This window comes from Pantoea sp. SO10 (assembly GCF_005281435.1).
Taxonomy (GTDB): Bacteria; Pseudomonadota; Gammaproteobacteria; order Enterobacterales; family Enterobacteriaceae; genus Pantoea; species Pantoea leporis.
This window is the reverse complement of record NZ_CP040095.1, coordinates 2298944-2354869: the sequence shown is the minus strand read 5'-3', so window position 1 is coordinate 2354869 and position 55926 is coordinate 2298944. Positions and strand designations below refer to the sequence as shown.

Below are 55926 nucleotides of genomic sequence, written 5' to 3'. Positions count from 1 at the left end.
AGCGCCGATGCCGAAGCGCCGAAGCCGTATCAGGCGGGAACATGGGGACCGGTTGCCTCTGTCGCGATGATTACTCGCGATGGCCGTTCCTGGAACGAGTTCGAATAGAAACCTCATGTTGAGCCCGCCAAATGTGCGGGCTTTTTTACGTCCAGAATTCATTTTTCTGAAAAGTGAACCAGAGTTTCAAAAAATTCTGATATCCGATGGACGCCGCTCCAGACGATCTTGTATGGTAGAGCCCAATTATTGACAGCGTGGCTAAACGCCGGGCTGATGCAACTAAGGAAACGTGATGAAGAACTGGAAAACAAGTGCTGAACAGATCCTGAAAACTGGCCCGGTCGTGCCGGTCATTGTGGTGAACAAGCTGGAACACGCGGTGCCGATGGCGAAAGCGCTGGTGGCTGGCGGTGTGCGAGTGCTGGAAGTGACGCTGCGTACCCCGGTGGCGATGGACGCGCTGCGTGCAATGATTAAAGAAGTACCGGAAGCGATTGTCGGTGCGGGCACGGTGATCAACACCCAGCAACTGAAAGAAGTCACTGACGCCGGTGCGCAGTTTGTCATCAGCCCAGGATTGACGGAATCGCTGCTGAAAGCCGCGGTTGAAGGTCCGGTGCCATTGATTCCAGGTATCAGCACGGTTTCAGAACTGATGACCGGCATGGATTACGGCCTGCGTGAGTTCAAATTCTTCCCGGCGGAAGCCAATGGTGGCGTGAAAGCATTATCCGCGATTGGCGGTCCGTTCCCGCAGGTGCGTTTCTGTCCAACTGGCGGCATCTCGCCAGCCAACTATCGGGATTATCTGGCGCTGAAAAGCGTGCTGTGCATTGGCGGTTCGTGGCTGGTACCGAATGATGCGTTGGAAAGCGGTGACTGGGATCGTATTACGCGTCTGGCGCGTGAAGCGGTTGAAGGCGCTCGCGCATAAGTTCATGAATCGGTCGCCATTGATGGCGACCACTTAATCTTACTTAACCTTCGACTTGTACCGCGGCCGCACTCGCCACGGCGCGCGCGATAGCGTCATCGGTGTTTTCACCGGTTGCCAAAGCCACGCCTAAACGGCGCTGACCGGCGATTTCCGGCTTACCAAACAGGCGCAGCTGCAATCCGGCGCCCAGCGCGGCTTCGATATTCCCGAACACAACGTTCTGGCTGTTCAGCTTAGGTAAAATCACTGCCGACGCAGCGGGACCGTATTGACGAATGCCGCCAATCGGCAGGCCGAGGAAAGCGCGCACATGTAGGGCGAATTCGGACAGATCCTGCGAAATCAGCGTGACCATGCCGGTATCATGCGGACGCGGTGACACTTCGCTGAACACCACTTCATCACCGCACACGAACAGCTCCACGCCAAACAGGCCGTATCCGCCGAGTGCTTTCACCACGTTTGCGGCGATATCCTGCGCGCGTTGCAGCGCCAGTTCACTCATCTGCTGCGGCTGCCATGATTCACGATAATCGCCATCTTCCTGACGATGACCAATCGGCGCGCAGAAGTGAATGCCGTCTACTGCGCTGATGGTCAGCAGGGTGATTTCAAAATCAAACTTCACTACGCCTTCAACGATTACGCGGCCCGCACCGGCACGTCCGCCTTGCTGCGCATAATCCCAGGCTTTATCCAGCTGGCTGGCTTCGCGAATAAAGCTCTGGCCTTTACCGGATGAGCTCATCACCGGCTTAACGATGCACGGGAATCCAATCGCCTCAGCCGCAGCCACAAAATTCTCTTTGCTGTCAGCAAACTGGTAAGTCGAGGTCGGTAAGGACAACTCTTCCGCCGCCAGACGGCGAATGCCTTCGCGGTTCATGGTCAGACGTGCGGCGCGTGCGGTCGGCACCACTTTCTGACCTTGCGCTTCCAGCTCCAGCAGTTTTTCGGTGGCAATGGCTTCAATTTCTGGTACCACGAAGTGCGGCTTTTCCTCGGCAATCAGCGCGGCCAGCGCGTCGCCGTCCAGCATGTTGATCACATAGCTGCGATGCGCAACGTGCATCGCCGGAGCATCGGCGTAACGATCCACCGCGATCACTTCCACACCAAGACGCTGGCACTCAAGTGCCACTTCTTTGCCTAATTCGCCTGAACCTAACAGCATGACACGCGTAGCGGCAGGGCGCAGCGCGGTTCCGAGAGTCGTCATAATTTCACCTTAGCAGTCAAAATGCGCGCGCAGTATAAACGAAAACGTTTGCGTACTCACGCTTTCGCCGCGATCAGGTTTGCCATACTTTCCCGCTCTGACGTTAACTGACACAGCCTGCGGCAGCATGGAGAACGGAAAAGTAAACAGGAGTTAAACGATGAGCAATTGGCTGCAGCAAATTCAATCGGTGCTGGCGAAAAAGGGTGGAGACGGAAAATCGGGCGGTTTAAGTGACATGCTGGCCCCGGGCGCATTAGGCGGGCTGGCGGGATTGCTGGTCGGCAGCAAATCCACGCGTAAGCTGCTGACCAAATATGGCGGCAAAGCCTTGCTATTGGGCGGCGGCGCGGCGGCGGGCGCGCTGTTGTGGAACAAATACAAACAGCGCATACGTGAAACCCATCAGGACGATGCGGGCTTTGGCCAGCTGCAAACGCCGATGGATCAACGCGCAGAGCGTTTAGTCACGGCGCTGGTGTTCGCGGCGAAAAGTGATGGTCACATTGACGATCAAGAGCGTGCCGCCATTGAGCAAAATATCCAGCAGGCCGGCTACGGCGCACAAGCCGAAGCGCTGATTCAGCAGGCGATGAATCGCCCGCTCGATCCCAACTGGCTGGCCGCTGACGTTAAAAACGAAGAAGAGGCGCTGGAACTCTATTTCCTCAGCTGTGCAGCCATTGATGTCGACCACTTTATGGAGCGTAGCTATCTCTCCGCGCTCGGCGATGCGCTAAAAATCCCCCAGGATGTGCGCGACGGTATTCAGCGCGATATCGACGCGGAAAAAGCTGCTTAATTCCGTGCGAAGGTTGCATCCGCAGCCTTCGCTTTTCATCTTTTGCTTACCCTGCGTAAAGTGATGCTGCGTGTAGCTTGGCATCGTGCGTGATTAGTGCCACGCTTGCTGAATGTTGTCCTTCAGGGAGAAGAGCCTAATGAATCAGCCACACGCGAAAAAAATTCCCCATGTCATGAAGCTGCACGGTGAAACGCGCATCGATAATTATCACTGGTTACGTGATGACGACCGCGAGAATCCAGAGGTGCTGGCCCATCTGCACGCCGAAAATGATTACGGCCGTGCGATGATGGCGTCGCAGAATCCGCTGCAGGAACGGGTGCTGAAAGAGATCGTTGACCGCATTCCACCGCAGGATCACTCGGTGCCCTATGTGAAAAACGGTTATCGCTATCAAAGCCGCTATGAAGTGGGCAACGAGTATCCGGCTTATTTCCGGCAGCCCGTTGACGCGCCAGCTGATGAGCCCTGGCAGCTATTGCTGGATGGAAACCAGCGGGCTGCGCACAGTGATTTTTACACCATGGGCGCGCTGGCGATTACACCGGACAATCAGGTGATGGCCTTAGCGGAAGACTTCCTGTCGCGCCGCCAATACGGCATTCGCTTCCGTAATTTGCAGAGCGGTAGCTGGTATCCGGAAGTGCTGACCAACGCGTCATCCAGCGTTGCCTGGGCCAACGATTCCCGCACGCTCTATTACGTGCGTAAGCATCCGAAAACGCTGCTGGCGTATCAGGTGTGGCGCCATGAGCTGGGCCATCCGCAATCTGACGATCAGCTGGTGTATGAAGAGAAGGATGACTCTTTCCACCTCAGCGTGCATAAAACCACCTCCGAGCACTTCATTTTGATTGCGTTGTACAGCACCAACACCAGCGAGATTCTGCTGATCGACGCCGAATATCCGGATGCGCAGCCGCAAGCCTTTTGTCCACGTCGCCGCGACCACGAATACAGCATCGATCACTACAATCATCAGTTCTATATCCGCTCAAATCGCGATGGCAAAAATTTCGGGCTTTATCGCAGCGCGTGGCTGGCGGAAGCACGCTGGCAATCGCTGATCCCGGCGCGTGACAACGTGGTGCTGGAAGATTTCCAGCTGTTTCGTCATTGGCTGGTAGTCGAAGAGCGTCAGCACGGCGTAAACACCTTGCGGCAGATAAACTGGGAGAGCGGCGAAAGCTTTGGTATCGCCTTCGACGATCCCGCCTATGTCACCTGGCTTGCCTACAATCCTTCGCCGGAAAGCGACACCTTGCGCTACGGCTACTCTTCCATGACCACGCCGACCACCTTGTTTGAACTGAACATGGAAACCGGCGATCGTCGCGTGCTAAAGCGCACGCCGGTACCGGGCTTCAAATCTGAGGATTACAAAAGCGAGCATCTGTGGATCACGGTGCGCGATGGGACCGAAGTTCCGGTTTCGCTGGTCTATCACCGCAAGCATTTTCAGCGCGGCAGCAATCCGTTGCTGGTGTACGGTTACGGCGCTTACGGCAGTAGCATGGATGCCAGCTTTGGCACCAGCCGCATCAGCTTGCTGGAGCGCGGCTTCGTCTACGCCATCATTCACGTGCGCGGCGGCGGCGAGCTCGGCCAGCAATGGTATGACGGTGGCCGCCTGAAGAATAAAATCAACAGCTTCACGGATTTTATTGATGTCACCGAAGCGCTGGTGGCGAAGGGTTATGGTCATCGCCAGCAGCTCTACGCGATGGGCGGCAGCGCCGGCGGATTACTGATGGGCGGCGTGGTGAACATGGCGCCGGAGCTGTTCCACGGCGTGGTGGCGCAGGTGCCATTTGTCGATGTGGTGACGACGATGCTCGATCCGACGATTCCGCTGACCACCGGCGAATACGATGAGTGGGGCAATCCCGAACAGGCGGAGTTCTATCACACCATTCGCCAATACAGTCCGTATGACAACATCGAGGCCAAAGCCTATCCGCATTTGCTGGTTACCACCGGTTTGCACGATTCGCAGGTGCAGTATTGGGAACCGGCTAAGTGGGTGGCGAAACTGCGTGAGCTGAAAACCAACGATTCACTGCTGTTGCTCTGCACCGAGATGGATTCTGGCCACGGCGGCAAATCGGGCCGCTTCAAAGCGTATGAAGGGGTGGCGCAGGAGTTCACTTTCCTGATTGGCCTGGCGCAGGGCAGCTTGCCAGACCGCGTCGATTACTGATCGCTCTTCACATACTTGCGCAGCGCCTGCCGTAACGGTGGGCGCAAATCACGCACATTTTCCAGCACCCAACGCAGATAGCCGGGATCTTTACGCGCGATACTGCCAATACTCTGACCGCGATATTTGCCGAACGGGAACACATCGCCGCTCACGGGCGCGGGCTGGCACAAATTCGCCATCTGCTCGGCGTTCCAGCCGGAGGTTTCCATAATGCGGATCAGCAGCGCAGCGGTGACGTAGCAGTCATACAATGCGCGGTGCGCATGCAGTTCGGCCGGTGGCGTGACATCCAGCTTCAGGCTGTGGCGCAGCGCCTGATTGCCATATTTGATGCCTGGCCACAGCTGACGCGCCAGCGTCATGGTGCAAATCCATTCGCCCGGCATAGTGGGCAACATGCGGCGATCAAAACTGGCGTTGTGCGCCACGTAATGCGGACTGCCGTGATAGCGGCCAATCGCTTCTTCGATAGTGGGTTTTCCCATCACCATCGATTCCGTAATGCGATGTACCGCCATCGCCTGACGACTGATTGGGCGATCCGGGCAGATTAAGTCGCTCATCGGATTGACGATCTGACCATCAATGACATCCACCGACGCCACTTCCACCACGCCACCCTGCAGGCCGCAGGTTTCGGTATCAATTACACGTAACATAAATTACTTCTGCTTCGGTTCGTAGGGCAGGCGCGACAGGCTAAGCGAAGCCTGGCGATAGTTCATTAAGCGCTGACGAAACCAGTCACGCAGCGCTTCAGGCTGCTCGCGCTCCACCATTTCGGCAATCACCGGCATATTGTAGCGCTCTTTGAATGCAACGCCCGCGGCGGCCAGATCGACATTGACTTTGTCTTTCTCTTCCTGCGAGAGCAGGGCAAGGTTTTGGCTCATGCTTTTCTCCTGATAAACAGGGGCAAAAGTAATGGTTTCGGACCCTGGGATCAAGCGGATTGGATCGCACCGCAAGTCTCGACACCTGCGGATCGGCGGCGTATCCTGCTGCCACGTTTGCGGTGGTTTGCCGCATATAATAGGGAAGAAGTCATGAAGAAAACTGCGTTCAACGCTGTCGTCGCGCTACTTCTGGCGTCATCAACGCTGGCCTTCAGCCAGGTTGCTATGGCACACGCTCACCTGAAAACCCCGGTCCCAGCCGACAAAGCGGTGGTGGAAACTTCCCCGCAGAATTTAACGTTGACCTTTACCGAGGATGTTGAAGCGGCATTCAGTGGCGTGGATGTGCTCGATGCACAACATCAACCCATTACGGTCGGGAAAGCCAGACTCAACGATAAACAACACGATCACCTGATTGTACCGATCAGCCAGCCGCTGCCGTCGGGCAACTATCAGGTAAACTGGCATGTGCTGTCCGTTGACGGACATAAAACCAAAGGCAGCTACACCTTCAGCGTGAAGTGATTGATGAGTTTGAGCACGCTGTGGATTGGACTGCGAGCGCTGCATTTTATGTCGGTGCTGCTGCTCGCCGGTAGCGCCTTTTATACCGCGCTACTGGCGCCGCGCCGCTATCGTCCGCTGCTATCACAGCGTTTAGGTTTACTTCTCCGTACCAGCGCGCTGCTGAGTTTGTTTAGCGCCCTGTTGATGCTGGCAACGCAAACCGGCTTGATGAGCGGCGACTGGCGTAATGTCTGTGACAGCGCAATCTGGCAGGCGGTGCTCAGCACGCGCTTCGGCCGGGTTTGGCGTTGGGAAATCGCGTTCGCACTGCTGAGCACGTTAGCGCTACTGCTGCGTGGCACACTGCGGCAAAATCTGCTGCTGTGCAGCGGCCTGTTACAGTTGGTGGCGTTAGCCGGTGTTGGGCATGCCGCGATGCGTGATGGCTGGCCCGGATTGCTGCAACAAGGCAATCACGCGCTGCATTTGATTGCGGCTGCATTCTGGGCGGGCGGGTTAATGCCGCTGTTATTACTGATGCGTGAAGCGCGGCAGATCGCTTTTCGCACCGATGCGATTCGCTGCATGATGCGCTTCTCGCGTTACGGTCACCTGGCGGTGGCGCTCGCGCTGCTGACGGGCACCATTAATAGCGTGCTGATTGCCGGTTCGCCGTCGCATTGGCAAGCCACGCTGTGGAGCGAACTGCTGGTGGTGAAAGTGCTGCTGGTCATGCTGATGATCGCTATTGCGCTGACCAATCGCTATCTGCTGGTGCCGCGCTTTCGCCTGGCGGCCAGTAACGCAGCGCATCTGTTTATTCGCCTGACGCAGCTTGAGCTGCTGCTGGCCATTATTGTAATTGGGTTGGTAAGCGTGTTTGCCACGCTGTCACCGGCCTGAATGTAACATTCAAGAAGATGAAATGAGGTCGATATTTTGCTGAAGAAACTGATTCCAGCTTGCGTATTGATGGCGCTGTGCAGCCAGGCGATGGCGGCACAGATTATTACCGTCAGCCGTTTTGAGATTGGAAAAGACAAATGGCCCTTCACACGCGAAGAGGTGATGTTGACCTGCGAGAAAGACGGCGCGCTGTTCGCGATTAACCCGGGCACTTTGTTGCAGTATCCGCTCAACGATAAAGCCTTTGCGCGCAAAACGGCCGGGCAGGGCACGCTGCAATCGATCGACACCATTGTCGCCGTTGATAAAGCCCATCCAGGCCAGAAAATGAGTCTGCAACCGATCATCGACCGCGCGCAGCAACTGTGCGGTAAGTAATCCCTATATTCTCAGGCGTAGCGCACAATTCTGCCGCTACGCTTGCTTCCTCGTTCTGTCACCACGATCACAGAGTTGTCACCTTTCGCGACCAAACCGCATGATTGGCTGGAAAACCAGCAATCCTGGTCTACCTTTAAATGGCAAGGCGTCCTCGCCTGCAAAAATGCCAACTTTTAGCGCACGGCTCCCAAAGAGCCATTTCCCTGGACCGAATATAGGAATCGTATTCGGTCTTTTTTTGTCTCTTTTTTACCTTCCGAATTTAAAACCCTTTATTCCTCAATGCGAAAATAAAATTTCTTTTCGCTTGCTACTCCGCAAGATAAATGCGTTAATGCGTCGTCGGTCTGAATAGCAGACAGTTAGAAGGTTAGTTCCCATTTTATTTCTCATCCCGGTTAGTGCCGCTTCAAGCCCTTTCTCTTTGAGTCTTATCCTAAGTTCTGATTCGTATCTGCAACTCGGCCCTTACGCCAATAGGCTCATTTAAAAGGTAAAAATTATGTCTAATAAAATTCTTGGAACGGTAAAATGGTTCAACTCAGAAAAAGGCTTCGGCTTTATTTCTCCTGAAAATGGCAGCAAGGACGTTTTCGTCCACTTCTCAGCCATTCAGGGCACTGATTATCGCTCACTTGATGAAGGTCAGCGTGTTGAGTTTTCAGTTGAAGATGGTCCAAAAGGTCCGTCTGCAACAAATGTATTAGGTCTGTAATTATTCGCATTTATAATCGTTTAAGATGTCCGCATTGCCAGAGTTCACAATATCGTACCTCCGCGTTCGATATTACGAAAATGAACCCACATGGCGCTAAATGTATTTTCTGCAAATCATCAATGATTGTGTTGAAAACTGCTTGATAGCGGATGTTCTGCCCTGATAATTATCAGGGCTTATCAGGCAATTGCCTGATATCAGAATCATTAGCACTGCTCAGGCAGTGCTTTTTTATTTTAAATATTCCCGCATATCTTCACTTATTCCCACGTTGAAAATCTTACCCACATGCTACTTTTTCTCTTATTCCGAAATAAATTACCGTCATAGAGAGAATCTTGCGAGATGCACAAGCCCGTTATCCTGATCGCCTTGCTGCTGAGTGGTTGCGCACTGAAACAGTATCCGCAGTCCGCCAAAGTGAGCGATGCCGAAGCGCAAACCTATGACTGTGCAGCACTGAATCAGGAGATCGCTAAAAGCCAAAGCGTTCAGCAGCAGATTGATAAAACCGGCGAGTTTGATGCGCTAACGGTATTGGGATTCGTCGGGGATTTTGGTATCGGTAACGGCATTGCAAAGGCCAGCGCTAACAATAAAGCTGCGGCGCGTTTGCAACAGCTGGAAAATCTCAAAACAGTGCGTTGTGCGCATAACGCGACTTGATCGTTAACGGGTGGCAAATAACCTGCAAAAAAGATGCGGTCATATAGCAGCAGTCAGCCTGTGCGAAAAATGGTATAACGTTGGCGCATCTGATTAATGGCCGGATAAGGATCCTTCATGGCAAATACACAATATCTACTTTGGGTAATGATTGGCACACTCACGCTGCTTTGTATCTTTATTGGTGTGGTGGTTGGCCGCGCCAAAACGCCGCGCATTGGAACGCTGACATTCGCCGGTTTATTAGCCTTCTTCTTGATGGCGATCTTTTTAATCACACGCTAGTACGCAATGCGCGCTCAATGCCGTTAATAGCGCTGCAGAGATTTGTAAAAGGCTGCAGTGCGCAGCCTCAATTCAACGTCATAGCGGTTTACGCGCTGCCAGCAAGAACATCATCGGGCGATCGCGTTCTTCCGCCAGCGCGGGATTGAGTGCAACCATCTCTTCGCTCGGGCCCCATTCATCAAGATGCACGATCTCAAATCCTGCGCCAATTAACGCATTGATCCAGGTTGCCAGCTTGCGATGTTGCTTCTTCACGCCATCGGCAAACCAGTTGCTGATGCGTTCCCCTTCCTGCTGGTAATGATTAACTGGCCAACTGCGCTGCTGCTGTTCATCCACAATCCACTGCTGTTGAGTAGGTGCAGTGTAAATCGGATGCTCACAGGAAAACACCAGCGCGCCGCCCGGCGTTAGCGCCTCAAACACGGTTGCGAAGAGTGCGTCAATATTGCTGAGGTAGTGCAGCGCCAGCGAGCTGTAGGCGAGATCATAGGATTCGTTCAGTTGCAGCGATTCTAAATCGGCGCGCTGATAGTGAATCCCGGTTCCCTGCGTCATGGTCGCGGCTTGCGCTAACATCTTCTCGGAAACGTCCAGTCCCAGCACCTCGCGCGCGCCTTGCTGCTGCGCGTAGCGGCAAAACCAGCCGTAGCCGCAGCCGAGATCGAGAATACGTTTATCATGCAGGTCGGGTAGTAGCGCACGCAGTGCAGGCCATTCTGGCGCGCCGTCTAATCCCTTAACGGAACGTGGCAAGGTGGCGTAACCGGCAAAAAAAGTGGGGTTGTCGTAAATATTCTGGCTCATACAGGCTCCTTTATATGATGCGCAAAGGAGTTTAGGCGTTTAGCGCGGAATGTAAAGTCGCGTAATTATCCCACAAATAACAGATGTACCAGACGAGCGAGTGATTCCAGCAGCAGCAAGCTACCGATGAAAATAACGATTAATACACCAATGAATTGCTTCCGTCCGCTCATGCTGTTCCCTCCGCTGGCTAACCTTGCCGGACTATACTTTAAGCCGGGCTCACTAAACTTCCAGTCAACCGGGAAAGATTACATGCTTTACCAAAAGGTGAACGCGCAAATGTGGCGAAATATTTGGGTGGTTGGCGATCTTCACGGTTGCCGCGCCCAACTCGATGCGCAACTGCTCAAGCGGGATTTCGATAAGCAGCAGGATCTACTGCTGTCGGTGGGCGATTTAATCGATCGTGGCCCGGACAGCCCCGGCTGTTTAGCGCTGATGCAGGAGCCCTGGTTTCGCTGCGTGCGCGGCAATCATGAGCAGATGGCGCTCGCTGCGCTGGATGGGCGCGACCAAACCTTGTGGATGATGAACGGCGGCGAGTGGTTCTGGCAACTCAAAGGCGCAGCGTTGATTGCCGCGCGCCATGCGTTGAAGCGCTGTGCTGAGTTACCGTTGATCCTGCATCTGGATTTCGGCGATCGCGTGGTGGTGATTGCCCACGCCGATTATCCCGCCAGTCATTATGCGTTAGGGAAAGAGGTTGACTGGCAGCAAGTGGTGTGGAGTCGCGATCGACTGGGACGCCATCAACGCGGCAGTTCAGCCCGCATCGATGGCGCCAGTGATTTCTACTTCGGCCACACGCCGTTAGAACAACCGCTCAATGTGGCGAATCAGCATTATATCGATACCGGCGCGGTCTTCGGCAATCGCCTCACCCTGGTGCAGTTGCAGTAACGCTTAGCGGAACAGACGTCCGTCGCGCACCAGTTCACGCGGATAACTGTTTTTAATCCGATTACCCACTTTCTTCGCCAATCCCAGCGGCTGCTGCTGGTAAGTGACGATCACCTCATCCCGGCTGGGCAACGTGTCCGGATGAATATCCTGACCGCGATACCAGGTTTCCGCTTCTGCATCGGTGAGTTCGAAATCCAGCGCGCTGCCCGGCTGCGTCAACGCCACGACCGCTTCATGCTGCCAGCGATAGCCTTTCGGGAAGGTTTCGGCCAACTTGAGGCCGATGCGCGAGAAGCGCACTTTACCCAGCCAACCCTCCAGCGCCGCCGGGAACAGCCACAGCTCTTTATCGCGCTGCCACAGCGTGTGGTTGTTATCCCACTGCAAGCCGACTTTGGCCGCGGCCTGTTGCACTTCGGCGCTCAGCTTGCGGCTGGCCGGAGAGAAGGGCAGTTTGCCGACTTTGTAGGTTGGCGTTGGCAGCGCGGGAATGCTGGCGGTTTTACGCAGACGCGCAACGAAGAAACCTTCACTATCGAAAATCTGCGGGAATACGTGCAGGAAACCTTCGGCGGTTAACGCCTGATCGGCTCCGTCGAATAAACCGTTCAGCGGCACGATTTCAACCGCGTCGGGATAACGCTGCTGCAACCAATGAATCACCTGCTGATTCTCGATTTGATTCAGTGTGCAGGTAGAGTAAATCAGCGTGCCGCTTGGCTGTAAGGCATGGAAAGCGCTGTCGAGCAGATCGCGTTGGGTTTCCGCAATCGCTTCGGTGCTGGCCAGCGTCCAGTTACGCAACGCATCAGCATCTTTGCGCACCACGCCTTCGCCAGAGCAGGGCGCATCGAGCAGAATGGCATCGAAACGCTCCGGCAGCGCGGCGCCAAATACACGGCCATCAAAATGGGTCAGCGCAACATTGCTGACGCCACAGCGGCTGATGTTAGCGTGCAGCACTTTAACGCGGCTGGCCGAGTATTCGTTCGCCAGAATGGCGCCTTCATTGCGCATCAGCGCGGCCATCTGGGTGGTTTTAGAACCCGGCGCGGCAGCCACATCCATCACCTGACGCGCATCAGGTGCGGCGTCAAACAGCGCGGTAACCGGCAGCATCGAGCTGGCTTCCTGAATGTAGAACAGTCCGCTCAGATGCTCCGCCACGCTACCCAGCGGCAGCGATTCGTCGTCACGCTCGATCCAAAACCCTTCGGCGCACCACGGAATGGGCGATAAGCGCCAGCCATAGTCGGCGGTGCGGGCGAGGAAATCATCCACGCTAATTTTTAAGGTGTTGACGCGTAAGCTGCGACGCAGCGGTTGCTGGCTAATGGCGAGAAAGCGCTGCAGTTCGGCGTCGTCAGCAAGGCTGGCGCGCATCAGCGCGAGGAAATCTTCGGGAAAGCGATCGGACACGGGCATCTACCGGGAAACGAAATGAGCGCGAAGTGTAACACGCGAAAAAGAATCGGGCAGCCAGGCTGCCCGATTTGCTTAAGGTTAATGAGGGTCCGGAATCGCCGAGCCCCAGTCGCGCCACGCTTTCGGCGCTTCATCCTGTAGCAGGAAGTGTTTGTTGGCGCCGGCCTGCGGCGCTAATGGCACCGTCGGCGGCGTGGCAAACTGTACGCCGCCGCGAATGAACTGCTGGAAGGTGCCGGTTTTCAACACGCCGCCTATCAGACCGAAATCGAAGTTATAGCCGGAAGCCAGCCAGAACACCGAATTGTTGCGCACCAGATGCTGGTACTTTTTGCTGATACGCAGCGCGATCTGCACGCGATCCGCCATATTGCCCAGCGACGTTCCGGTGACGGTGCCCACTTCAACGCCCCGGAACAGCACTGGCGTGCCCACCGACAGCGATCCCGCGTCAGCGGCATCGACATATATCGTCAAGCCGTTCAGGTAGCGTGAATCGGTGATGGTGCTTTCCTGCAGTTCAAAGGTGCGCGCCGGCGAACCTTTGCCCGGATCGACGTTGAGATAAGGCTGCAGCAGCGTTTCGATATGGTTAACGCCCGCCGCAGAAATCTCCGGCGACACCACTGAGAAGCGGCTGCCGATGCGCGCAAAGTCCTGCACGTATTCCGGATAAAGCACCGCTTTGGCGACAACCTGATTGTTATCAGAACTCAGCGCCAGTGATTCAACCTGGCCAATATTGATGCCGAGATAGCGAATCGGCATGCCCGCCGCCAGTTTGCTGGCATCGAAGGTGTGCAGCGTAATCTGGCTGCCAACTGCACGCGCCGCGGTTTCTGACGAGTAGAGCACGCGTTTCACGCCTTTCGCCGCCTGCGCGCCGGTGAGATTATCGAAACTGATCGCGCCTTTGAGCGCGCGGTTGAGCGGGGACGCTTGCACGGTCAAACCGCTGCCGTTGAGTTGCACTTTGGCGCCGCCTTCGGCCCAGAACACACTCTCGCTGGTCAGCAACTTGCGATACTGCGGCCGGATATGAATCGAGATTTCAAACGCATCCGCGCGCGGCACTACATCCACCACTTCACCGACCTGGAATTTGCGGTACAGCAGTACTGAACCGGCCTGTACATCCGGCAAGCTTTTGGCGGTAAGTTTCAGCGTGGTTGGCGGCTGTTCACCCACGATGCCTTCTTCGGCACGTTCCGCATCCGCATATAAAGGATAACGACTGGAAGGATTGCCTTTCGCGCCAGGAATCAGGCGAATGCCGCCATCTACCCACTCGCGCGCGCTGGCGCCCAGCACTTTCATCCCGTCAAGTCCAAACTTCACATCGAGGCGGCTATTCACCACAAACTTGCTGTCAGCGTGTACCAGATTACGGTGCTCCGGGTTGATGGCCGCCACAAAGCTGATGCCATTTTCATCCAGCGTGCGTGAAATCACCTGACCGATTTTCATGCCATACAACATCACCGGCTGGCCGGCATCGATACCGTAGGTTTCCGGCGCGCTGAGTTTTACCGTCAGCACGTCAGGTTTCTGCAGCAATGTTTCGCTGGCTGGCAACACGGTAAAGTGATCCTGCGGTTCGCCTTCGCCTGGCACCAGTTCAAAAGTATTACCGGTTAACAGGCTGCTGAGATTGGTGTCGGTCAGGCTGATCTTCGGCGTGCGCATTTCAATGCGCGTCCCGCTGCGCATCAAACCGGTTACTGAAGGATCAACCGTCAGCTCGCCGGTGACTTTGCCGCCATCCAGCAGGTTGAGTTTGGTCAAGGTGCCGACTTCCAGTCCCTGATACATCAGCGGTGTGCTATCGGCTTTCAGGTTATCGCCGCTCGGCAGGTTCAGTTTCACTTGCACGCCGCGCTGACTGCGCGCCAAATCCGGATAGAGCTGGTAGTTGGCATCCACCTGAGCTTGCTCGCCGTCATTGGGTGAATCGAAGGCAATCGCGCCATTCACTAACGCGGCGAGGCTTTCCAGCTTCACTTTGGCACCGCTCAGGCTGACATCCGCATCAACGCCGGAAACATTCCAGAAGCGGCTCTGCTTTTTCACCAGATTGATAAAGCGGCGCTCAATCAGCACATCAATGGTAACGCCGTCGGTGCTGTTGTTGAGGCTGTAATCGTAAACGCGACCCACCGGAATTTTACGGTAATAAACCAGCGAACCGGTGTTGAGCGAGCCGAGGTCGGGCGCGCGCAGGTGGATAAGCAGTTCGCCGGTATTAACGCGATACTTAGGTTGGGTATCGAGTGCGGTGAAGTGATCGCTCTCTTTACCTTTACCCGGCATCATGCCGATGTAGTTACCGCCGACCAGCGCATCAAGCCCGGAGACGCCCGCCAATGAGGCTTTCGGCGTCACCAGCCAGAACTGAGTGTCTTCACGCAGTGCATCGCGCATGTCGCTTTTGATGCTGGCTTTAATCTGGATGCTGCGATAGTCATCACTCAGCACAATGCCTTGCACCGTACCCACTTCCACGCCCTGATAACGAATCGGCGTACGGCCTGGCACAATCCCGTCGGCAGTCTGGAAGTTAATGGTGATCGTCGTACCGCGTTCCTGATAGTTGGTCCATAGCAGCCAGCCAGCAATTAGCAGGGCGATGATGGGCAATAACCAGAATGGCGAAATCTTGCGCTTGTTGCGCAGATTGGCGCTAGTCGGTGTAGTCGGCGTTTCCTGTTGCATGTGCATCCCAGATCAGGCGGCTATCAAGCCACTCTACAGCCATAATGGTCAGGACAACGGCGGCACCAAAATAGAAGGCGGCCGGTCCCATGGTGAAAGCCAGCAGCTGATCACGATTGACCAGCGACATGGTTACAGCAATGACGAACAGATCCAGCATCGACCAGCGGCCCACCCAGGTGACGGCGCGCAGCAGGCGAATGCGGGTTTTCAAGCCCTGTTCGCATTTAAAGTGAATGCTGAGTAACAGAGTCAACATCACTAACACTTTGGTAAAGGGCACCAGAATGCTGGCGATAAACACCACCGCGGCCACCGGTATATTGCCCGATGCCAATCCCAGAATGCCGGAGAAGATGGTGTCTTCACGGCGTGCGCCATTAACATAGACCACCGAAATCGGCAGCAAATTGGCGGGGATCAGCAGCACAATCGAGGCGATGAGCGCCGCCCAGGATTTCTGCAAACTGTGGCGTCGGCGGTAGTCAAGCGGCGTGTGGCAACGCGTGCAGCGCCCACGCTCATCGGCTACACCGGTTTGATGGCAATTCAGGCACACTTGCCACTCTTCAGGCGGGGAGGTGGGCATCGCTTGCGGATAATAGTGTTCCCACAGTTGCTCGACGTTCAGGTGGATCAGCGTCAGCAGGCTCAGCACCGTCAGCGCAATATAGGCCACTAAACCGTAGCCCACTTCCAGTGAGGCGTAATCCTGCACTTTGATCGATGCCACCGCCACGCCGACCAGATAGATATCCAGCATCACCCACTCTTTGAGCTTGTCCATCATCAGCAGGACCGGGCGCAGGTTCATTCCGAGCGCGTTGCCCACCCACAAATAGAGAATGCCGATGACCAGCGTAACCGGCGCGCCAATGGTGCAAAACGCCACCATTGAAGCGGTGAGGATGTTGCCTTGCTGCGTCATTTGGATCACGCCCTCCAGCAGGCTGGCGTTAATGCGCATGCCCAGCAGGCGAATATCAACCAACGGCAAGCTAAAGGCGAACGGCATCAGCACGATCATGACCACCGCCATGGCGGTGAGTCGCGTCATCGACCAGTCACGACCGCTCTGAATTTGTGCATGGCAGCGCGGGCAATAGGCTGTCTGATGCGATTTCACATCCGGTAAGGAAAAAAGGGTATCGCATTGCGGACAACGCTGATAACGTGCGTGGGGCAACGTCTGGCTGATAGCGTGAATTTTCATAGGTGACGCAAGTGCCCATCGTTCGTTACGGTTACCGGCATGCTGAGTAGCGCAAAGTTGCCTGCAATATTCGGTGGTACCAGAATACGCTCATCCACCGACTGCTAAGGGTATAGTAACTAACAGAATGATTCACCTTCTGCGCCTGGATTATTAGTGCTTATTTTAACAACTGAGTGACAACAAGGTCACCCCAGTGACGAGTTATGGTTGAACAATGAACAAAAAAGCTTTTTACGAGGATTTGAATCGCGATGTCCGCGCCCTGTTGGCGGGTGAAACCTCGTTCCTGGCCGCGCTCGGCAATTGCAGTGCACTGCTTTTTGAACGCCTGGAAGGCGTGAACTGGGCTGGATTCTATTTACTGACAGAACCGAACACGCTGGTGCTGGGCCCGTTCCAGGGCAAAATCGCCTGCGTACGTATTCCGGTTGGCAAAGGCGTGTGTGGAACCGCGGTAGCCGAGGACAAAGTGCAATTGGTGGAAGACGTGCACGCGTTCCCTGGCCATATCGCGTGTGACGCCGCCAGTAATGCTGAAATCGTGATTCCTCTGAAAGTAAATGGCACCCTCGTGGGTGTTTTAGACATTGATAGTACGGTTTATTCTCGCTTCGATAGCGAGGACGAAGCGGGGCTGATGGCCCTTACCGACGGGCTTTGTGAAGTGCTGGCGGGCAGCGACATCGTAAAATTTATTCAGCTGACGCACAGCTAATCGACTGGATCACATAGCATTTGGCGATGTTGTCATTATAATGTCGCCTGTTCATGCCTGCTCTGGTCGGCAAATCCGTTGTAATCAGGAAATTTCATGGAAAATCAACCTAAGTTGAATAGCAGTAAAGAAGTCATCGCCTTTTTGGCGGAACGTTTTCCGCAATGCTTTAGCGCCGAAGGCGAGGCGCGTCCGCTCAAAATCGGCATTTTTCAAGATCTGGTCGAGCGTGTTCAAGGCGAACTGAGCCTGAGCAAGACGCAACTGCGTTCTGCCTTACGTCTTTATACCTCTAGCTGGCGTTATCTTTATGGCATCAAAGCGGGTGCCATTCGTGTCGATCTTGATGGCAACGCCTGTGGCGTGCTGGATGAGCAACACGTAGAACATGCGCGCAAGCAACTGGAAGAAGCGAAAGCCCGCGTTCAGGCGCAGCGCGATCAGCAGAAAGCGAAGAAGCGTGAAGCCGGTGAAGAGACCGCTGAACGTCGTCCGCGCAAGTCTGCTCCGCGTAAAGCTGCCGAAGGTGATGCCGCGCGTAAGCCACGTCCTCAGGCGCCGCGTGCGGCCGCGACTGAGCGTGCAGCCGCACCGCAGCCACCGCGGGCCAAACCTGTCACTGATACCTCAACGTTGCAGCCCGGCCAGAACATCAAAGTGACTGCAGGCAAAGGTGCAATGGACGCTACCATTCTTGAAATTACTAAAGATGGCGTTCGGGTTCAGCTCGCTTCCGGCATGGCTATGATTGTGCGCGCAGAACATTTGCAGTTCTGAAACGGAGGCTGACCCTGGCATGAACAACCTTTTAAAGATCGGTATGATCGCGGGCCTGCTTTTAGCAGGCCCCACCTTTGGTGCAGATAATATTACCCGCGCCGACCAGATTCCCCAGCTACACGAAGAGCCACAGCATCCCACCGTTAGCGAACGCGTTACCTCGCGTTTCACCCGCTCTCACTATCGTCAGTTCGATTTGAATCAGGACTTCTCCGCGAAAATTTTTGATCGCTACCTGAATCTGCTCGACTACAGCCATAACGTATTGCTGGCATCGGATATCGCGCAGTTCGCCGATAAGAAAACTACCGTGGGTGATGAGTTCCGCAGCGGTAAGCTGGATGTGTTTTACGATCTCTACAATCTGGCGCAGAAACGCCGCTTTGAGCGCTATCAATATGCGCTGAGCGTGCTGAATCGCCCAATGAATTTCACCGGCAATGACACCATTGACATTGACCGGGCAAAATCGCCATGGCCAAAGAGCGTCGATGAGCTCAACGCGCTGTGGGATGCCAAAGTTAAATATGACGAACTGAGCCTGAAACTGGCCGGTAAAGATGAGAAAGAGATTCGCGAAACGCTGACCAAGCGTTACAACTTTGCCATCCGTCGTCTGGCGCAAAGCAACAGTGAAGATGTGTTCCAGCTGGCGATGACCGCGTTCGCGCATGAAATCGACCCGCACACTAACTATCTTTCGCCGCGCAACACCGAGCAATTCAACACTGAAATGAGCCTGTCGCTAGAAGGTATCGGCGCAGTGCTGCAGATGGATGACGATTACACGGTGATCAACTCGATGGTCGCAGGCGGTCCGGCGGCGAAGAGTAAAGCGATCAGCGTGGGCGACCGCATTGTCGGTGTCGCTCAGCCGGGCAAACCGATGGAAGATGTGATTGGCTGGCGTCTGGATGATGTGGTTTCAAAAATCAAAGGACCGAAAGGCAGCAAAGTACGCCTGGAAATCCTGCCTGCTGGCAAGGGCACCAAAACCCGCACCGTGACGCTGACGCGTGAAAAAATCCGTCTGGAAGATCGCGCGGTAAAAGGCACCGTGCATAACGTCGGCAAACAGAAAGTTGGCGTGCTCGACATTCCTGGCTTCTACGTTGGCCTGACTGACGATGTGAAGGTGCAGCTGCAGAAACTGCAGAAGCAAAACGTCGACAGCGTGGTGATCGATCTGCGTACCAACGGCGGTGGCGCGTTGACCGAAGCCGTTTCACTTTCGGGCCTGTTTATTCCAAGCGGTCCGGTGGTGCAGGTGCGTGATAACAATGGCCGCGTGCGTGAAGACAGCGATAACGACGGCATCGTCTATTACAAAGGTCCGCTGGTGGTGCTGGTCGATCGCTTCAGTGCTTCGGCTTCTGAGATCTTCGCTGCGGCGATGCAGGATTACGGCCGTGCGCTGATTGTCGGTGAGCCGACCTTCGGTAAAGGCACCGTGCAACAGTATCGTTCGCTGAACCGTATCTACGATCAGATGCTGCGTCCGGAATGGCCGGCGCTGGGTTCTGTACAGTACACCATTCAGAAGTTCTACCGCATTAACGGTGGCAGCACGCAGCGTAAAGGCGTAACGCCAGATCTGCTGATGCCAACCGGCGTTGAAGCGGCAGAAACCGGCGAGAAGTTCGAGGACAACGCGCTGCCTTGGGACAGTGTGAATGCGGCAAGCTACACCAAAACCGGCGATATCGCGCCGCTGGTACCGCAGCTGACCAAAGAGCATGCCGATCGCATCGCTAAAGATCGCGAGTTCCAGTACATCATGAAAGATATTGCGCGTTTCGATGCGATGAAAGACAAGCGTAATATCGTGTCGCTCAATCTTGCCCAGCGTGAGAAAGAGAACCGCGAAGATGATGCACTGCGTCTGGAGCGCATTAACGCGCGCTATCAGGCGGAAGGCAAAGCGCCGCTGAAGAGCATCGAAGATCTGCCGAAAGACTATAAAGAGCCGGATCCGTATCTGGATGAAACGGTGAAAATCGCTAACGATATGGCGCAGCTGGAGAAATCTCAGCCTGCTGCCACAAGCGCGAAGTAAACGTCTGGTTTGTGAAATAGCACCGCTTCGGCGGTGCTTTTTTTTACGCTAAAATCGTTGTTAAGCCTTACTAACGCAGCGAACTTCGCACTTCACTGCCTAATGTAAAGTTATGTCTTTTTAGGCACTTAAAGATTAAGGTTGCTTGAAATGCGCGGCGATGACCATAGGATAGATATCCGCGCATATGCGCGTGCACAACTGAGGAAGATTAACGTTTATGATGCGTATTGCTCTTTTCCTGCTCACCAACCTGGCGGTGATGTTGGTATTCGGACTGATTTTGAGTCTGACAGGAATCCAGTCAAGCAGTGTTATGGGTCTGATGATTATGGCAGGTCTGTTTGGCTTCGGCGGTGCGTTTGTTTCACTGCTGATGTCTAAATGGATGGCGTTACGATCCGTTGGCGGTGAAGTCATTGAACAACCGCGTAATGAGACGGAACGCTGGCTGATGGATACCGTCGGCCGCCAGGCACAACAGGCTGGCATTGCGATGCCGCAGGTGGCGATTTATCACGCGCCCGACATTAACGCCTTTGCGACAGGCGCACGCCGTGACGCGTCGCTGGTCGCTGTTTCCACCGGCCTGTTGCAAAACATGAGCCGTGATGAAGCGGAAGCGGTGCTGGCGCACGAAATCGCCCATATCGCCAACGGTGACATGATCACCATGACGCTGATTCAGGGTGTGGTGAACACCTTTGTGATCTTCATCTCGCGCATTTTGGCGCAGATCGCTTCCGGCTTCCTGTCGGGTAACCGCGACGGTGAAGAGAGCAGCAACGGAAATCCGATGGTCTATTTCGCGGTCTCGATGGTGTTAGAACTGCTGTTCGGCTTCCTCGCCAGCATCATCACCATGTGGTTCTCACGTCACCGTGAATTCCACGCTGATGCGGGTTCTGCCAAACTGGTTGGCCGCGAGAAGATGATTGCCGCACTGCAGCGTCTGAAAACCAGCTACGAGCCGCAGGAGCCAAGCAGCATGATGGCGTTTTGCATCAATGGTAAAAATAAATCGTTGAGCGAGCTGTTCATGTCGCATCCGCCGCTCGATAAACGTATCGAAGCGCTGCGTAGCGGTGAATACCTGAAGTAATCGGTAATAGACAGAAAAAAGGGCGCCAGATGGCGCCCTTGCTGTTTCTAAGATTCGGCTGCCTGCCGCGACTGCGTCATGCGCGCCAGGCTCACCAAGGCAGCGACGCTGGCAAAGCTACCCGCTAACAGCAGTGAGGCGTGTGTTCCGCTGTCGTTGAACAGATTAAACATTAGCGCCACTAGCGCCGCGCCGCTGCTTTGTCCCACCAGACGCGCGGTACCCAGCATTCCGCTGGCACCACCGCTGCGGTTACGCGGTGCTGCGGTGATGATGGTGTGATTGTTAGGCGACTGGAACAGGCCGAAACCGGCACCGCACAGCATCATGCGCCAGATGATATCCACGTCAGTTGGCTGCGTCGGTAAAAGCGCCAGCAGGAATAGCCCGGCAGCGAACATCGCTAATCCCAATCCGCCTAATAATCCGGCATGGAACTTCTCGATCAGGCGACCTGCAATGGGTGCCATCACCATGGTTGCCAGCGGCCACGGCGTGAGCAGCAAGCCGGTTGCCACTTCATCCCGGCCCAGCACGTTTTGCAGGAAGAACGGCAACGCCACCATCGCCAGCATCTGCGCGCAGAACGAGCAAATTGAGGTGCCGATCGACAGCGAAAAGATCGGAATGCGCAGCAAATCCACCGGCAGCAATGGCACCGGCATCGCTAACTGGCGACGAACGAAAACAATGCCCACCAACACCAATGCCACCAATTCGGCCACAATCAGCCAGCCGTTTTGTCCCTGCGAGAAACCGCTCAGTGCCGATATGAGCAGGCCAAAGAACAGCGCATTCATCACCGCGCTTGGCACGTCGAATTTCTGTTGTTTGGCTTTCTGGGTGTTATCTGGCAGGAAACGCAACGCCAGCCACAGCGCAACGATGCCGAGTGGAATGTTGATCAGAAACAGCCATTTCCAGCTGGCAACAGACAGGATCGCCGCCGCTACGGTTGGACCGGCCGCGCTGGAGACCGCAACAATCAGCGAATTGATCGCCATACCGCGCCCGAGGAAGCGCTGCGGATAGATGATACGGATCAGCGCCGTGTTAACGCTCATCAATGCGGCACCACCAAGGCCTTGCAGCACACGCGCCACGGTCAGCGTATTCAACGATGAGGAGAGGGCGCAAAACAGTGAGGTAGCGATAAACAGCGCGAGTCCAACCTGATAGACGCGGCGGTAGCCGAGCATATCGCCGAGAAACGACAGCGACAGCAGCGAAATAACGATGGCGATTTGGTAGGCGTTAACAATCCAGATCGATTCGGCTGGGCTGGCATTCAATTCACGCGCAATGGTTGGCAAGGCCACGTTGGCGATAGCTCCATCCAGCACCGCCATCATAATACCGAGTGCAATGGTGATGATCGCGCCATAGCGCTGTGGAAGCGGTAATCCATCCTGGGCAACAGTAGAAGGCATAAGTAAAGTAAGTAAAGAGAGTGAATATCATCATGCTAATCAATTCGCTGCCGAAAAGCACCGCATTCATTGACATAAAATTACGTGTGGATGTGTCACTTAGCGTCAGTCGTTGCCGCCATCAGGCTGAAACGCATATACTGGCGCTTCTGTTCCGTTTTTTTTGAAACACTGTCAAAAAGGATACGCGCCATGGCGAGCAGTGATAATGATAAACAGCCAGACTCGGTTTCATCAGTGATGAAAGTGTTTGGCATTCTGCAGGCGCTGGGCGAAGAGCGCGATCACGGCATCACCGAACTGTCCCAACGCGTGATGATGTCAAAAAGTACCGTTTATCGCTTTTTACAGACCATGAAATCGCTTGGCTATGTGGCGCAGGAAGGAGAAAGTGAGAAATACTCGCTGACGCTCAAGCTGTTCGAACTCGGCGCCAAAGCGTTGCAGAACGTCGATCTGATTCGTAGCGCCGATATTGAGATGCGTGAGCTGTCGCGTCTTACTAAAGAAACCATTCACCTCGGCGCGCTGGAAGAAGACAGCATCGTCTACATCCATAAAATCGATTCACTGTATAACCTGCGTATGTATTCGCGCATCGGCCGCCGCAATCCACTGCACACCACCGCGATTGGTAAAGTGCTGCTGGCATGGCGCGATCGCGCTGAAGTGCAGGAGATCCTGAGCGAAGTGGAATTCCGCCGCAGTACCGCGAAAACCATTGTCACTGCAGAAGCATTGCTGACGGTGTTGGATCAGGTAAAAGTACAGGGATTTGGTGAAGATAATGAAGAGCAGGAAGAGGGCTTACGTTGCATCGCGGTGCCGGTATTTGACCGTTTTGGCGTGGTGATTGCGGGGCTAAGCATCTCGTTCCCCACCATTCGTTTTTCCGAAGAAGCCAAAAATGAGTATGTGGCGATGCTGCATCGTGCGGCGCGCAATCTGTCTGAACAAATGGGCTACCACAACTATCCTTTCTGAAATGAAAAACGGGCTGTTGCCAGCCCGTTTTAACGCTTAATTGTCAACCACTTCGCCACTTTTCTTCAGCAGTGGACAATCCGTTACGCCGACGATACCGCTGTCTGTGTGCAGATACTGTGCCGTAATCATACCGCGTGCGGTCAGATAACTGCATTGCAGCCCCAGTCCCGCCGCATTCTTATTGCTGCTGGTGAGTACGCCATAGCCGGTCAGCAGCATCGCTAACCAAATTAATGCCACCAGCATAATCGTCCGAATAAGTAGTTTCATCTTATCTCCTTGTGATACACAACGCAGCGCATCCAACCTTGCTGCGAATCTACTGTAACAGCATGCCGCGCTTTAGCCATCGAATCGATCAGAGATAACTGAAAGAGAGGGCAGGCGGGATAATCTGCTTTCCGTCGCTACCCATTATCTTTTGCGTCGGCAGCGAGTAGAATCAGCGGCGGAGTAGATGTTTGATTTTTGACTATAGAGGCAGTTATGAACGAATTAGCCGCAAACACCAGCCCGCTGTTTAACTATGGCGTTCTGGCCATCATCATTCTTGTGGCCTTTATTGTCTGGTTCTTTGTCAACCGGGCAAGCGTGCGTGCCAGTGAGCAGATTCGTTTGCTGGAAGCCGTTATCGAAGAGCAAAAGAAACAGAATGCGCTCCTGCGCCGTCTGGTTGACGCACAGCCATCCACAGCAAAACCAACAGCGGATGAAGACGCGGATGAAAAACGCGATTTTATTCGGATGATCCCGGAACGTTAAGCCGTTAAAAGGGGTGAAATAATCGTCGTTATGGCAACCGCTGCGCACTGAAATGGTGCGTGGCGGGATAATGACTTTTAGTAAATTCCCTTCTAAACCAGGTATGAATAGCAACAATCCCTGCCTGAATGAATATCAACTAAGATTTATCCTAAGGAGTTTTTGTTAAATCAAGCTCTTCAATGTTTTTTTTAACATTTAATTGTTGGGTAGATAGTTAAAATTGAGATAAATGCCACCTAATGTTAATGCGTTTATATGGGGCGCATATTATTGGTTTCTCCTGATTTTGGTGCAAAGCAATTAATAACTTATACCTGAGAAAACTATTTGTACAAGATTTGAACGGCGCGCAGTTGTTGTGTGGCGAGCGAAGTTTTCAGTGGAATATTTTATTGATGCCATATTAGTGCAATATTTTTGTCGTACTGTTAACCCCTAAAATTGTACCAATATAGACATTACCGCTGCGCTTGACTAAGCGGCAATCAAGCGCTAACTATACTGACTGATAACCTTTTTTTGCGCACCTTCCGCGCTGGGTGTCAATATGTTGATTGATGAAGTGCCGCGCCAATTAACTAATTATGTGCGTCACGTCGATCACCGTTTAAAAATGGCTTGCCATTAATTTACGGATATGTGATAACAAATCGTAGGTCAAACGAGGTACAGTTCTGTTTATGTATGGCATCTTCAGTAAAGAAGTTACGAGTAAAGACGTTGACGTTGAATACCGCTTCCTTGCCGAACCTTAAATTAGTGCCTCATTCAGTAATGTCTCTGGTTTATCTGTAAGTCTGCCTGCGGGCAATATAATCATTGAAAGGAAATTTGCGAAATGGCAAAGATTAAAGGTCAGGTTAAGTGGTTCAACGAGTCTAAAGGTTTTGGTTTTATTACTCCTGCTGATGGTAGCAAAGATGTGTTCGTACACTTCTCTGCAATCCAGGGCAATGGTTTTAAAACTCTGGCCGAAGGCCAAAGCGTTGAGTTCGAAATCCAGGATGGCCAGAAAGGTCCTGCTGCGGTCAACGTTACCCCAATCTGATTTCGCCCTCAGGCTCGGTGCCATGCACCACTGAAACGAATCCTAAAGCCCCGTTCATTGAACGGGGCTTTTTCTTTTATTCTTTCTGTAGCCAGATGATCAGGGTAAACTGCGCCGCGAATTGCTAACCCGGAGTTGTCTATGTCTTTGATTTGCCCACTTTGTCATCAGCCTTTATTGCAGCAGGCTAATAGCTTCCGCTGTGATGCAGGTCATCAGTTTGATCAGGCGAAAGAAGGGTACGTCAATTTACTGCCGGTGCAGCACAAAGGTTCGCGCGAACCGGGCGATAGCGCCGAGATGCTGCAGGCACGACGCGCCTTCCTCGATGCCGGACACTATCAGCCGTTGCGCGCGGCTGTCGCCGGGATCCTCGCGCAGCATCTGGGTGAGCAAGGTACACAGCTGTTAGACCTTGGATGCGGGGAAGGTTATTACACTGCGGCGATGGCCGATGCGTTACCACAGGCGCAACTCTTTGGTCTGGATGTGGCGAAAGCAGCGATTCGCATGGCCGCTAAACGTTATCGTGCGGTGAAATTTTGCGTGGCGTCCAGCCAGCGTTTACCTTTTGCCGATGCTTCTCTGGATGGCGTGGTGCGCATCTATGCGCCCTGCAATGAAGATGAGCTGAGCCGCGCGATCAAAGCGGGGGGTTACCTGCTAACGGTGACGCCGGGACCGCATCACTTACAGCAATTCAAGGCGCTGATTTATCGCGAAGTGCAGCTGCACGCGGCGGAAGAGAAGGTGTATGCCGGCTTCAGGCAGGTCGATCAACAAAACCTGCATTACAGCATGACGTTGAGCGGAAGTGAGGCGGTGAGCTTATTGCAGATGACGCCATTTGCCTGGCGTGCACGCGAAGAAGTGTGGCAGAACCTGGCAGCATCCAGCGAGTTTAACTGTGATGCCGACTTTATGCTGACGTTATGGCAGCGCGATTAACGCGCTTCCACCAGCGTATTGTAGATCCGTTCCAGGTCATCAAGCTGTTTGACAGCAATCAGCAGGCGGCGCTGCTCCAGCTGCATCACCAGAATGCCATCCTCTGACAGATTCATACTCTGAATGCGACCGTAGTCGATCCACACGCTGCCAAAAAACAGTCCATTTTCCTTCATCAACAGCTTCGGGCTGCGCACCCAGAATAACCAAATCGCCATAAAGCACAGCACCATCAGCAAATTGGTGGTGAGTTGTGTGCCATGTTTATCAATGTTGTTCCACAGCAGAATAAGCAGCAGCACCACAAAAATGGCGCTATCAATTTTATGGCGACGGCGCAGTGCGACGCGCAGTTTTGTCGGGCCATTGCGGCGCGGCAGGATCGCTTCATCATAGATGGCGAACAGAATGAAGCCTGCAATCAGCAGGGCGATCAGGGCGTCAGTCAGTGACATAAGATGTTCTTCCTCAATCGAAATTATCTCAACGTGGGCGCTCAGATAATGCCGCTCAATAATAGCCGGGAGCAGGGCTCCCGGCGGGATGATTACAGACCGAGCAGGCCGATCCAGTAACCGAAGATACCGAGGGCGAAGAAGCCGACGATAATCCACAACGCATTCACCTTACGACGCAGCAGCCACATACAGCCAAAGGTTAGCAGCAGTGGAATCAGGCCTGGCATCAGCTGATCGAGGATAGATTGCACCGTGGTAACCGTGGTTTTACCGGTCTGGTCGGTAATGCGCGACACCACCAGCGGCACATTCACATGCGTCCACTTGTTAACCAAGGCCCCCATGACAAAGAGGCCGAGAATCGACGCGCCCTCCGTCAGTTTCTGCAGGAAACCGCCGCCCATATCGCTGACGATATCCACGCCTTTACGGTAGCCATACGCCACACCGTAATAACGCGTCAACAGACGCACGGCGTTAAACAGGATGAAGAACAGCAATGGACCCAGCAGGCTACCGCTCATCGCGATACCGGCACCCAGCGCAGCAAACACCGGACGCACGGTACCCCAGAAGATCGGGTCGCCCACACCAGCCAGCGGCCCCATCAGACCCACTTTGATGCCGTTAATCGCTGCATCATCAATGGGCGCACCGTTGGCACGCTGCTCTTCCATCGCCATGGTAACGCCCAGCACAGGCGCCGCTACGTAAGGATGGGTGTTGAAGAACTCAAGATGACGTTTAATCGCCTGTTTACGTTCGTCGTTGTTTTCTGGATAGAGGCGACGAATCACCGGCACCATTGAGTAGCAAAAACCCAGCGCCTGCATACGTTCAAAGTTCCACGAACCCTGAAACAGGTTAGAGCGCAGGAACACACCGCGGACATCGCCGGGGGTGAGTTTCTTTGGAGTGTTAGTTGTATCAACCATGATTTCACCTGTTCCTAGTCGAGTTCGTTATCGAGGTCATTGTTTGCAGGACCGCTGGTTGCAGCACCTGCAACGCGGTTATATTTCGGTGCCAGCTGGATATACAGCACCGCCATCACCACGCCAATCACGCCAAGCGCAACCAGGTTGAAGTTGGTGAAGGCTGCGGTAACGAAGCCAAGGTAGAAGAACGGCATCAGGTAGCCCGCGCGCATCATGTTGATGACCATCGCGTAACCCACCACCACGATCATGCCGCCGGCGATGTTCAGGCCGTTGGTGACCACGTCTGGAATCGAGTTCAGCAGTTCCTGAACCACGTGAGTACCGACAGAAATCGCCACGATCAGTGCTGGGATGGCAATACGCATCGCCTGCAGTACCAGCGCGGATACGTGGATCCAGCTGATCGCCGTCAGATTGCCTTTCTCGGCTGCCTTATCGGCGGCATGCTGGAAGGCCACGGTGATGGTACGCACGATGATGGTCAGAACCTGACCGGCCGCAGCCAGCGGAATCGCCAGTGCGATACCGGCGCCCACGCTTTGACCACCGGCAATAACCAGAATGGTTGAGATAATCGAAGCCAGCGCCGCATCCGGTGCAACGGCCGCACCGATGTTCATCCAGCCCAGTGCAATCATCTCCAGCGTACCGCCGATGATGATACCGGTTTTCATATCACCGAGGACCGCACCAATTAAGGTACAAGCCACCAGCGGACGGTGGAACTGGAACTCATCAAGAATCGATCCCATCCCGGCAATACAGGCCACAATAAATATCAAAATGATTTGTAGCGTGGTTATCTCCATTGCATTTCTCCTCTGCAAGGTCTCTAAAATTCGCCCACGTATGCAGGCAAAGGGCGAACTACGGATTGACCTTGGCGATCAGGTCCATCATTTTCAGTCGCTGATCGCTGGACACTTTACGTACTTCCAGTTCGATACCGCGCTCATTAAGTTTGCGGAACGCCGTGATATCTTTTTCATCCACCGATACCGCGTTGTTCACCTGCGTTTTGCCCTGACGGAACGCCATGCCGCCAATATTGACCGACTTAATGTCCACGCCTTGCTCGACAATCCTCACCACATCGGTGGGATTGGTGAACAGCAGCATCACCTTGTCATTGCCATATTTCGGGTTGTTCCACACGCGAACCATCTTATCGATATCCACCACGTGCGCGGTAACGCCCGGCGGGGCCACCTGCGTCAGCAGCGTTTTGCGCACATGATCGTTCGCCACTTCATCAGACACCACGATGATGCGGGTAACGTTGGTCTCTTTGGTCCAGCGCGTGGCCACTTGCCCGTGAATCAAGCGGTCATCAATACGCGCCAGGCCGATTTTCATGTGATCGCCTGCAGCCATTGGTTTTTGCGGCTGAGCAGGCGCTTTCGCTGCAACCGTAGCAGGCGCAGCTGCGGCTTGCGCTGGCGTTTCAGTTTTGAGGGCTTTAACGCCTTCACGACCGGCTTCCACCGCGATGTGAATCAGTTCTTCCAGCGATGGGTTGTCATCACGTCCCATCAAGGTTTCCACCAGCATCGGGATGTTGACGCCAGCGATGACATCATAACCATCCTTATCCACCACAATGCGGCTGGCCGCATTAAATGGACTGCCACCCCAGGTATCGACCAGGAACAACACGCCCTTTGACGTGTCGAGTTCGGCCAGCCGCGCCTGATACTTTTCGATTAGCGTTTCTGCATTTTCGCCGGGAACGAAATCAATCCATCCGACATTTTCCTGCTCACCCAACAGCATCTCTGCTGTTTTAAGCAACTGTTCTGCCGCCCAGCCATGTGTACCAATTACAATAGCAATGGTCACTTGCTACCTCCGTTCGCGTGAGAGATTCTCAGGCATTGCCGGGAATCATTGAATATTACCGTTAGTGTTTCAGGTGGATCGTTGATGATGTGATAGAGAAAAAGCATCAATAAATAAAACGCAACAATCCGCTGCACAGCGATAAGGTCGCGATTTATTTTAGTGATCGAAAAAATAAATTATGTGATGTTTGTCAGCTATTTCGCGCGTAACGGCGCTAATGTGCACTTTTGTTCGATATTCCTGCGTCAACGTAGATATTTGTAAATGTAATAAATTTTTTTGACGTCGTTGATGTAACTGATACATTAGCGTTCTGTTTTTTATTAAGGAGTACCGGGCTTCAGCTCACCTTTATGGACCGTCACCGACGTCGCTCAACATGTTCTCAGCGCTTTATCGCGCCCGCTTCCACGCTCTTCAGCGTTATCACCGCCTGTAACGATCTCTCGTCTCGCCCTCTGGTGCAGACTCAATTTCGTGCGCCTTCACGTCCGGTAAGGAGTCATTGATGGAATTTCTCTTCGACCCCTCAATTTGGGCGGGTTTGCTCACGCTGATCGTGCTGGAAATTGTTCTCGGCATTGATAACCTGGTTTTTATCGCCATCCTCGCGGACAAATTGCCGCCGAAGCAGCGCGATAAAGCCCGTCTAATCGGATTGTCGCTCGCCCTGGTGATGCGTCTTGGCTTGCTGTCGCTGATCTCCTGGATCGTTACGCTGACGCGGCCCCTATTCAGCGTAGGCGATTTCAGCTTTTCCGGACGAGATTTAATTCTGTTGTTTGGTGGTTTGTTCCTGTTATTCAAGGGAACCATGGAACTGCATGAGCGGCTTGAGAACCGCGGGCTCGAACATCAGGGCAATAAGAGCTACGCCAGTTTCTGGGCGGTGGTGATTCAGATTGTGGTGCTGGATGCGGTGTTCTCACTCGACGCGGTAATTACTGCGGTTGGTATGGTAAACCATCTGCCGGTGATGATGACCGCCGTGGTGATCGCCATGGGCGTCATGCTGCTGGCCTCGAAACCGCTGACGCGTTTTGTGAATGAACACCCAACGGTGGTGGTGCTGTGTCTGAGCTTCCTGCTGATGATTGGTTTGTCGCTGGTGGCCGAAGGTTTTGGTTTCCACATTCCCAAAGGTTACCTGTACGCTGCGATCGGCTTCTCGATCATCATCGAGCTATTTAACCAGATTGCGCGCCGTAACTTTATTAAGCATCAGGAACATCGCCCGATGCGTGAACGCACCGCCGAAGCGATTCTGCGTTTGATGGGTGGACGCCAGCGTAAGCAAGCGACGACAACTGAAGAAACCTCATTGACCGAAGCGATGCCGCAGGAAGCGTTTAAGGATGAAGAGCGCTACATGATCAACGGCGTATTGACGTTATCGCAGCGTTCAATCCGTAGCATCATGACGCCGCGCGGTAACATTTCGTGGGTGGATGTTTCGCGTCCGCTGGATGAAATTCGTATTCAGCTGCTGGATACGCCACACAGCTTGTTCCCGGTATGTCGCGGTGAGCTGGATGAAATCATCGGCGTGGTGCGTGCCAAAGAGCTGCTGGTGGCGCTGGAACACGGCATGGATGTGGCAACCTTTGCGGCTAACACGCCGGCGATTGTGGTTCCGGAAACCCTGGACCCAATCAATCTGCTGGGCGTGCTGCGACGTGCTAAAGGTAGCTTCGTAATTGTCACCAACGAATTTGGTGTGGTGCAGGGCTTAATCACGCCGCTGGACGTGCTGGAAGCGATTGCCGGTGAGTTCCCGGATGAAGACGAAACGCCAGACATCATTGCCGATGGCGACGGTTGGTTAGTGAAGGGCGGGACCGATTTACACTCGCTGCAACAGCTGCTGGATCATCACGAGTTGGTTAAAGCCGATGAAGATCACGCCTCGCTAGCCGGTTTGTTGATTGCACAGAAAGGCCAGTTGCCGCTGCCCGGCGAAGTGATTGATTTGCCGCCGCTGCACTTCCAGGTGATTGAGGCGACCGATTACCGTATCGACCTGGTGCGCGTCACCAAAGATAAGCCATTCGATCACGAAGAACACGCCGGGTAAGTCATCGGACTGAAGTAAACAATAACGGCCACGCCAAAAGGAGTGGCCGTTTTTTTATGCGCTTAGCTGCGCCTGATGCTGCTCCAGCCATTGCGGGAAATCCTCAATCGGCATCGGGCGCGCGTAGAAATAGCCTTGCAGATGGTCGACGCCGCGCTCACGTAGATAGTGTGCCTGCTCGGCAGTTTCCACACCTTCCGCCACCAGTGAAATATTCAGGCGCTGCGCCAGCGAGATCACCATATCGGTAACGGTCGCGTTAATCGCATCGGTGCCAATGGCGGCGGTGAAAATCTTGTCGATTTTAAGCACATCCGGTTTGAGGTCTTTCAGATAAGCCAGCGAACTGTGGCCGGTACCGAAATCATCAATCGCCAGACGCACACCAATTTCATGCAGCTGCGACACCACCGATTGATCGATGATGGGCAAAGCGTCACGCTCCGTCAGCTCAACCACCAGTTTTGGCATGGGATTGGCCGGCCACCAGATATTTTGCAGATCTTCCACAATGGCGCGATCGCGAAAATGGCTGGCGGCAACGTTAATCGCAATGTGGAACGACGGACATTGCGGCAGATTGGGCAGCTCAGCCACGACTTTCGCCAGCACGAAGCGGGTCAACGGCGCGATCAGGTTTTGCCGCTCGGCCAGCGGAATAAACACGTCCGGCGCAATCCAGCCCTGACGCTGGTTATGCCAGCGCAGCAGCAGCTCCATGCCGTCACACTCGCCGCTTTTAGCGTTAATCAGCGGCTGGCAATAAACCATAAATTCGTTAGCGGTGATGCCATAACTGATTTGCCAACTGAGGCTCATGCGATTGGCGGTCGCCAGCCAGACGATGTAACCCATCAGCAGGCTGAGCATTAGCGCCAGCGGCAGCTGTGAAGGCAGCGTGTTAAGCGCCAGCCGGGCGGGAGAAGGGCCGTACAAGGTGATGCTAAACGGATAACGCAGTGATGCCTGATCGTGCGCCACTTCATCTTCAGACGGTTCAGTTTGTTCAATCAGCGGATTACCGTATTCAAGGCTCTGACCACCCACGTTGAAAATGGCGCGCTCAACCCACGGCAACTGCGGCTCCAGCAGATAATTGGTCATCAATTCAATATTAATGACTTGCAGCAGACCTTCGCGATTATCCAGCGATTTTGGCGTCCACAGCAGCAGCACCGGCGATCCTTTCAACAGATCACTGTCCGTGGCCAACATCATGCGCTGATTATTGATAGCTAATTCAGGATAGGTTTGGCTGAAGGAGAGGTTTTGCGGGCCAAAAATGCTGGAGCAGTAGAGCGCGTCGTCCTTAACCAGCAGCACGGTGCGCACGGTTTGCAGCGCGGCAATTTTCTCAATCAGCGGATAACGCACTTGCGCACAAGGTACGCCAACCAAACCGAGCGTGTTGTTGGCGGAAACATCCAGCGGCGAGAACATACGATCAAAGCGTTCAATCGCGCGGGTGGCGAAATTCAGCGACTGCTGCTCAATGCGCGATTTCTCTTCGATATAACGAAAAGTTAGCGTCAGGACCAGAACCAGCGAGGCGATCACTAACGCAATAAGCAGTCGCTTACGGCGAAATTGACCCACAAATTGCTGGGGAATGAGCATCAGTAACCACCTTGCAAAACAAAGATTGAAGCCAAATTAACGTGTAGGTTATCGGCATTGAGGCGGCCAGGTTTAGCGCGGCTGAATAAAAAATACGGCACTAAAAAAAGCGCGGCCACAAAGGGCCGCGCTCGAAATCAATGTATCTGTTTTACTCAGTTGGAGGTAGCTACAGATGAATAAAAATAGCCAACTGTTGTTTAAATCACCAGCGAAGCGTTAATCGCACTGGACCTTAATCGCTAATCCGCCGCGAGAGGTTTCACGGTATTTAGCGTTCATGTCCTTACCGGTTTCGTACATGGTCTCAATCACTTTATCCAGCGACACGCGCGGTTCGCTGGTGCGGCGCAGCGCCATGCGCGCGGAGTTAATGGCTTTTACGGAAGCGATGGCGTTACGCTCAATGCACGGCACCTGAACCTGGCCGGCGACTGGATCGCAGGTTAATCCCAGATTGTGTTCCATGCCGATTTCCGCCGCCACGCACACCTGTTCCGGGCTGCCGCCCAGCAGTTCCGCCAGACCGGCGGCTGCCATGGAACACGCCACGCCTACCTCGCCCTGACAACCCACTTCGGCACCCGAGATTGAGGCGTTCATTTTATACAGCACGCCAATCGCACCAGATGAGAGGAAGTAGCGGATGAAGATATCGGGCGTAACGGGTTCGATAAAGTGATCGTAATAGGCCAGCACCGCTGGCACGATGCCGCAGGCACCGTTAGTAGGTGCCGTCACCACACGACCGCCGGCCGCGTTCTCTTCATTCACTGCCAGCGCAAACATATTCACCCAGTCGATCACATCCATCGGATCTTTCGAGTGCTTTGAGGATGACACCAGCAAACGGCGCAGTGAAGCCGCACGACGAGGTACGCGCAACGGTCCCGGCAGTACGCCTTCGGTATTCAGACCACGATCGATACAGGCCTGCATGGTTTGCCACACGTTGCCAAAATAGGCGTAAATCTCGTCGCGAGTATGCAGCGCCAGTTCGTTTTTCATTACCAAACCGGACAGCGACAGCCCACTTTCGCGACAGTGGCTGAGCAGCTCTTTAGCAGAGTGGAAAGGCCACGGCACAGAAACTTCGTTCAACACCGGTTGGCCGAAATGCTCTTCATCGACGATAAAACCGCCGCCGATGGAGTAGTAGGTTTTACTCAGAATCAGCAGATCGCCCGCGAAGGCAAATACCGTCATGCCGTTTTCATGCAGCGACAGGTTTTCGCTGCGGAACACCATGCCGCCTTCACGGGGGAAATCCACTTCGCGCGCGCCGTTGGCTAACAGCAGGCGTTCGCGCTGCTCCACATCTTTGATGAACGCGGGAATGCCATCAATATCGACGGTGGCCGGTTCGAAGCCCGCCAGGCCCATGATAATCGCGATATCAGTGTGGTGACCTTTGCCCGTGAGCGACAGCGAACCATAGACGTCAACCGCCACGCGCGTCACGTCCTGCAATTTGCCTTGTTCGGCCAGCAGATCAACAAACTGCTTGCCCGCTTTCATCGGGCCGACGGTATGTGAACTGGATGGGCCGATGCCCACTTTAAACATGTCAAAAACACTAATCACCGGTGACACTCCTCACAAATCTTATTCTGCACGGCATAAGCCGTTTATGCGGCTAATAGTAATCGCCCATGCCGTATAACGAGCAGCTTTTCGCATGAAATAAACTAATTATAAACCACAGAAATAGTTATCCGTTTGTACAGTTGTGAAGCGGATCGGTTTTCCCGGCGAAAGGCTAACGAAACGGGGTTTTACGGCACATTGTTTGTTTGGTCAGCAAACGAAGAGTGAGCTGGCCGGGGCCACTTTTGGTCCGGCGGTCCTCGCGCCGCTAACGCGGTACCTTCACTTCGCTCGTCTGCCTGACGGACCGGCGGAGACGGGACTTCCTTGTCCCGGCTCCGCCTTTCGCCCGCGTCCTGCGGGCTCTCCTGGCTTCCTCGCTTCGTTCAGCGCTGCGGAATGCCTGCCCAAAAGCGGCCCCGGCCTGCTCTGAAGCTTCAGTGTATGTTGATGAAAGGGGCTCATTTGCTAAAGGCGCTGGCGCGTCTGCTGTGGCAAAAGGGCCATTCGCAGCGCTGAGGCTTTTACGTTGGGCCAGGAGCCTCACGCATGGATGCGTGAGGCAGTTCGGGGCCGGCCAGGATGGCCGATCCGCGAACGGTCCGTCGGCACGACGTGGAAGCCGAAGGCACCGCGCTAGCGGCGCGAGGACGGCCCGTGACGCAGCAGATGTGTCAGAGCCCGCACCAGATCTGAAGCAAAAAGACAGTTTAACTGGCAAGCATTAGGTGATTTACGGCAGGGCGATTTGTTGACCGAGCGCACGAATAATCCCGGCGGTCATGCCCCAGATAAAATAATCCTCATACCAGGATAACCAAACCTGATGTTGGCGATGACCACGGCGCAAGGTGAGATCGCTGTAGCGGCTCAAACGCAATGCTTCCGCCAGCGGCATGGCAAAGGCGCTTTCCACTTCGTCCGGATTGAGCTGCAAAGCAAAATCAGCCGGAATAATGCCCACTACCGGCGTCACAGCGAAACCGGTGCTGCTGGTCACCGGCGGCAGAACACCGATGATCTGCACCTGTTCCGGCTGAATTCCCACTTCTTCCTGCGCTTCACGCAGTGCGGTGTGGATCAGCGAGGTGTCAGTGGCATCCTGCATGCCGCCGGGAAAGGCGACTTGCCCGGCGTGTTTACGCAGGTGTGATGAGCGACGCGTGAGCAGCAAGCCAGGTTCTGCGCCGTCGATCACCGGCACCAGTACCGCCGCACGGCGTCCGCTGATGGCACTTTTCGGCGCATGCAGCGGCGGTTGCAGGACAAAGCGGCTGAGGAACTGCTCAAGGGTTAAATTCATTTCAGGTCCCATCACGCAGGCTGGGCAAAATACGGTTCACCTTATGTAAGGTTTCCTGATATTCGGCATCAAGGTCGCTATCTGCCACTAATCCGCCACCGGCGGCGCAGTAAAGCTGATGGTTTTCCGCAATCAGCGTACGAATGGTGATGCTGGTATCCATACGGCCACACAGGCTGATGTAGCCGATGCTGCCACACCACGCATTGCGGCGATGCGGCTCTAACTCTTCGATGATCTCCATCGCGCGGATCTTCGGTGCGCCGGTGATAGAACCACCGGGGAAACAAGCACGCAGCAAATCGGTTGCGCTCAGCGTCTCAGGCAAACGTGCACGTACAGTGCTGACCAGATGATGCACCGCCGGGAAAGGTTCAACCACGAACAGTTCCGGTACGCTGACGCTGCCGGGCACGGCCACGCGGCCAATATCATTGCGCAGCAGATCGACAATCATCAGGTTCTCCGCGCGATCTTTCTGCGAGTTGGCGAGCTTCTCTGCCTGCAAACGGTCGGCCTCGGCATCAGCAAGACGCGGCAAAGTGCCTTTAATCGGACGCGTTTCAATCTCCTGCTGCTGTAAAGCGAGGAAGCGCTCTGGCGATAAACTTAGCAGCGCGCTGTCCGGCAAACGCAGGAAGGCGCTGAACGGCGCGCGATTCGCCTGCGTCAGACGCAAAAATGCCTGCCACTCATCACCGCGATAGCCCGCCTGAAAACGCTGTGCCAGATTCACCTGATAGCAATCACCGGCTTGAATATAGGCCTGCACCGCGTGGAACCGCTGCGCATACTGGTCATAACTGAGGTTGGATTGCCACTCGCTGGTCAATGCGAAAGGCTCGGCGGGCGACGCGGTTTGTGCTTGCAGCCAGTGCCAGCGCTGCCCGGCATCGGTGAGCGAAACCAGCGTCAGTTGTTGCAGATGGTGATCGGCGATTAGCGCCCAGTCATAAATGCCCACCGCCATATCCGGCGTGGTGAGATCCTGCTGCGCGCGCTGCGGCAGGTCTTCAAAGCGACGTCCTAAATCGTAACCGAACAGGCCAAGGGCGCCGCCCTGAAACGGTAACCCGGCATCAAAAGCCGGCGTGACACCCAGCGCGGCACATTGTTGTTGCACCAGCAGCAGCGGGTCGGCGGCGGAGTGAATGACGTCATCACCGCAGATAATTTCGGTGCTGGCGCCGCGTGTAGTCAGCGTCGCGCGCGGATCGGCGGTGAGGATATCAAAGCGATTATCCGCATGATCGGCCTGGCCGGAGGTCAGCAACATCGCCCAGCGTTGGTGGGCTAGCGGAGCAAAAAGGTCTAACAGCGTTTCGGGCGTATACTTCAGAACGAGGCTTTTTACCATCATGGGACAAATCACTTCAGCAAGCAGGTCGCTAGCCTGACATATTTTTTTGTTGCTGGCACCCGTTTGTTCCACGTGGTAATAATGCGTCCCCCATGCACCAGGAGTGAATTATGTTTACAGGTCTTCCAGCGTTATCCCATGAGCAACAGCAGCAAGCGGTTGAACGCATCCAGGAATTAATGGCGGGCGGTATGTCGAGCGGACAGGCGATTGCGCAGGTGGCGCAGGAGATTCGTCAAACCTATAAAGGTGAAGCCATTCGGGCGATGTTCGAAGACGACGAGGATGAAGAAGACGACAACGAATAACGCCCGAACGGATTTTACAGCGCGGCGATGATTTTAATTTCGACTTTATACTTCGGGTTCATCAAACCGGCCTGCACGGTGCAACGCACCGGCGCATTGCCTGGCGAAACCCACGCATCCCAGGCGCGATTCATCGCCGGAAAATCGCTTTTCTCCACCAGAAAAATGGTGGCGTCGAGGATCTTGCTCTTATCCGATCCCACGCGCGTCAGAATGGCGTCAATCACCGCCAACGCATTGGCGGTTTGCGCTTCCGCATCTTCATCCAGGTTTTCCGGTACGCTGGTGTAATAGACGGTTTGGTTATGCACCACGGCTTCGGACATACGGTGCTCTGGATCAATACGCGTAATGGTCATGCTGTTCTCCTTTAATTTTGCTGCGCTAGCCTGCCATATCCCAGGGGCGCATGTCATCTGTTGTGGTTGCCCGCCGGGAATCCTGACATAATTACAGTGGTTTTAATTTTTGATGTGAGGAAGTGTGGCAGACGATTTTGCAGCTGATGGCGCACTGGCGCAGGCAATTCCGGGCTTTAAACCGCGTGAAGCACAGCGCCAAATGGCCAAAGCGGTAACCGAGGCGGTGAAAACAGGCGGCGAGCTGGTAGTAGAAGCGGGCACCGGAACCGGTAAAACCTATGCCTATCTGGCGCCGGCATTGCGGGCAAAGAAAAAAGTCATTGTCTCCACCGGTTCCAAAGCGTTGCAGGATCAGCTCTATAATCGCGATCTGCCTACCATCGCGCGTGCCCTGAAGTTCAGCGGCAAAACTGCGCTGCTGAAAGGGCGCTCCAACTATTTATGCCTCGAACGTCTTGAGCAGCAGAATCAAACCGGCGGCGATCTCAGCGTTCAGGCGCTGGGCGATTTGATCAGCGTGCGCGGCTGGTCGTCAGAAACCACCGATGGCGACGTCAGCAACTGCAACGGCGTGGCCGAAGACAGCCCGATCTGGCCGTTCGTCACCAGCACCAACGATAACTGCCTCGGCAGCGATTGCCCGCTGTATAAAGATTGCTTCGTGGTCAAAGCGCGCAAAAAAGCCATGGACGCCGATGTGGTGGTGGTGAACCATCATCTGTTTCTTGCCGATCTGGTGGTGAAAGAGGGCGGCTTTGGCGAACTGATTCCGGAGGCCGATGTGATGATCTTCGATGAAGCGCATCAGCTCCCCGATATCGCCAGCCAGTATTTCGGTCAGCAGCTGTCGAGCCGTCAACTGCAGGACCTCGCCAAAGACATCATCATCGCCTATCGCACCGAAGTGCGGGATGTGCAGCAGCTACAGAAATCTGCCGATCGTCTGGCGCAGTGCGCGCAGGATTTTCGTTTGACGCTCGGCGAACCGGGTTTTCGCGGCAATCTGCGCGATCTGCTGAGCGATAACAACATCATGCGCATGTTTACCTTGCTGGATGATGCGCTCGAACTCTGTTACGACGTGATCAAACTGTCGCTGGGGCGCTCCGCGCTGCTGGACGCCGCCTTTGAGCGCGCGGCGTTGTATCGCACGCGCCTGAAACGGCTGCGCGCCATTGACGAGCCCGGCTTCAGCTATTGGTATGAGTGCAATAGCCGCCATTTCACGCTGGCGCTGACGCCGCTGTCGGTGGCGGAACGCTTCAGGGAAGTGATGGATAACCGCAAAGCTGCGTGGATTTTCACGTCAGCCACGCTGGCGGTGAATGCGCAGATGAGCCATTTCTCCAGCCGCCTTGGCGTGGATAACGCTACTACGATGATCCTCGACAGCCCGTTCGATTACACCCAGCAAGCGCTGCTGTGCGTGCCACGCAACATGCCGGAACCCAATCATCCCGGCGGCGCGCGCCAGCTGGCGCGCATGATGAAGCCGCTGATTGATGCCAACAAAGGGCGCTGCTTCTTCCTCTGCACCTCGCACAAGATGATGCGCGAGTTAGCCATCGAATTCCGTGCTTCCATGACGTTGCCGGTATTGCTGCAAGGTGAAACCAGTAAAGGACAGCTGCTAAAGCAGTTCCTGGAAGCCGGTAACGCGCTGTTGGTCGCCACCAGCAGCTTCTGGGAAGGTGTCGATGTACGCGGCGATGCGCTGTCGCTGGTGATCATCGACAAGCTGCCATTTACCTCGCCGGAAGATCCGCTGCTCAAAGCCCGCATGGAAGATTGCCGCCTGCGCGGCGGCGACCCCTTCAATGATGTGCAACTGCCCGATGCGGTAATCACCCTGAAACAGGGCGTGGGGCGTTTAATTCGTGATACCGAAGATCGCGGCGTACTGGTGATTTGCGATCAGCGCCTGGTTTCTCGCCCCTACGGCGGCCTGTTCCTGAACAGTTTGCCACCCACGCCGCGCACCCGCGATATTGCGCGTGCCATCGAATTTGTCCGTCAGCCAGTGGATCACTAATTGTGCCAGGCTGTGATAAGATGCGCGCCATTTTGACTCTCTGAGGTTGTTATGTCCGCCCGAATTTTAGCCCTGGACACGGCGACAGAAGCCTGTTCTGCCGCGCTGCAAAATCTGCAGCAGATTGATGCCCGCTTTGAAATCGCCCCGCGCGATCATACCCAACGTATTCTGCCGCTGGTGCAGGAGCTGTTGCAGGCGCAGCAGCTGGAGCTGACCGCGCTTGACGTGCTGGCGTTTGGCCGTGGACCGGGCAGTTTTACCGGTGTGCGTATCGGCATTGGCATTGCTCAAGGGCTGGCGCTTGGCGCGAATCTGCCGATGATTGGCGTCTCCTCGTTAGCGACCATGGCGCAGGGCGCGTGGCGTTTGACCGGCGCGACGCGCGTGCTGGCTGCAATCGATGCGCGCATGGGCGAACTCTATTGGGCTGAATATCAGCGCGACAAAAACGGTGAATGGCAGGGTGCGGAAACCGAAGCGGTGATCAAACCCGACGTGGCGCAGCAACGTATTGCCGCATTAGGTGGCGAATGGACGGCTGTTGGCACCGGCTGGCAAACCTATCCGCATCTGCTCACCTCGCCAGGCGCGCAGCTTATTGCCTCAGAGGTATTGTTACCCGCAGCAGAAGATATGCTGCCGCTGGCGCTCAGCGCCTGGCAGCGTGATGAAGCAGTTGCGGTGGAGAATGCCGAGCCGGTTTATCTGCGCAATGAAGTGGCATGGAAAAAGTTGCCGGGACGCTAGGTCGCGCGCAACTTATTTTCGTGTGCTCAGTCTAATCAGAGAAATAACAGGAGAAGTGCTATGCCAATAAGTCGTAAAGGGATGTCTGGCGCTCTGTTAGCCTGCGCAATGCTGCTCAGCGGCTGTGTTTCGGTGCCAGATTCAATTAAAGGAAGTTCTGAGCTTCCACAGCAAGATTTACTGCGCGTGATGAACGCGCCGCAACTGTTTGTCGGTCAGGAATCACGCTTCGGCGGGAAAGTGGTGAAAGTCACCAATCTTAACGGCTTAACGCGCGTGGAAATTGCGACCCAGCCGCTGGATGAGAGCGCGCGTCCGCGTTTAGGCGCAGCTTCGGTTGGCCGCATCTTTGCTGACATCCGCGGCTTTGTCGATCCGGTCGATTTGAATAACCAATACATCACGGTGTTGGGCAACATCAAAGGCACCGAGAAAGGCGATATCGGTAAGGCCAGCTACAACTTTGTGGTGATCGATGTGCGCGGCTATCAGCGCTGGCATCTGACGCAACAGGTGATGACGCCGCCGCAGCCGATTGATCCCTACATCTGGTATGGCCCAACGCGCCATCGTCCGGGATATTGGGGACCCAATCCGTATTGGGGTATGAACCTCGGCCAACCGGCGCAGGTGCAAACTATCCTCACCGAATAAGCTATTAATGGTGTTATTTACGGCCCGGTCGCGGTGCGTGCGAACGGGCCTTTTTATTGGGCGCGCAACCGATGCGCGAAATTTAGTGATGCGCTTCGCAACCTGAAAATGCCGAAACAGGCAAACTGGTACAATCAGTTAAAATATTGTTAACAACATTGATTGTCGAGGCGGCGATGGCTACGCAACAGGATTATCGGGGTGATTCTTTGAATAAGGTTTGGCTCAAACGCTATCCGGCAGATGTCCCTGCGGAAATTAATGCGGATCGTTACGCTTCTCTGGTCGATCTTTTCGAGCACGCATCAGAGCAATACGCCGATCAGGTGGCTTTCATCAATATGGGCCAGCCGATGACCTATCGGCAGCTGGAAAAGCAAAGCCGCGCCTTTGCCGCCTGGCTGCAGCAAGGGTTGGGGTTGAAGCAGGGCGATCGCGTGGCGCTAATGATGCCCAATCTGCTGCAATATCCCGTCGCGCTGTTTGGCGTACTGCGCGCTGGCATGGTGGTGGTCAACGTCAATCCACTGTACACGCCGCGTGAACTCAAGCATCAGCTTGTTGATAGCGGCGCCAGCGCCATTGTCATCGTCTCGAACTTTGCCCATACGCTGGAAAAAGTGGTGGCCGAAACGCCGATCAAACATGTGATGTTAACGCGTATGGGCGATCAGCTGGCGCCGGTGAAAGCCACGTTGGTGAACTTCGTCGTTAAATACGTGAAAAAGCTGGTGCCAAAATACCATCTGCCGGGTGCGGTCCCGTTCCGCAGCGCCTTGTCGCAGGGCGAACAGATGACCTATCAACGCCCGACCGTGACCAACGACGATCTCGCTTTCCTGCAATACACCGGCGGAACCACCGGCGTGGCCAAAGGTGCGATGCTGACGCACCGCAATATGCAGGCGAATCTGGAACAGACTAAAGCTACTTACGGCAAGCTGCTGCGTCCGGGCAAAGAGCAAGTGGTGACCGCGCTGCCGCTCTATCACATCTTCGCGCTGACGGTGAACGGGCTGTTGTTCCTTGACCTTGGCGGCACCAACCTGCTGATCACTAATCCGCGCGATATTCCCGGCTTTGTTAAAGAGCTCAGCAAGTTCCCGTTTACCGCCATTACCGGCGTGAACACCTTGTTCAATGCGCTGCTGAATGATGCCAATTTCAATAAGCTCGATTTCTCTACGCTGCGCCTGTCAGCCGGCGGCGGCATGGCGGTGCAAAAAGCGGTTGCCGAGCGCTGGGAAAAACTCACCGGACACTATCTGCTGGAAGGTTACGGCCTGACCGAGTGTTCGCCGCTGGTGTCAGTGAATCCGTATGACATTACCTGTCATACCGGCAGCATCGGTTTGCCGGTGCCGTCCACCGATGTGCGCATCGTCGATGATGAAGACAAGGATGTGGCGCCAGGTGAACCGGGCGAGCTGTGTATTCGCGGTCCGCAGGTGATGACCGGCTACTGGCAGCGCGCCGACGCTACCGATGAAGTGCTGAAAAATGGCTGGCTGCATACTGGTGATATTGTTACCGTTGATAGCGAAGGCTTTATTCGCATCGTCGATCGTAAGAAAGACATGATTCTGGTGTCAGGCTTTAACGTGTATCCTAACGAGATCGAAGATGTGCTGATGCAGCATGAGAAAGTGCGTGAAGCCGCGGCGATTGGCGTTCCCAGCGATCTGTCGGGCGAAGCGGTAAAAGTGTGCATCGTGAAGAAAGATCCTTCACTGACGAAAGAAGAAGTGCTGGATCATTGCCGTCGCCAGCTCACCGGCTACAAAGTGCCGAAGATTATCGAGTTTCGTGACGAGTTGCCGAAGACCAACGTCGGCAAAATATTGCGTCGCGAATTGCGTGATGAGGCGAAGCGAGAAGGGCAGTAACGCGCCATTCTCCTCAGGTTAACGCCGGCACAGTCCGGCGTTTTTTTTGCTTTTAACATGGAGCGCTGCGCGTTGTTTGCCGCAGCGAGAAAGACAACGTGAATTACACCCTGATCGACCAAAATGACCAACTGGCCGCCGTGTGCGAGAAAGCACGCCAGCACGCCGCCGTGGCGCTGGATACTGAATTCGTGCGCACCCGCACCTACTATCCGCAGCTCGGCCTTATTCAGCTGTTTGATGGCGACCAGCTGATCCTGATCGATCCGCTTAATATCAGTGACTGGACGCCGTTTGTGGCGCTGTTGCAGGACAAGCAGGTCACCAAATTCCTGCACGCCGGCGGCGAAGATCTGGAAGTGTTCCTGCATCGCTTTAAATGCCTGCCCGATCCGATGATTGATACGCAAATTCTGGCGGCATTTACCGGCCAGGCGTTGTCGTGGGGCTTTGCCTCGATGGTGATGCATTTCAACCAAATCGAGCTGGATAAAAGCGAATCGCGTACCGATTGGCTGGCGCGTCCGTTGACCGAACGTCAATGTGAATATGCCGCCGCCGATGTCGCCTATCTGCTGCCGATTGCCCATCAGTTGGTGGCGCAAACTGAAGAAGCCGGCAACATGGCGGCGGCGTTAAGCGAATGTAATATGCTGTGCCAGCGCCGCCTGGATGTGCTGCAACCGGAAGAAGCCTGGCGCGACATCACCAATGCGTGGCAGCTGCGTCCGCGTCAGCTGGCGGCGTTGCAGCGTCTGGCCGCGTGGCGTTTAAATCTCGCGCGTCAGAAAGATATGGCGGTGAACTTCGTGGTGCGCGAAGAGAATCTGTGGAAAGTGGCGCGCTTTATGCCGGGTAGCCTTGGCGAACTGGATCATTTAGGGCTGAACGGCCATGAAATCCGCTTCCACGGTAAAGCGATGGTGGCGCTGGTGGCTGAAGCGCAGGCGCAGGATGAAGCGACTTTGCCACAGCCGCTGCCCAATCTGATCGATCATCCGCACTACAAACAGGCGTTCAAAGCCATTAAAGCGCTGGTGCAACAGGTGAGTGAAGAGAGTGGTTTCAGCCAGGAACTGCTGGCATCACGTCGGCAGATTAATCAGGTGCTGAGCGTGCATTGGGGATTGAAAAACGCGTCGCGCCCACCTGAGTTACAGACAGGCTGGCGGGGCGACCTACTGAAAGCGGGTATCAGCGAGATTCTGCAGGCACTTTAATGCGAGCATTTTCCCCTGCGCAACACCGCAGGGGAAAATCAGGAAACCGCTTTAATCATTTAGGAACGTCTTCCGGCTCCGGCAGTGTCACGTTGAGCTCGAGGATCGAGATATCATCCCCTTTCTGATCCAGCTGAACGGTCACCATATCCGGGTCAATTTTTACGTATTTACAGATCACTTCCAAAATATCGCGCTTCAGCTGCGGCAGATAGTGGGGCTCACTGTCGCCCCTTCTGCGTTCGGCTACGATAATCTGCAGCCTTTCCTTGGCTATATTGGCTGTGTTCTTCTTACGGGATAAAAAGAAATCAAGTAATGCCATTGGTTATCCCCCGAACAGGCGTTTAAGGAAACCCTTCTTCTCTTCTTCGATAAAGCGGAAGGGGCGTTCTTCGCCAAGCAGGCGATCTACGGTATCAGCATAGGCTTTACCGGCGTCAGCGTTTGCGTCGAGGATCACCGGCTCACCCTGGTTAGAGGCGCGCAGGACAGATTGATCTTCCGGGATGACGCCAACCAGAGGAATGCGCAGAATTTCCAGCACATCTTCCATGCTCAGCATATCGCCACGGGTTACGCGGCCGGGATTGTAACGGGTCAGCAGCAGATGCTCTTTCACCGGATCCTGGCTGTTCTCTGCACGACGGGATTTCGAAGAGATGATGCCGAGAATACGGTCGGAGTCACGTACTGAAGAGACTTCCGGGTTGGTGGTGATGATGGCTTCATCGGCGAAGTACAATGCCATCAGCGCGCCGGTTTCGATACCTGCTGGTGAGTCACAGACGATAAAGTCGAACTCCATCGCCGCCAGATCGTTCAGCACTTTTTCAACGCCTTCACGCGTCAGTGCATCTTTATCGCGCGTCTGTGAAGCCGGCAGAATGTAGAGTTGCTCTGTGCGCTTGTCGCGAATCAGCGCTTGATTCAGCGTTGCATCGCCCTGAATGACGTTTACAAAGTCATACACCACGCGGCGTTCACAGCCCATGATCAAATCCAGGTTACGCAGACCGATATCGAAATCGATGACGACGGTTTTTTTGCCTTTCTGCGCTAACCCGGTAGCGATGGCCGCGCTTGACGTGGTCTTGCCAACGCCCCCTTTACCCGATGTAACTACAATAATGCGTGCCATAAATGTTGATTTCCTTAACGAAAGAAAAGGGGCTTAATTAAGTGTCTGAATGGTAAGTGCGCCCTCTATCAGGCTGAGGCGCGCCGCTTTACCAAAGAATTCCGCCGGGATTTGATCGATCATCCAATATTCTCCGGCAATAGAGACCAACTCTGCGGCGAGGTTGGTGCAAAAAATCTGGCTGTCGCGTTGTCCGCCGACACCGGCTAACGCGCGACCGCGCATCATGCCGTAAATATGGATATTACCGTCGGCGACCAGTTCGGCCCCGGCGCTGACGCTGCTGGTGACGATGAGATCGGCATTGCGCGCATAAATTTGCTGGCCCGAACGCACCGGCGTATTAATGATGCGGGTTTTACTGGCGGCATCCGCCACCACTGCCGCAACAACCGGTGCGGCTTCAGCGACCGGCGCCGCGGCTTGTTTGCGGCTCTCTTTACCTTCAGAAAGGACCGGCAAGCCCGCGCGGGCGATCATTTTTTTCAGGGCTTCATCTTTGCATCCGCTGACACCCACGATACGCAGACCGGTCGCCATCACCGCTTGTTGCATCTGTTTCCAGTTAATGTCGCCGGTTAACGCTGATACATTTAGCACCACCGGCGCATTCAGCAAAAAGGCCGGTGCCTGATCGATTTTGTCCTGTAGCGCCTGACGAATCACCTCGGGTTGCGAATGATGCAGATGAACGACTGACAGGGTAAAACTGCTTCCCTTGAATTCGATTGGCGTTTGCGACATCTGTGCTGACTCAGTCCTGTTTTACGACCCTTAAATGTACGCCGATAAAATCGGCAATAACATCAAACGGTCAATATTCGAAGTTCTGCAAGCATGTTATAGTTACTGCTATATTCAGGCAAGTGACGCCATCGGTTAATTCGAGTAAAAAATATGTTTTGTGTGATCTACAGAAGCCCGCAACGTGAACAGACTTATCTGTATGTTGAAAAAAAAGACGATTTCTCACGGGTGCCGGAAGAACTGCTGCGTGGCTTCGGCAAACCCCAGCTGGCCATGGTGCTGTCACTGGATAAGCGTGACAAGCTGGCTAACGCGGATATCAATAAAGTTAAGCAAGGTTTAAGCGACCACGGCTTTTATTTGCAAATTCCACCGCCGGTTGAAAGTCTGCTCAACATTCATCTCGATCAGGGTAAAAAAGATTAATTCAGATTCCTCTGTAAATATATCCTGTAGAAATAATCAGTGCTATTTGCGTTAATTAACTGCCCGCTTTAACCCTTTATTGCGGGCAATTATCCCGGCGTTTAGCTGATTTTGTTGTATACGATTAATGACTTTTGACAATTTCCGCCACGCCTGCCGCCATAAACCCGCTAATATATTCCACCTCAGCGTGCCGCGTTCCGGCACTGAACCAGACTTCATCGCCAGATGCACTGGCGGCAAACACAACCAAAGCAGGGGAATAGCATGTATCAGCATCGTAACTGGCAGGGCGCTCTGTTGGATTATCCGGTCAGCAAAGTGGTTTGCGTCGGCAGCAACTATGCAAAGCACATAAAGGAAATGGGAAGTGCCACGCCAACCGAACCGGTAGTGTTTATCAAACCGGAAACCGCGGTGTGCGATCTGCGCCAGCCGCTGTCAATCCCGGCAAATTTTGGTGAAGTGCATCATGAAGTGGAGCTGGCGGTGTTGATTGGCTCGACGCTGAAGCAGGCGAGCGAAGAGCATGTGGCGAAGGCGATTGCCGGTTATGGCGTCGCGCTGGATTTGACCTTACGTGACGTGCAGGCCGGGTTGAAGAAAGCGGGCCAACCGTGGGAAAAATCCAAAGGTTTCGATAACTCGTGTCCGCTGTCAGGTTTTATTCCGGTTGCCGAGTTCAGCGGCGATCCCCAGAACACCGAACTGAAGCTGATGGTTAACGGCGAAGTGCGTCAGCACGGGACGACCGCCGATATGATCCACAAAATTCTGCCGCTGATTGCCTATATGAGCCAGTATTTCACCCTGCGCGCGGGCGATGTGGTGCTGACCGGTACGCCTGAAGGCGTTGGCCCGATGCGTTCTGGCGACAAGCTGGAAGTATCGCTGGCGGGTCACGGTATTTCGACGCGCGTTCTGTAAAACTTGCATCACCGCACCTGAACCTTTATAAGGTGCGGTCTCTTTGCTAACCCGGACCGCCATCATGACTGAACAACCTTTCTGGCAGACTAAACGCCTTGACCAAATGAACGACGCAGAGTGGGAATCCCTGTGCGACGGCTGCGGCCAATGTTGCTTGAATAAGTTGCAGGATGCGGATACCGACGAAATCTACTTCACTAATGTGGCCTGCAATCAGCTGAATATCAAAACCTGCCAATGCCGTAACTACGAGCATCGTTTTGAGTTAGAAGAGAATTGCATCAAGTTGACGCGTGAAAACCTCACCAGTTTTGAATGGCTGCCGCGTACCTGCGCCTATCGCGTGTTAGGGGAAGGGAAAACCTTGCCGGCCTGGCATCCGCTGATCGCCGGTTCTAAAAAGGCGATGCATGCGCAGCGCATTTCAGTGCGTTTTATTGCGGTGCGTGAGAGTGAAGTGCGGGATTGGGAAGAGCATATAATCGATCGACCGGATCGCAACGGTTAAACATAAAACAGGCAGCCAGGGCTGCCTGTTTTTTTGTGTTTAACGTCCGAACAGATCGCGGCGTTTCGGTTTGAACGGTTGTGCAATCAACACCAGCAGCGCCACCAGCAGATAAGCGCCGAATATCACGATCATCCACTGCGGCATGCTCCAGGTCAGGAAAGTCCAGCCGCGCTCGGCGCAGTCACCGCTGGCCACAAACACCGAGGGCAACCATTTATCCAGTGGCAACCAGGCTGGGAAACGTGCGGCAAAGTCGCAGGTGACAAACGGATTGGGATGCAGCTGAATCATGGTGTGATCGTAAGAGAGGCGAGTGCCTTCAATCGCGCTATAAATCCAGATGAGGATCGCCGCCCAGCGCAGCGGGGTTTTCGGTGCAATCGCACCCACGATGCCCGCGCCCATCACGCCAAACAGCGCGCAACGCTCATAAATACACATTACGCAGGGTTGCAGCCCCATGACGTGCTGAAAATACAACGCCGTCAATTCAAACGCTAGCGCCGTCAGGGCCAGCAGAAGCCAGGCACCGCGTCCACGCGAGCATTGATTCAAATATCGCAACATATTGCTTTTCCTGTAACCGTTAATGTTTCGCAGTGTAAACCAAAAGCGCAACCGTGCCAGCCAGGTAAAGGGAAAAAATCATGTACAAAAATGACTTAAGTCGCGTTGAGGCCAAAAAAGATCCGGCCATGCGCTTCATCCGATAAGTGCAAGCCACGGACGCAGCGCAAACGTGTGCTTGCCTGCGTTGTTTCATCTGAATTCACGGCTGAATTTTGCGCCAGCGCGCGCTTTTAATCGGTTGGCAGGCTATTTCCGCTATAGCCGCTCTGGTATGATGAGTCGCATTACGATAAAGAAAGCAACGAGAAATAAATGCTATGGTGATTAAGGCGCAGAGCCCCGCGGGATTTGCGGAAGAGTATATTATTGAAAGCATCTGGAACAGTCGTTTTCCGCCGGGATCCATTCTACCTGCCGAACGTGAGCTTTCTGAACTGATTGGCGTGACCCGCACCACGTTGCGTGAAGTATTGCAGCGTCTGGCGCGCGATGGCTGGTTGACCATTCAACATGGTAAACCGACGCGCGTTAACGATTTTTGGGAAACCTCCGGTTTAAACATCCTCGAAACCCTGGCCCGACTCGATCACGATAGTGTCCCCCAGTTAATTGATAATCTGCTGTCGGTGCGGACTAACATCTCCTCGATTTTTATCAGCCGTGCGCTGCGTCATCATCCAGATAAAGCGCGCGAAGTGCTGGAAAATGCGCTGATCGAGGAAGACAAAGCCGAAGCCTATACCGAGCTGGATTATCGCGTGTTCCGCGGCCTGGCGTTTGCATCAGGTAACCCGATTTATGGTCTGATTTTGAATGGCCTGAAAGGGTTGTATACCCGCGTGGGTCGTCACTACTTCTCCAGTCTGGAAGCGCGTGAACTGGCGCGAAACTTCTATCGCCAGCTGGCTGACCTGTGCGTGGCTAATCCTTCGCAGGAGCAGATTGTCGATAGCGTGCGTGAATACGGACGCCGCAGCGGTGAGATTTGGCACAAGATGCAGAAAAGCATGCCGGACGATTTAGCCAGTAAGCGATAAAATAAAAACCGGACTTCGACAGTCCGGTTTTTTTTGCCTTAAAGCGTTGGGCCGCGCGTGGGCGAACGATCCAGCAACTCGACGCTGCCGTCTTCATTCTGCTGTTCCAGAATCACATCAAAGCCCCACAAACGGTGCACATGCTTCAACACTTCTTTGCGGCTCTTATCGAGCGGCGCACGCTGTTGCGGCACATAACGCAGCGTCAGTGAGCGATCGCCACGCAAATCCACGTTATAGACCTGAATGTTAGGTTCCAGATTGCTGAGATTGTACTGCGCCGACAGCTGCTGACGGATGGCGCGATAACCCGCTTCATCATGGATCGCCGCAATTTCGAGGAAATTGTTGCGGTCATCATCCATCACCGTGAACAAGCGGAAATCACGCATCACTTTTGGTGACAAGAATTGGCTGATAAAGCTTTCGTCCTTGAATTCACGCATGGCGAAATGCAGGGTTTTCAGCCAGTCGGAACCGGCAATGTCCGGGAACCAGTAGCGATCTTCTTCGGTCGGTGTCTGACAGATGCGTTTAATGTCCTGGAACATCGCGAAGCCCAGCGCATACGGGTTGATGCCGTTATACCACTGGCTGTTATACGGTGGCTGATACACCACGTTGGTGTGGCTGTGCAGGAACTCCATCATAAAGCGTTCCGACACTTTGCCTTCGTCATACAGATGATTAAGGATGGTGTAGTGCCAGAAAGTGGCCCAGCCTTCATTCATCACCTGCGTCTGTTTCTGCGGATAAAAATACTGGCTAACTTTGCGAACAATGCGCAGCACTTCACGTTGCCAGGATTCCAGCAGCGGCGCATTTTTTTCCATGAAATAGAGCAGGTTTTCCTGCGGTTCAGAAGGGTAGCGCGATGCCTCAACGTGCACCGACTCTTTCTCTTTACGCGGCAGGGTGCGCCACAGCGTATTCACCTGACTCTGCAAATACTCTTCGCGGCTCTGCTGGCGCGCCTTCTCTTCCTGCAGCGAAATTTTCTGCGGACGCTTATAGCGATCCACACCGTAGTTCATCAACGCATGGCAGGAATCGAGCAGCCGCTCAACTTCCTCCACGCCATAGCGCTCTTCGCAGTCGGTAATGTAATTTCGCGCAAACAGCAGGTAATCCACAATCGAACTGGCATCGGTCCAGCTGCGGAACAGATAGTTATTTTTAAAGAAAGAGTTGTGACCGTAACAGGCGTGCGCCATGACCAGCGCCTGCATGGTCATGGTGTTCTCTTCCATCAAATAGGCGATACACGGATTGGAGTTGATGACGATCTCATACGCCAGGCCTTGCTGACCATGCTTGTAGCGCTGTTCCGTTTCGATGAATTTCTTGCCGAACGACCAGTGCGCATAGTTGATCGGCATACCCACGCTGGAGTAGGCATCCATCATCTGCTCGGAGGTGATCACTTCAATTTGGTGCGGATAGGTTTCCAGTCCGTAACTTTTGGCTACGCGGTCAATTTCCGCCAGATAATCATCCAGCAGTTCGAAGGTCCAGTCGGGACCATCACTGAGTCGTTTACTGTTGCGGGTTGGCTCGTCAAAGATTGTCGTCATAGCGCACCTCTGTTTTGCAAGCGGCAGGAGTTACCTGTCACGATCGTTTAAGGCCTCATCCTGAGTAAAGATGGCCCAAAAAACTGAGCGAACACTTCAATGATAGTCCACTGTCGCCTATCCGAAACTGAATCTCAATCGAATTCTTTTGGCAGAAAATCATTCAAAAAGCGTTAGTTAAGCCAATACTGATGGCAAATGTTGGCTATTATTCATTTAGCAGAATAATGCTCTGTTTATAAGTGGATTGTATGACTGCGGCGCTTTCTCCTGAAAAAAGTCAAAACCGCTCCCTTCCACATAATAAATGGCTGATTAAGGGATTTAAGGCATAAAAAATCCTGATTTTGCCGCTGTTGCATGATTTCAGTGTGCAGTCAGGTAAAAAACATGTGAAATAAGTCGGTCGAATGTAAGATTTCAATAGCGGTCGGGTTATGCTGTGTTGGGCTGGGTTAATAGTTAATTATTCTTTTGCTGCGACGAGGGGCTTATGCGCGTAGTGATTCTTGGTAGTGGTGTGGTTGGGGTAGCGAGCGCATGGTATCTGGCGCAGGCCGGACATGAGGTCACGGTTATCGATCGTCAACCTGCCGCCGCGCTGGAGACCAGCGCCGGTAATGCGGGACAGATTTCACCGGGCTATGCTGCGCCCTGGGCGGCGCCGGGCGTTCCGCTGAAAGCGGTCAAATGGATGTTCCAGCGTCACGCGCCGCTGGCGGTACGTCTCGATGGCAGCAAATTCCAGCTGGAATGGATGTGGAATATGCTGCGAAACTGCGACATGCAGCACTATCAAGAGAATAAAAGCCGCATGGTGCGCATCGCGGAGTACAGCCGCGACTGCCTGAAAACGCTGCGCGCCAGCACCGGCATTGCCTATGAAGGTCGGCAGGGCGGCACGCTGCAGCTGTTCCGCACGCAGCAACAGTTCGAAAGTGCCAGCAAAGATATCGCCGTGCTGCGCGATGCGGGCGTGCCCTATGAGCTGCTGGAAGCGTATCAGCTCAAAAATGTCGAACCTGCGCTGGCGGCAACGGCGCATAAACTCACCGGCGGTTTGCGTCTTCCTAACGACGAAACCGGCGACTGCCAACTGTTCACCCAACGTCTGGCTGCGATGGCAGCGGCGGCGGGCGTAACCTTCCGCTACAACACCTCGGTTGATCAGTTGTTGCGTGAGGGCAATCGCATTTATGGCGTGAAGTGTGGCGATGAAGTGATCAAAGCCGATGCTTACGTGGTGGCTTTCGGTTCCTATTCAACCGCGCTGCTAAAAGACATTCTCGCCATCCCGGTTTACCCGTTGAAAGGCTATTCGCTGACGATTCCAATCAAGAATGCCGACGCCGCACCGGTTTCCACCATCCTCGATGAAACCTACAAAGTGGCGGTAACGCGCTTTGACGATCGCATTCGCGTGGGCGGCATGGCAGAAATTGTTGGTTTTAACACCAAACTGTTGCCGGCACGACGCGAAACGCTGGAGATGGTGGTCCGCGATCTCTATCCTGAAGGCGGTTTTGTCGAACAGGCCACGTTCTGGACCGGATTGCGTCCGATGACGCCAGATGGTACGCCGATTGTCGGGCGCACGCCGCTCTCCAATCTCTATCTCAATACCGGTCACGGTACGCTGGGATGGACGATGGCTTGTGGTTCCGGTCAGCTTCTGGCTGATTTAATTTCTGGTCAGAAACCGGCGATTGCCGCAGATGATTTGTCAGTGCTGCGCTACCTGCCAGGTTTTGAGCCACATTCTTCGCCACTGCGTAACGCCAGCGCGGCGCGCTGAGACCTCAGGGAGAGTAAAAGCATGTCACGTCCAACCGGTGCCACCATCAATCAACAGGCACTGCGTCATAATCTGGCCGTTGTTCGCCGGGCGGCCCCGCAATCACGCGTCTGGTCGGTGGTAAAAGCCAATGCTTATGGTCACGGTGTGGCTCGCGTGTGGCAAAGCCTGGCAGAAACCGATGGTTTCGCGCTGCTGAATATGGAAGAGGCGATCCTGCTGCGTGAGCAGGGCTGGAAAAAACCGATCCTGCTGCTGGAAGGTTTCTTCCATGCCGAGGATTTAGCGCTCATCGATCGTTATCGCCTCACCACCAGCGTGCACAGCAACTGGCAGATTCAGGCGCTGGCAAAAGCGCAGCTGTCGGCACCGGTGGATGTGTACCTCAAAATCAACAGCGGCATGAACCGGCTTGGTTTCCGTCCTGAGCAGGCTCATGCGGCGTGGCAAAAACTGCGCGCTCTGCCGAACGTCGGTGCAATGACGTTGATGGCGCACTTCGCTGATGCAGAGAATCCGCAAGGAGTCGTTGAGCCGATGAAGCGCGTCGAACTGGCGGCGGAAGGGCTCGATTGTCCACGCTCTTTGTCTAACTCTGCGGCCACGCTGTGGCATCCAGAAACCCATTTTGACTGGGTGCGTCCGGGCATCATTCTCTATGGTGCATCACCGAGCGGCGACTGGCAGGATATCGCCAGCACCGGATTGCAGCCGGTGATGACGCTCACCAGTGAAATCATTGGCGTGCAACAGCTGAATGCCGGTGACGGCGTGGGTTACGGTTATCGCTATCACGCCAGCGGCTCCCAGCGTATCGGCATTGTCGCCTGTGGTTACGCCGACGGTTATCCGCGTCATGCGCCCACCGGCACGCCAGTCAGCGTGGATGGCATACGCACGCAAACGCTGGGCGCCATCTCCATGGACATGATGATGATCGATTTAGAACCTTGCCCGCAGGCCGGCATCGGTTCAAAGGTGGAGCTGTGGGGCAATCAGGTGAAGATCGATGAGGTGGCAAAAGCCGCCGGAACGGTGGGCTACGAGCTGATGTGTGCGCTCGCGCCACGCGTTCCGGTTGAAGTTATTTAAGCGCGGTCACGCGACCGTGCATTTTCTTACTGCAGCGCCAGGCGGTCAGTGCCAGCGCTGCACCCAGCAGCATCATCAATGCCAGTGACGACTTCTCCGCAACGGGCAATGCTACGATTGCCATGCTGCCGCCCGCACCACACGCCATCTGAATAAATCCCTGCAGTGCTGAGGCCACGCCCGCTTGCTGCTGATACGGCTCCAGCGCGTAGCTGGTGGCGGGCCCTACTGTGAACGCCAGGCCAGCAACGGAAACCGCCACGGGAATCATGTACAGCGCCCAATGGTTTTGCCACGCCGCCGGTAACAGCGTGGTGCCCATCATCAGAAGAATTGCGCCGATCAACATGGTGGCGAAACCCATCGCCAGGCAGAACGGGCGTCCCGCTTTGCGAATGGTTTTGTTCACGAACGCGCTAACCAGCATGATCCAAAACCCGTTGGTGCCAAAGGCGAAAGAGAATTGCAACGGCGTCAGGCCGCCTTCGGTCATCAGCACGTGTGGCGCCAGCGACACATAGGTCAGCACCATGCCCAGCGCGCCGGCATTGGCAAAGGCAAAGGCGAGAAAGCGCGGTTCACGGGCGATGGCAGCATACTGCGCCAGCGGTAAACCTTTAACGCGTAAGGTGTCCGCCGGGCGCGTTTCGGGCAGCCACAGCAGGACGATCAAGCCGATCACCACCGCATAGCCGCACAGGAACCAGAACGGCATCCGCCAGCCGTGGGCTTCGGCGAGGATCCCACCCAGCAGTGGCGCCAGCGCGGGAACGATATTCAGCGCACCATTGAGAAAGCCGTAAGCGCGTGCGGCATCCTCGCCACTGAGACGGTCACGCACGCCGCTGAAGGCCACCACCGCCGTGCAGCACACCGCGCAACCCTGAATGATGCGGGCGAGGAAGAACACCGGCCACAGCGTGCTCGTAGCGGCAATCGCGCTGCCAATGATGTAAAGCGCAAGACCAATTAACGCGAGCGGCTTACGACCAAAATTATCCACCAGCGGACCGGTAATTAATTGGCCAATGCCCATCACCAATAAAAACAGAGGAATCGTGATTTGGATAAGGCTCACCGGGCTGTTAAGACCTTCGGCGATTTGCGGCAATGTCGGGAGGTAAAGATCAATGCCAAGTGGCGCCAGCAGCACCAGGCTAAGAAGTATTAAGGTGAATTTTTGCATTACGAACCGGACGACCTGTTAAACAATCCGGAAGGGTAATGACTCTTAGGGGAAAAAGAAAGGGATAATAAAAGCGATGCCTGCCGAAGTGCAC

The 55926-nt window shown here is 54.5% G+C and carries 58 protein-coding genes (1 of these 58 running past the window's edge); 34 read left to right on the top strand and 24 right to left on the bottom strand.

Annotated features, from left to right (window positions below):
* Both zwf and FCN45_RS10985 read left to right on the top strand, forming a co-directional pair.
* Positions 1–108, top strand: the 3' end of a protein-coding gene (zwf, locus tag FCN45_RS10990) for a glucose-6-phosphate dehydrogenase (RefSeq protein ID WP_064738913.1). The gene continues 1368 nt to the left of window position 1, outside the view; 108 of the gene's 1476 nt are visible here — the last part of the coding sequence; the start codon falls outside the window, past its left edge; it ends in the stop codon at positions 106–108.
* Between the two features lie 187 nt (positions 109–295).
* Entirely contained in the window at positions 296–937 is a 642-nt protein-coding gene (locus FCN45_RS10985; protein WP_008110463.1) for a bifunctional 4-hydroxy-2-oxoglutarate aldolase/2-dehydro-3-deoxy-phosphogluconate aldolase, read from the top strand.
* A 43-nt stretch (positions 938–980) separates the two neighbouring features.
* Here the strand turns inward: FCN45_RS10985 and purT are convergent, their stop codons facing one another.
* Positions 981–2159: a formate-dependent phosphoribosylglycinamide formyltransferase gene (gene purT, locus FCN45_RS10980; RefSeq protein WP_137385936.1), complete on the bottom strand. Its 1179-nt coding sequence runs from the start codon at positions 2157–2159 to the stop codon at positions 981–983.
* Positions 2160–2319: 160 nt separating this feature from the next.
* On the opposite strand from purT, the gene FCN45_RS10975 reads away from it, so the two are divergent.
* Together FCN45_RS10975 and FCN45_RS10970 are read left to right on the top strand one after the other, a co-directional pair.
* A complete protein-coding gene (locus FCN45_RS10975; protein WP_137385935.1) occupies positions 2320–2961 on the top strand; it encodes a tellurite resistance TerB family protein in 642 nt (213 codons plus the stop codon).
* Between the two features lie 139 nt (positions 2962–3100).
* On the top strand, positions 3101–5164 hold the full coding sequence (locus tag FCN45_RS10970) for a S9 family peptidase (protein ID WP_137385934.1): 2064 nt from the start codon (positions 3101–3103) through the stop codon (positions 5162–5164).
* Here the strand turns inward: FCN45_RS10970 and exoX are convergent.
* Complete coding sequence (gene exoX, locus FCN45_RS10965; protein WP_137385933.1) at positions 5158–5826, bottom strand: exodeoxyribonuclease X; 669 nt, start codon at positions 5824–5826, stop codon at positions 5158–5160. The two genes, FCN45_RS10970 and exoX, sit on opposite strands and share 7 nt — an antisense overlap.
* A gap of 3 nt (positions 5827–5829) precedes the next feature.
* Complete coding sequence (locus FCN45_RS10960) at positions 5830–6060, bottom strand: DNA polymerase III subunit theta (RefSeq protein WP_008110458.1); 231 nt, start codon at positions 6058–6060, stop codon at positions 5830–5832.
* Positions 6061–6213: 153 nt separating this feature from the next.
* On the opposite strand from FCN45_RS10960, the gene copC reads away from it, so the two are divergent.
* From copC to FCN45_RS23620, 7 genes are all read left to right on the top strand, one after another.
* Entirely contained in the window at positions 6214–6591 is a 378-nt protein-coding gene (copC, locus tag FCN45_RS10955) for a copper homeostasis periplasmic binding protein CopC (protein ID WP_137385932.1), read from the top strand.
* 3 nt (positions 6592–6594) lie between these two features.
* Positions 6595–7476, top strand: a complete 882-nt coding sequence (gene copD, locus FCN45_RS10950) for a copper homeostasis membrane protein CopD (RefSeq protein ID WP_137385931.1) — start codon at positions 6595–6597, stop codon at positions 7474–7476.
* Positions 7477–7509: 33 nt separating this feature from the next.
* Positions 7510–7857 carry a YebY family protein gene (locus tag FCN45_RS10945; RefSeq protein ID WP_061718597.1) on the top strand — a complete coding sequence of 116 codons (348 nt, stop codon included), beginning with the start codon at positions 7510–7512 and terminating at the stop codon, positions 7855–7857.
* 505 nt (positions 7858–8362) lie between these two features.
* The gene (locus FCN45_RS10940; RefSeq protein ID WP_007889586.1) at positions 8363–8575 is read left to right on the top strand and encodes a cold-shock protein; all 213 of its coding nucleotides are present in this window, start codon (positions 8363–8365) and stop codon (positions 8573–8575) included.
* Positions 8576–8577: 2 nt separating this feature from the next.
* Positions 8578–8721, top strand: a complete 144-nt coding sequence (locus FCN45_RS23720) for a cold-shock protein (RefSeq protein ID WP_101764610.1) — start codon at positions 8578–8580, stop codon at positions 8719–8721.
* A gap of 202 nt (positions 8722–8923) precedes the next feature.
* Positions 8924–9244 carry a hypothetical protein gene (locus FCN45_RS10930; RefSeq protein WP_137385930.1) on the top strand — a complete coding sequence of 107 codons (321 nt, stop codon included), beginning with the start codon at positions 8924–8926 and terminating at the stop codon, positions 9242–9244.
* A 117-nt stretch (positions 9245–9361) separates the two neighbouring features.
* Entirely contained in the window at positions 9362–9529 is a 168-nt protein-coding gene (locus FCN45_RS23620) for a hypothetical protein (RefSeq protein ID WP_168197457.1), read from the top strand.
* A gap of 78 nt (positions 9530–9607) precedes the next feature.
* On the opposite strand, the gene FCN45_RS10925 is transcribed toward FCN45_RS23620, so the two are convergent.
* The gene (locus FCN45_RS10925; RefSeq protein WP_137385929.1) at positions 9608–10339 is read right to left on the bottom strand and encodes a trans-aconitate 2-methyltransferase; all 732 of its coding nucleotides are present in this window, start codon (positions 10337–10339) and stop codon (positions 9608–9610) included.
* 255 nt (positions 10340–10594) lie between these two features.
* On the opposite strand from FCN45_RS10925, the gene FCN45_RS10920 reads away from it, so the two are divergent.
* A complete protein-coding gene (locus tag FCN45_RS10920) occupies positions 10595–11242 on the top strand; it encodes a metallophosphoesterase (protein WP_137385928.1) in 648 nt (215 codons plus the stop codon).
* Between the two features lie 3 nt (positions 11243–11245).
* On the opposite strand, the gene rsmF is transcribed toward FCN45_RS10920, so the two are convergent.
* The 3 genes from rsmF to yebS form a co-directional block, all read right to left on the bottom strand.
* The gene (rsmF, locus tag FCN45_RS10915; protein WP_137385927.1) at positions 11246–12670 is read right to left on the bottom strand and encodes a 16S rRNA (cytosine(1407)-C(5))-methyltransferase RsmF; all 1425 of its coding nucleotides are present in this window, start codon (positions 12668–12670) and stop codon (positions 11246–11248) included.
* A 78-nt stretch (positions 12671–12748) separates the two neighbouring features.
* Positions 12749–15382 (bottom strand): PqiB family protein, encoded by a 2634-nt coding sequence (locus FCN45_RS10910; RefSeq protein WP_137385926.1) that lies wholly within the window; start codon positions 15380–15382, stop codon positions 12749–12751.
* Complete coding sequence (gene yebS / locus FCN45_RS10905) at positions 15351–16595, bottom strand: membrane integrity lipid transport subunit YebS (RefSeq protein WP_137385925.1); 1245 nt, start codon at positions 16593–16595, stop codon at positions 15351–15353. Before yebS ends, FCN45_RS10910 begins: the two co-directional genes overlap by 32 nt.
* Before the next feature lie 217 nt (positions 16596–16812).
* On the opposite strand from yebS, the gene FCN45_RS10900 reads away from it, so the two are divergent.
* The 4 genes from FCN45_RS10900 to htpX all read left to right on the top strand — a co-directional run bounded on the left by FCN45_RS10900 (position 16813) and on the right by htpX (position 21251).
* Positions 16813–17313, top strand: a complete 501-nt coding sequence (locus tag FCN45_RS10900) for a GAF domain-containing protein (RefSeq protein WP_101764180.1) — start codon at positions 16813–16815, stop codon at positions 17311–17313.
* Between the two features lie 96 nt (positions 17314–17409).
* Positions 17410–18090 (top strand): RNA chaperone ProQ, encoded by a 681-nt coding sequence (gene proQ / locus FCN45_RS10895; RefSeq protein WP_137385924.1) that lies wholly within the window; start codon positions 17410–17412, stop codon positions 18088–18090.
* 19 nt (positions 18091–18109) lie between these two features.
* Positions 18110–20149 carry a carboxy terminal-processing peptidase gene (gene prc, locus FCN45_RS10890; RefSeq protein ID WP_137385923.1) on the top strand — a complete coding sequence of 680 codons (2040 nt, stop codon included), beginning with the start codon at positions 18110–18112 and terminating at the stop codon, positions 20147–20149.
* A gap of 220 nt (positions 20150–20369) precedes the next feature.
* Positions 20370–21251 (top strand): protease HtpX, encoded by an 882-nt coding sequence (htpX, locus tag FCN45_RS10885; RefSeq protein WP_101764183.1) that lies wholly within the window; start codon positions 20370–20372, stop codon positions 21249–21251.
* Positions 21252–21298: 47 nt separating this feature from the next.
* On the opposite strand, the gene FCN45_RS10880 is transcribed toward htpX, so the two are convergent.
* Positions 21299–22681 (bottom strand): MFS transporter, encoded by a 1383-nt coding sequence (locus FCN45_RS10880; protein ID WP_137385922.1) that lies wholly within the window; start codon positions 22679–22681, stop codon positions 21299–21301.
* Between the two features lie 192 nt (positions 22682–22873).
* Between FCN45_RS10880 and kdgR the strand changes: the two genes are divergently transcribed.
* Entirely contained in the window at positions 22874–23665 is a 792-nt protein-coding gene (kdgR, locus tag FCN45_RS10875) for a DNA-binding transcriptional regulator KdgR (RefSeq protein WP_137385921.1), read from the top strand.
* Positions 23666–23701: 36 nt separating this feature from the next.
* Here kdgR and FCN45_RS10870 read toward each other — a convergent pair whose 3' ends face one another.
* The gene (locus FCN45_RS10870; RefSeq protein ID WP_137385920.1) at positions 23702–23938 is read right to left on the bottom strand and encodes a YobH family protein; all 237 of its coding nucleotides are present in this window, start codon (positions 23936–23938) and stop codon (positions 23702–23704) included.
* Positions 23939–24154: 216 nt separating this feature from the next.
* Here FCN45_RS10870 and FCN45_RS10865 point away from each other — a divergent pair, with 216 nt between their 5' ends.
* The 4 genes from FCN45_RS10865 (at position 24155) to rlmA (ending at position 26429) form a co-directional block, all read left to right on the top strand.
* Entirely contained in the window at positions 24155–24430 is a 276-nt protein-coding gene (locus FCN45_RS10865; protein WP_137385919.1) for a YebO family protein, read from the top strand.
* Positions 24431–25113: 683 nt separating this feature from the next.
* The gene (locus FCN45_RS10860; RefSeq protein ID WP_110866451.1) at positions 25114–25188 is read left to right on the top strand and encodes a DUF2627 domain-containing protein; all 75 of its coding nucleotides are present in this window, start codon (positions 25114–25116) and stop codon (positions 25186–25188) included.
* 83 nt (positions 25189–25271) lie between these two features.
* Positions 25272–25481 (top strand): transcription antiterminator/RNA stability regulator CspE, encoded by a 210-nt coding sequence (cspE, locus tag FCN45_RS10855; protein ID WP_008110414.1) that lies wholly within the window; start codon positions 25272–25274, stop codon positions 25479–25481.
* A 141-nt stretch (positions 25482–25622) separates the two neighbouring features.
* Complete coding sequence (gene rlmA, locus FCN45_RS10850; RefSeq protein WP_137385918.1) at positions 25623–26429, top strand: 23S rRNA (guanine(745)-N(1))-methyltransferase; 807 nt, start codon at positions 25623–25625, stop codon at positions 26427–26429.
* Here the strand turns inward: rlmA and FCN45_RS10845 are convergent.
* From FCN45_RS10845 to manX, 4 genes are all read right to left on the bottom strand, one after another.
* Positions 26426–26884: a DUF986 family protein gene (locus FCN45_RS10845; RefSeq protein WP_110866290.1), complete on the bottom strand. Its 459-nt coding sequence runs from the start codon at positions 26882–26884 to the stop codon at positions 26426–26428. The genes rlmA and FCN45_RS10845 overlap by 4 nt on opposite strands.
* A gap of 92 nt (positions 26885–26976) precedes the next feature.
* Positions 26977–27822 (bottom strand): PTS mannose transporter subunit IID, encoded by an 846-nt coding sequence (locus FCN45_RS10840; protein WP_008110411.1) that lies wholly within the window; start codon positions 27820–27822, stop codon positions 26977–26979.
* Positions 27823–27836: 14 nt separating this feature from the next.
* Positions 27837–28637 (bottom strand): PTS mannose/fructose/sorbose transporter subunit IIC, encoded by an 801-nt coding sequence (locus tag FCN45_RS10835; protein ID WP_064738889.1) that lies wholly within the window; start codon positions 28635–28637, stop codon positions 27837–27839.
* A gap of 58 nt (positions 28638–28695) precedes the next feature.
* Positions 28696–29667 (bottom strand): PTS mannose transporter subunit IIAB, encoded by a 972-nt coding sequence (gene manX / locus FCN45_RS10830; protein ID WP_137385917.1) that lies wholly within the window; start codon positions 29665–29667, stop codon positions 28696–28698.
* Between the two features lie 511 nt (positions 29668–30178).
* Here manX and FCN45_RS10825 point away from each other — a divergent pair.
* Entirely contained in the window at positions 30179–31744 is a 1566-nt protein-coding gene (locus tag FCN45_RS10825) for a TerC family protein (RefSeq protein WP_101764189.1), read from the top strand.
* Positions 31745–31798: 54 nt separating this feature from the next.
* Here the strand turns inward: FCN45_RS10825 and FCN45_RS10820 are convergent, their stop codons facing one another.
* From FCN45_RS10820 to pabB, 4 genes are all read right to left on the bottom strand, one after another.
* Positions 31799–33361, bottom strand: a complete 1563-nt coding sequence (locus tag FCN45_RS10820) for an EAL domain-containing protein (RefSeq protein ID WP_137385916.1) — start codon at positions 33359–33361, stop codon at positions 31799–31801.
* A gap of 219 nt (positions 33362–33580) precedes the next feature.
* Positions 33581–34945, bottom strand: coding sequence for an L-serine ammonia-lyase (locus FCN45_RS10815; protein WP_101764191.1), 1365 nt, complete (start codon positions 34943–34945; stop codon positions 33581–33583).
* Positions 34946–35681: 736 nt separating this feature from the next.
* Entirely contained in the window at positions 35682–36251 is a 570-nt protein-coding gene (locus FCN45_RS10810) for a CoA pyrophosphatase (RefSeq protein WP_137385915.1), read from the bottom strand.
* Position 36252: 1 nt separating this feature from the next.
* Positions 36253–37611, bottom strand: coding sequence for an aminodeoxychorismate synthase component 1 (gene pabB, locus FCN45_RS10805; protein WP_137385914.1), 1359 nt, complete (start codon positions 37609–37611; stop codon positions 36253–36255).
* A gap of 110 nt (positions 37612–37721) precedes the next feature.
* Between pabB and FCN45_RS10800 the strand changes: the two genes are divergently transcribed.
* Positions 37722–37919, top strand: coding sequence for a YoaH family protein (locus tag FCN45_RS10800; protein ID WP_008110398.1), 198 nt, complete (start codon positions 37722–37724; stop codon positions 37917–37919).
* 14 nt (positions 37920–37933) lie between these two features.
* Here FCN45_RS10800 and FCN45_RS10795 read toward each other — a convergent pair whose 3' ends face one another.
* The gene (locus FCN45_RS10795; protein WP_061718729.1) at positions 37934–38278 is read right to left on the bottom strand and encodes a RidA family protein; all 345 of its coding nucleotides are present in this window, start codon (positions 38276–38278) and stop codon (positions 37934–37936) included.
* 124 nt (positions 38279–38402) lie between these two features.
* Here FCN45_RS10795 and FCN45_RS10790 point away from each other — a divergent pair, with 124 nt between their 5' ends.
* The 5 genes from FCN45_RS10790 to rnd all read left to right on the top strand — a co-directional run bounded on the left by FCN45_RS10790 (position 38403) and on the right by rnd (position 44823).
* Complete coding sequence (locus FCN45_RS10790; protein WP_137385913.1) at positions 38403–40313, top strand: ATP-dependent DNA helicase; 1911 nt, start codon at positions 38403–38405, stop codon at positions 40311–40313.
* A gap of 51 nt (positions 40314–40364) precedes the next feature.
* The gene (gene tsaB, locus FCN45_RS10785; RefSeq protein ID WP_137385912.1) at positions 40365–41063 is read left to right on the top strand and encodes a tRNA (adenosine(37)-N6)-threonylcarbamoyltransferase complex dimerization subunit type 1 TsaB; all 699 of its coding nucleotides are present in this window, start codon (positions 40365–40367) and stop codon (positions 41061–41063) included.
* Between the two features lie 60 nt (positions 41064–41123).
* Positions 41124–41717 (top strand): Slp family lipoprotein, encoded by a 594-nt coding sequence (locus FCN45_RS10780; RefSeq protein WP_101764197.1) that lies wholly within the window; start codon positions 41124–41126, stop codon positions 41715–41717.
* Between the two features lie 209 nt (positions 41718–41926).
* Entirely contained in the window at positions 41927–43603 is a 1677-nt protein-coding gene (gene fadD, locus FCN45_RS10775; protein WP_137385911.1) for a long-chain-fatty-acid--CoA ligase FadD, read from the top strand.
* A gap of 98 nt (positions 43604–43701) precedes the next feature.
* On the top strand, positions 43702–44823 hold the full coding sequence (gene rnd / locus FCN45_RS10770; RefSeq protein WP_137385910.1) for a ribonuclease D: 1122 nt from the start codon (positions 43702–43704) through the stop codon (positions 44821–44823).
* A 55-nt stretch (positions 44824–44878) separates the two neighbouring features.
* On the opposite strand, the gene minE is transcribed toward rnd, so the two are convergent.
* The 3 genes from minE to minC are packed head-to-tail and all read right to left on the bottom strand — an operon-like array spanning position 44879 to position 46708.
* Positions 44879–45148, bottom strand: a complete 270-nt coding sequence (gene minE, locus FCN45_RS10765; RefSeq protein WP_007889661.1) for a cell division topological specificity factor MinE — start codon at positions 45146–45148, stop codon at positions 44879–44881.
* Positions 45149–45151: 3 nt separating this feature from the next.
* A complete protein-coding gene (gene minD, locus FCN45_RS10760; RefSeq protein ID WP_007889662.1) occupies positions 45152–45964 on the bottom strand; it encodes a septum site-determining protein MinD in 813 nt (270 codons plus the stop codon).
* Between the two features lie 33 nt (positions 45965–45997).
* The gene (minC, locus tag FCN45_RS10755) at positions 45998–46708 is read right to left on the bottom strand and encodes a septum site-determining protein MinC (protein ID WP_137385909.1); all 711 of its coding nucleotides are present in this window, start codon (positions 46706–46708) and stop codon (positions 45998–46000) included.
* Between the two features lie 153 nt (positions 46709–46861).
* Here minC and FCN45_RS10750 point away from each other — a divergent pair, with 153 nt between their 5' ends.
* From FCN45_RS10750 to FCN45_RS10740, 3 genes are all read left to right on the top strand, one after another.
* Entirely contained in the window at positions 46862–47137 is a 276-nt protein-coding gene (locus FCN45_RS10750; protein ID WP_110866280.1) for a YcgL domain-containing protein, read from the top strand.
* 267 nt (positions 47138–47404) lie between these two features.
* Entirely contained in the window at positions 47405–48064 is a 660-nt protein-coding gene (locus tag FCN45_RS10745) for a fumarylacetoacetate hydrolase family protein (RefSeq protein ID WP_101764202.1), read from the top strand.
* Positions 48065–48128: 64 nt separating this feature from the next.
* Positions 48129–48575: a YcgN family cysteine cluster protein gene (locus FCN45_RS10740; RefSeq protein ID WP_008110381.1), complete on the top strand. Its 447-nt coding sequence runs from the start codon at positions 48129–48131 to the stop codon at positions 48573–48575.
* A gap of 39 nt (positions 48576–48614) precedes the next feature.
* Here the strand turns inward: FCN45_RS10740 and dsbB are convergent, their stop codons facing one another.
* Positions 48615–49145 carry a disulfide bond formation protein DsbB gene (dsbB, locus tag FCN45_RS10735; protein WP_101764203.1) on the bottom strand — a complete coding sequence of 177 codons (531 nt, stop codon included), beginning with the start codon at positions 49143–49145 and terminating at the stop codon, positions 48615–48617.
* A gap of 320 nt (positions 49146–49465) precedes the next feature.
* Here dsbB and fadR point away from each other — a divergent pair, with 320 nt between their 5' ends.
* A complete protein-coding gene (gene fadR, locus FCN45_RS10730) occupies positions 49466–50185 on the top strand; it encodes a fatty acid metabolism transcriptional regulator FadR (RefSeq protein ID WP_101764204.1) in 720 nt (239 codons plus the stop codon).
* A gap of 38 nt (positions 50186–50223) precedes the next feature.
* Here fadR and FCN45_RS10725 read toward each other — a convergent pair whose 3' ends face one another.
* Positions 50224–51759, bottom strand: coding sequence for a SpoVR family protein (locus tag FCN45_RS10725; protein WP_101764205.1), 1536 nt, complete (start codon positions 51757–51759; stop codon positions 50224–50226).
* A 493-nt stretch (positions 51760–52252) separates the two neighbouring features.
* On the opposite strand from FCN45_RS10725, the gene FCN45_RS10720 reads away from it, so the two are divergent.
* Both FCN45_RS10720 and dadX read left to right on the top strand, forming a co-directional pair.
* Positions 52253–53554: a D-amino acid dehydrogenase gene (locus FCN45_RS10720; protein ID WP_137385908.1), complete on the top strand. Its 1302-nt coding sequence runs from the start codon at positions 52253–52255 to the stop codon at positions 53552–53554.
* A gap of 21 nt (positions 53555–53575) precedes the next feature.
* Complete coding sequence (gene dadX, locus FCN45_RS10715) at positions 53576–54646, top strand: catabolic alanine racemase DadX (protein ID WP_137385907.1); 1071 nt, start codon at positions 53576–53578, stop codon at positions 54644–54646.
* Here dadX and FCN45_RS10710 read toward each other — a convergent pair.
* On the bottom strand, positions 54639–55832 hold the full coding sequence (locus FCN45_RS10710) for a multidrug effflux MFS transporter (RefSeq protein ID WP_137385906.1): 1194 nt from the start codon (positions 55830–55832) through the stop codon (positions 54639–54641). The two genes, dadX and FCN45_RS10710, sit on opposite strands and share 8 nt — an antisense overlap.
* Positions 55833–55926: the final 94 nt, after the last annotated feature.

What these genes read in the sequence shown, in the direction of transcription:
- FCN45_RS10985 (WP_008110463.1), top strand. Translation starts at nt 296, where the DNA reads ATGAAGAACTGGAAAACAAGTGCTGAACAGATCCTGAAAACTGGCCCG.
- purT (WP_137385936.1), bottom strand. Translation starts at nt 2,159, where the DNA reads ATGACGACTCTCGGAACCGCGCTGCGCCCTGCCGCTACGCGTGTCATG.
- FCN45_RS10975 (WP_137385935.1), top strand. Translation starts at nt 2,320, where the DNA reads ATGAGCAATTGGCTGCAGCAAATTCAATCGGTGCTGGCGAAAAAGGGT.
- FCN45_RS10970 (WP_137385934.1), top strand. Translation starts at nt 3,101, where the DNA reads ATGAATCAGCCACACGCGAAAAAAATTCCCCATGTCATGAAGCTGCAC.
- exoX (WP_137385933.1), bottom strand. Translation starts at nt 5,826, where the DNA reads ATGTTACGTGTAATTGATACCGAAACCTGCGGCCTGCAGGGTGGCGTG.
- FCN45_RS10960 (WP_008110458.1), bottom strand. Translation starts at nt 6,060, where the DNA reads ATGAGCCAAAACCTTGCCCTGCTCTCGCAGGAAGAGAAAGACAAAGTC.
- copC (WP_137385932.1), top strand. Translation starts at nt 6,214, where the DNA reads ATGAAGAAAACTGCGTTCAACGCTGTCGTCGCGCTACTTCTGGCGTCA.
- copD (WP_137385931.1), top strand. Translation starts at nt 6,595, where the DNA reads ATGAGTTTGAGCACGCTGTGGATTGGACTGCGAGCGCTGCATTTTATG.
- FCN45_RS10940 (WP_007889586.1), top strand. Translation starts at nt 8,363, where the DNA reads ATGTCTAATAAAATTCTTGGAACGGTAAAATGGTTCAACTCAGAAAAA.
- FCN45_RS10930 (WP_137385930.1), top strand. Translation starts at nt 8,924, where the DNA reads ATGCACAAGCCCGTTATCCTGATCGCCTTGCTGCTGAGTGGTTGCGCA.
- FCN45_RS23620 (WP_168197457.1), top strand. Translation starts at nt 9,362, where the DNA reads ATGGCAAATACACAATATCTACTTTGGGTAATGATTGGCACACTCACG.
- FCN45_RS10925 (WP_137385929.1), bottom strand. Translation starts at nt 10,339, where the DNA reads ATGAGCCAGAATATTTACGACAACCCCACTTTTTTTGCCGGTTACGCC.
- FCN45_RS10920 (WP_137385928.1), top strand. Translation starts at nt 10,595, where the DNA reads ATGCTTTACCAAAAGGTGAACGCGCAAATGTGGCGAAATATTTGGGTG.
- rsmF (WP_137385927.1), bottom strand. Translation starts at nt 12,670, where the DNA reads ATGCCCGTGTCCGATCGCTTTCCCGAAGATTTCCTCGCGCTGATGCGC.
- FCN45_RS10910 (WP_137385926.1), bottom strand. Translation starts at nt 15,382, where the DNA reads ATGCAACAGGAAACGCCGACTACACCGACTAGCGCCAATCTGCGCAAC.
- yebS (WP_137385925.1), bottom strand. Translation starts at nt 16,595, where the DNA reads ATGAAAATTCACGCTATCAGCCAGACGTTGCCCCACGCACGTTATCAG.
- FCN45_RS10900 (WP_101764180.1), top strand. Translation starts at nt 16,813, where the DNA reads ATGAACAAAAAAGCTTTTTACGAGGATTTGAATCGCGATGTCCGCGCC.
- proQ (WP_137385924.1), top strand. Translation starts at nt 17,410, where the DNA reads ATGGAAAATCAACCTAAGTTGAATAGCAGTAAAGAAGTCATCGCCTTT.
- prc (WP_137385923.1), top strand. Translation starts at nt 18,110, where the DNA reads ATGAACAACCTTTTAAAGATCGGTATGATCGCGGGCCTGCTTTTAGCA.
- htpX (WP_101764183.1), top strand. Translation starts at nt 20,370, where the DNA reads ATGATGCGTATTGCTCTTTTCCTGCTCACCAACCTGGCGGTGATGTTG.
- FCN45_RS10880 (WP_137385922.1), bottom strand. Translation starts at nt 22,681, where the DNA reads ATGCCTTCTACTGTTGCCCAGGATGGATTACCGCTTCCACAGCGCTAT.
- kdgR (WP_137385921.1), top strand. Translation starts at nt 22,874, where the DNA reads ATGGCGAGCAGTGATAATGATAAACAGCCAGACTCGGTTTCATCAGTG.
- FCN45_RS10870 (WP_137385920.1), bottom strand. Translation starts at nt 23,938, where the DNA reads ATGAAACTACTTATTCGGACGATTATGCTGGTGGCATTAATTTGGTTA.
- FCN45_RS10865 (WP_137385919.1), top strand. Translation starts at nt 24,155, where the DNA reads ATGAACGAATTAGCCGCAAACACCAGCCCGCTGTTTAACTATGGCGTT.
- cspE (WP_008110414.1), top strand. Translation starts at nt 25,272, where the DNA reads ATGGCAAAGATTAAAGGTCAGGTTAAGTGGTTCAACGAGTCTAAAGGT.
- rlmA (WP_137385918.1), top strand. Translation starts at nt 25,623, where the DNA reads ATGTCTTTGATTTGCCCACTTTGTCATCAGCCTTTATTGCAGCAGGCT.
- FCN45_RS10845 (WP_110866290.1), bottom strand. Translation starts at nt 26,884, where the DNA reads ATGTCACTGACTGACGCCCTGATCGCCCTGCTGATTGCAGGCTTCATT.
- FCN45_RS10840 (WP_008110411.1), bottom strand. Translation starts at nt 27,822, where the DNA reads ATGGTTGATACAACTAACACTCCAAAGAAACTCACCCCCGGCGATGTC.
- FCN45_RS10835 (WP_064738889.1), bottom strand. Translation starts at nt 28,637, where the DNA reads ATGGAGATAACCACGCTACAAATCATTTTGATATTTATTGTGGCCTGT.
- FCN45_RS10825 (WP_101764189.1), top strand. Translation starts at nt 30,179, where the DNA reads ATGGAATTTCTCTTCGACCCCTCAATTTGGGCGGGTTTGCTCACGCTG.
- FCN45_RS10820 (WP_137385916.1), bottom strand. Translation starts at nt 33,361, where the DNA reads ATGCTCATTCCCCAGCAATTTGTGGGTCAATTTCGCCGTAAGCGACTG.
- FCN45_RS10810 (WP_137385915.1), bottom strand. Translation starts at nt 36,251, where the DNA reads ATGAATTTAACCCTTGAGCAGTTCCTCAGCCGCTTTGTCCTGCAACCG.
- pabB (WP_137385914.1), bottom strand. Translation starts at nt 37,611, where the DNA reads ATGATGGTAAAAAGCCTCGTTCTGAAGTATACGCCCGAAACGCTGTTA.
- FCN45_RS10800 (WP_008110398.1), top strand. Translation starts at nt 37,722, where the DNA reads ATGTTTACAGGTCTTCCAGCGTTATCCCATGAGCAACAGCAGCAAGCG.
- FCN45_RS10795 (WP_061718729.1), bottom strand. Translation starts at nt 38,278, where the DNA reads ATGACCATTACGCGTATTGATCCAGAGCACCGTATGTCCGAAGCCGTG.
- tsaB (WP_137385912.1), top strand. Translation starts at nt 40,365, where the DNA reads ATGTCCGCCCGAATTTTAGCCCTGGACACGGCGACAGAAGCCTGTTCT.
- FCN45_RS10780 (WP_101764197.1), top strand. Translation starts at nt 41,124, where the DNA reads ATGCCAATAAGTCGTAAAGGGATGTCTGGCGCTCTGTTAGCCTGCGCA.
- minE (WP_007889661.1), bottom strand. Translation starts at nt 45,148, where the DNA reads ATGGCATTACTTGATTTCTTTTTATCCCGTAAGAAGAACACAGCCAAT.
- minD (WP_007889662.1), bottom strand. Translation starts at nt 45,964, where the DNA reads ATGGCACGCATTATTGTAGTTACATCGGGTAAAGGGGGCGTTGGCAAG.
- minC (WP_137385909.1), bottom strand. Translation starts at nt 46,708, where the DNA reads ATGTCGCAAACGCCAATCGAATTCAAGGGAAGCAGTTTTACCCTGTCA.
- FCN45_RS10750 (WP_110866280.1), top strand. Translation starts at nt 46,862, where the DNA reads ATGTTTTGTGTGATCTACAGAAGCCCGCAACGTGAACAGACTTATCTG.
- FCN45_RS10745 (WP_101764202.1), top strand. Translation starts at nt 47,405, where the DNA reads ATGTATCAGCATCGTAACTGGCAGGGCGCTCTGTTGGATTATCCGGTC.
- FCN45_RS10740 (WP_008110381.1), top strand. Translation starts at nt 48,129, where the DNA reads ATGACTGAACAACCTTTCTGGCAGACTAAACGCCTTGACCAAATGAAC.
- dsbB (WP_101764203.1), bottom strand. Translation starts at nt 49,145, where the DNA reads ATGTTGCGATATTTGAATCAATGCTCGCGTGGACGCGGTGCCTGGCTT.
- fadR (WP_101764204.1), top strand. Translation starts at nt 49,466, where the DNA reads ATGGTGATTAAGGCGCAGAGCCCCGCGGGATTTGCGGAAGAGTATATT.
- FCN45_RS10725 (WP_101764205.1), bottom strand. Translation starts at nt 51,759, where the DNA reads ATGACGACAATCTTTGACGAGCCAACCCGCAACAGTAAACGACTCAGT.
- FCN45_RS10720 (WP_137385908.1), top strand. Translation starts at nt 52,253, where the DNA reads ATGCGCGTAGTGATTCTTGGTAGTGGTGTGGTTGGGGTAGCGAGCGCA.
- dadX (WP_137385907.1), top strand. Translation starts at nt 53,576, where the DNA reads ATGTCACGTCCAACCGGTGCCACCATCAATCAACAGGCACTGCGTCAT.
- FCN45_RS10710 (WP_137385906.1), bottom strand. Translation starts at nt 55,832, where the DNA reads ATGCAAAAATTCACCTTAATACTTCTTAGCCTGGTGCTGCTGGCGCCA.